Raw genomic sequence first — 57,102 nt, forward strand, 5'->3', positions numbered from 1 at the left:
CGCGATCGCGGCGTCTCGCTCCGGCTGATAGCCGCCAGGCCCTGCGGCCTTGTCGAGCTCGGCGACCATTCGACGAATACGATCGGCCAGTTTCTCTGAACTCAGGCTTTCACGGAACCGCTCGACCATCAAGGGGAAGGCCAGCGGGGTGGTGCGCTTGACCGGATGAATATCCAGGTGTCGCTGCTGCAGCCGTGTCAGCGTCTGTTCAAGGCGCTCGACTTCCAGCTCCTGACGCAGCACTTCTTCCTCGGCCTGGCTCAGCAGCAGGTTGGTCGGGTCGTACTGGCGAAACACATCGAAGAACAGTCCGCTGGATGCCTGCAGTTGTCGCGCGCTTTTCTGCGCGCCGGGATAGCCGGAAAACACCAGGCCGGCAATGCGGGCGATCTCTCGAAAGCGCCGACGTGCCAGCTCACCGGCATTGAGGCTGGCGAGCACGTCGTGGAGCAAGTCATCCTGACTGAACAGCGCGGGGGTCAGCCAGCGCTGCCAGTCCACCTCGGTCGCCGACAGCAGCTCGAAACCGTAGTCGTTCACCGCGATGGAAAAGGTCAGTGGTTGTCGCTGGCCCATGCGCCAGGCCAGCAGACTGGCAAGCCCAAGGTGCACATGGCGGCCCGCGAAGGGGTAGAGGAACAGGTGCCAGCCCTCGCGGGACTTCATGACCTCGGCCAGCAGCGTGGTTTCGGTCGGCAGCGTCGACCAATCCATCTGCACCCGAAGCAGCGGCGCTACCAGGCGCATCTCGTCGCTTGCGAAGGCCCCGCGCGAAGCGGCGCCGAGTTGTTCGACCACCGCATCGGCCAGTTCGCTGGAAAGCGGCATTCGCCCGCCGTTCCAGCGTGGCACGGCGGCCTTCCTGCCCGTGGCGCGGCTGACGTAGGCCGTCATGTTTTCGACCCGTACCAGTTCCAGCAGGCGACCGCCGAAGAGGAAGTTGTCACCGGGGCGCAGGCGGGCGATGAAGCCTTCTTCGACCGTGCCCAGCGACCGGCCGCTGCCGCCCTTGGCCCAGAACTTCACTGTCAGGCTGGCATCGCTGACGATGGTGCCGATGCTCATCCGATGGCGCAGCGCCACGCGCCGACTCGGCACTTTCCAGAGGCCGGAGTCGTCCGGCTCGACCCGTTGATAGTCCGGGTAGGCCGTCAACGAATGCCCGCCATGGCGAACGAAGGCCAACGCCCACTGCCACTGTTCGTCCTCCAGGTCGCGGTAGGACCAGGCCCGTCGGATCTCACGCAGCAGCGCGTCGGGGCGAAATCCGCCACCGAGCGCCATGCTCACCAGATGCTGCACCAGCACGTCCAGCGGCCGATGCGGTGCGCTGCGCGCCTCGATGCGGCGTTCGGCGACGGCGATCCTGGCCGCCGCGGCTTCCACCACTTCAAAGCTGTGCGTTGGCACCAGGGTGACCCGCGAGGCACGTCCCGGTGCATGGCCGGAACGGCCAGCCCGCTGCATGAGCCGCGCCACACCCTTGGGCGAGCCGATCTGCAGCACCCGTTCGACCGGCAGAAAATCCACGCCCAGATCCAGGCTGGAGGTGCAGACCACGGCCTTCAGCGCGCCTTGCTTGAGGCCCAGTTCGACCCAGTCGCGCACTTCGCGCGCCAGCGATCCGTGGTGCAGCGCGATCAACCCGGCCCAATCCGGGCGCGCTTCGAGAATCGCCTGGTACCAGAGCTCCGACTGCGAGCGGGTATTGGTGAAGACCAGCGAGGTCGCGGCCGAGTCGATCTGCTCGACCACCTGCGGCAGCATGCGCAGGCCGAGATGTCCGGCCCAGGGAAAGCGCTCGATGCTCGGTGGGAGCAAGGTGTCGACGAGCAGTCGCTTATCGATTTTGCCCTGTACCAGCCGACCTTGACCCGGGTGCAGCAGGACCTCCAGGGCGTGCGGCTGGTTGCCCAGCGTTGCTGAAAGGCCCCAGACGATCAGCTCCGGTGTCCAGCTGCGCAGCCGGGCCAGGGCCAATTGCAATTGCACGCCACGCTTGTTGCCGAGCAACTCGTGCCACTCGTCTACCACCAGCATGCGCAGGCCGGCGAAGGCCTGGCGCGCATCGGCTCGGGTCAGCAACAGCGTCAGGCTTTCCGGGGTGGTGACCAGCGCGCTGGGCAATCGCCGGCTCTGCCGGGCGCGCTCGGCGCTGGCGGTATCGCCGGTGCGCAGGCCAACGCTCCAGTTGATGGCGAGGTCGTCCAGGGGCGCCTGCAGCGCGCGTGCGGTGTCGGCGGCCAGTGCGCGCATCGGCGTGATCCATAACACGGTCAGCGGCGCTGGCTTGTCCGAATGCGCGGTCTGCGCCTGCGGTTCGTCTGGACGCGCTGCCGGCTCAGCGGCGAATCGGTTCAACGCGCCCAGCCAGACGGCATAGGTCTTGCCGGCCCCCGTGGTGGCATGAAGCAGGCCGGACTCGCCGTTCTGCACCGCCTGCCAGACCTCCCGTTGGAACGGGAACGGCTGCCAGGATCTACTGGCGAACCACGCGGCACCGCGGCTTTCTTGAGGCGTCCCCCGGCCAGGCTCCGCGCTGCCTGACGCCTCGCTCGTCGTCAGCCCTTCTGCCCGCGGAACAGGGGAGCGGTCAGCCTTGTGCGTGGCCGCTTTGCCTTCGATCGCAGCATGGGGTGACGGTGCTGCTGTGTCACGCACGCTTTTTTTGATCCCGCTCCGGTCTTTCGCTGGCTGAGTGAGGCTATCGTCCGGTTCCGTCGCGGGCTTGGTGACGGGGCTTCGGCTTTCTCTGGCCTGAAGGTCGGGCTCGGACTCGCCTGGCGTTTTCTGCGTATTTCGTCGCGTCCTGGTTCGCAAGGATGGGTCGGGTGATTGCCTCATCCCAGCAGCTCCTTGAGCGTGTCCAGGGAGTCGGCCTCATCGACCGGCTTGTCGTGGCGCCAGCGCAACATGCGCGGGAAGCGCACGGCGATGCCGCTCTTGTGACGGCTGCTGGCCGCGATCCCCTCGAAGCCGAGCTCGAACACCAACGTCGGCGTCACGCTGCGCACCGGGCCGAATTTCTCCACGGTGGTTTTGCGTACGATGGCGTCGACCTTGCGCATCTCCTCGTCGGTCAGGCCCGAATAGGCCTTGGCGAAGGGCACCAGCTTGCGCTCGGGATCGCCCGGTTCGCCATCCCAGACGGCAAAGGTGAAGTCGGTATAAAGGCTGGCGCGGCGGCCATGGCCACGCTGGGCGTAGATCAATACGGCATCGACCGAATAGGGGTCGATCTTCCATTTCAGCCAGACGCCGACGTCCTTGGTCCGGCCGACACCGTACTGCGCGGCGAGCGCCTTGATCATCATGCCTTCGACGCCCAGAGCGCGTGAGGCCTCGCGCTGGCGGGCCAGGTCCGGCCAGTCGTTGCCTTCCACACGCGGTGAGGTCATCAGGCGCGGGTTGGGGCAGTGCTCGACCACCGCCTCGAGTCGCTGCCGGCGCTCGCGCAGTGGGCGCTGCCGCCAATCCTCACCCTGCCATTCCAGCAAGTCGTAGGCCAGCACCGCGACGGGCGCGTCCTGCAGCACCTTGGCGGTGAGGTTCTTGCGGCCGATGCGTTGCTGCAAGAGGGCGAACGGCTGCACGCCAAATCGCTCGGAGCCACTCGCCGCCTGGCCTGTGTGGACATCGAACAGCTCGTTCGGCGACGCGTCGGGCGCATATTTCCAAACCAGGATTTCGCCGTCGATCACCGTGCCGTCCGGCAGGCAGCCGGCCAACTCGCACAGTTCCGGAAAGCGATCGCTGACCAGCTCTTCACCGCGCGACCAGATCCAGATCTGCCCGTCGCGTTTGACCAGCTGGGCGCGGATGCCGTCCCACTTCCACTCGACGAGCCAGTTCTCCGGCGCGCCGAGCAGCGTATCGAACTCGTCCACCGGCGCCTGCAGCGAATGAGCGAGAAAGAACGGATAAGGCTGGCCGCCGCGCTGTGCGTGCTCATGCTCGGATTCGTCGGCGATCAGCGCCAGGTAGCCTTCGGCGCTGGGGCGATGGGACAGATCGGTGTAGCCCACCAGCCGCTGCGCTACGCGCTTGGGATCAAGGTCGACCAGCGAGGCCAGCGCCCGCGTCACCAGCAGCTTCGACACGCCAACGCGAAAAGCGCCGGTGATCAGCTTGATGCAGACCATCAGGCTCAGTCGGTCCAGCTGCGCCCAGAGCGCGGGCAACCGCTCGGCCAATTCTTCCGGCGGCAGACCGCGCAAGGGCAGCAGTTTGTCCTGCATCCACACGGCCAGCCCGTCGTCCGAGCTGTGCCGGGCTTCGGGAATCAGCAGCGAAATCGTCTCGGCCATGTCGCCGACCGCTTGATAGCTTTCCTCGAACAGCCAGTCCGGTAGCCCCGAGGCCTGCATCGCGGTCTCGCGCAGGACACGGGTCGGCACCAACTGGCGCGGCCGGCCGCCAGCCAGAAAGTAGACGGCCCAGGCTGCATCGGCGGGGTCGGCCTCGCGGAAATAGTCACGCATGGCCGCGAGCTTGGCATTGCTCGAGGTGGTGGCATCCAGACGGCTGTAGAGGGTGGCGAAGGCTTTCATCGATCACTGCCTCCTTGGGCCCATTGGCTCGATGCCCGGCCCATCATTCGGCCTCCTGAGCCGTGTCGTCTTCTTCACCGTATTCCGTCTCGAACGCCTGGGCGTCGAGGCCGCGCATCTCGCGCAGATAGCGCACCAGCACCGGCACCGAGCCGTGAGTCACCATCACCCGTTCGGCGCCGGTCTGCTCGATGGCCCAGAGCAGGCCGGGCCAGTCGGCGTGGTCGGAGAGCACGAAGCCGCGATCCACGCCACGCCGGCGGCGGGTGCCGCGCAGCATCATCCAGCCGCTGGCGAAGGCATCGGCATAATCGCCGAAACGGCGCATCCAGGTGCTGCCGCCGGCGGACGGCGGCGCAAGGATGATCGACTGCTTGAGTCGCGGGTCGCCTTTTTTCAGGTCGCCCGCATAGACGGTGGGTGGCAGGTAAACGCCGCCTTCGCGGTAGACCTTGTTCAACGGCTCTACTGCGCCGTGGACCACGATGGTGCCGATGCTTTCATCCAGGCCATGCAGGATGCGCTGCGCCTTGCCGAAGGCGTAGCAGAACAGCACGCTGGGGCGCCCCGTTGTGGCGTTGGCTCGCCACCAGTCGTTGATCTCGCGGAACACCTCGGCCTGCGAGGGCCATTTATAGATGGGCAAGCCAAAGGTCGATTCGGTGATGAAGGTGTGACAGCGCACCGGCTCGAAAGGCGCGCAGGTACCGTCGGGTTCGACCTTGTAGTCGCCGGAGGCCACCCAGATTTCACCTTTATATTCGAGACGCACCTGGGCCGAGCCCAACACGTGTCCGGCGGGGTGGAAACTCAACCGGACCCCGTGGTGGTCGAGCGATTCGCCATAGGCGAGCGTCTGCAGGGGCATGTCGGCGTCGATGCGCGAGCGCAGGATGCCTTCGCTGTCGCGGGACGCCAGGTAATGGCCCATGCCCCAGCGCGCATGATCGCCATGGGCATGGGTGATGACGGCACGCTCGACCGGGCGCCAGGGATCGATGTAGAAGTCCCCTGGCGGGCAGTAGAGGCCTTCGGGGCGGGCGACGACAAGGTCCATTGCATACAGGCACGTTGAGGGCTTGTAGCGTTGGAGCCTGTGGAGGCGAATTGAGTTCGGGCGGATATCCGCCCGAGTGGCTCAGTCCTGAAGTTTCAAGTGCGAAATATCCGGCACCGGCGCGTCACTCGCGCGGCGCCGCTCAGCCATGTCGCTGCCAACCGGCGCCAGGCTAAAGTGCGACAGGTCGACGGCTGGAGGCTGCACCGGCGGACGGGCATCCTGCAGATCGGCGCCCACCGGCGCGATGCCGAAGTCCGGGGCCTGGACGTCGACGAAGGCGGCCATGTACTCATCGCGCGGCGTCACCTTCAGCGGCTGCGGAGAGGACCGTGTAACCGGTGCGGCTGTTGCTGGCGCGGCCTCGGGCGGTGGGGCGAGTTCGATTTCCTCGACCTCCACCGGCATCGGCCGGACTTCGGCGATGGCGCCGGCACGGGCCATGGCCTGGCGGTATTTTTCGACGCTGGCATGGTCGAGGTCCTGCTTGATCACGACGCGCCGACCGGAGAACAGCACGGCGATCCGCTGGGCATCGGCCTGGAACAGCCGGGTCAGGTTGGCCTCGACCTGCTCCAGCCTTGCGCCCGGTGCGAGCTCACCGGAAAACGCGATCTCATAGCGGCTCATGATGGGGTGTCCTTCTGTCTGGGCAGGGCCGATGTGTCGATCATAGAGGCTGCGTTTGGCGGTTGAAAGCCAGCGTGACCGCAACCGCCGTGACGCGGTGAGCAAACACTGGCAAGCGTGGGCCCTGCGATCACCGTCGCGCTGCGTCGAGGGGTAACAAATGCTGTTCGACGTCAGCTGCCCGATGCCCGGCTGCGTGATAATGCAGTGCAAGCAGGCCTCTCTTTCATTCGTCCAACCCAAGGATCGCGAACCATGGTGGTATTCGAAATCAAGCCGCTCAGCCCGCAAACCTATCGGCAGCAGACCCGCCGCAGCACCTGGGTGGTGGTGGCGACCTTCGCGCTGCTGGCGATGGGGCTGGCGACTCTGGCGGTTGCGCTGTTCGGCGTGGCGGATGGCGATAACCTGCGATGGAACGCGGCGGGCATCGTGGCCGGATTGCTGCTGACGGTCGCGCTGGTGCGCCTGGTTTACTGGAAACAGCCGTGGATGGCCTGTGCGGTATATGGCTGGCGCCTCAAGCGCAGCCTGATGAGCGTCACCAACGTCATGCACCACGTGACCGCCGGTGTGGCGGCGGGGGACCCCGAGGCGATGAAGTTGCTGCGTTTCTATCACCTCGGGCTCACGCAGATGCACCTGCTCGATGGCAACACCGCATCGCTCAGCGAGGTGGTACACGAGATCGACCGGCACCGCGAGTCGATGGAGGCGCGCGGCCTGGACGTCGAGCAGAACCGCTTGCATGACGACTGGCTCGGTGCCGTGAAGCGTTTCGCCGCGGCCAAGTGAGACCGGCTCGCCAGCCGTCGACCACACAGCGCGCGCGACGGAGGTAGCTGCCGGACATGGACGCGTCGTTCCGTACCGCTGGTTGTAACGCGGCGGAGTATCCATACTCCGCATTGCGTTACCCGGCGCGTCCCCACGCCGGGTGGTTCGCCTAGACGCCTCGCAGGTCAAGGAATATCCAAACAATGAAAAGGCTTTATCTGCTCGGTCTGATCGCCGGGCTGACACTGCAGCCGGTCGCTGCCGAACCCTCATCCGCCTTGCTCGATGATAAACCCGCGTTCATCGCCAACCTCATCGAACAGATGACGCTGGATGAAAAGATCGGCCAGTTGCGCTTGATCAGCATCGGCGCGGACATGCCGCGTCCGCGTATGCTCGACGCGCTGGAAGCGGGTCAGATCGGTGGCACCTTCAATACGGTCACTCGCCATGACAACCGCCCGATGCAGGAAGCCGCCTTGCGCAGCCGGTTGAAGATTCCGATCTTCTTTGCCTACGACGTGGTGCACGGCCATCGGACCATCTTCCCCATCGGGCTCGGCCTGGCGTCGAGCTGGGACCTGGACACGATCGCCACCAGCGGACGCGTGTCTGCCATCGAGGCCAGCGCTGACGGCCTGGACATGACCTTTGCCCCCATGGTCGATATATCTCGCGACCCCCGTTGGGGGCGCACCTCGGAGGGCTTTGGCGAAGACCCTTACCTGGTATCGCAGATTGCGCGCACGCTGGTGCGCGCCTACCAGGGCGATTCGCCCGCCGCGCCCGACAGCGTGACCGCCAGCGTCAAGCACTTCGCTCTTTACGGGGCGGTCGAAGGCGGGCGTGATTACAACGTGGTGGACATGAGTCCGATGCGCATGCACCAGGATTTCCTGCCGCCGTATCGCGCTGCCATCGACGCGGGCGCGGGCGGCGTGATGGTCGCGCTGAACGCCATCAACGGCGTGCCAGCCAGCGCCAACACCTGGCTGTTGCAGGATCTGCTGCGGCGCGACTGGGGCTTTGACGGGGTGGTCCTGAGCGATCACGGCGCGATCAGTGAACTGATGCGTCATGGTGTGGCCCGGGACGGGCGCGAGGCCGCCCGGTTGGCGATCAAGGCCGGCATCGACATGAGCATGGCCGACTCCCTGTATCGCGAGCAATTACCAGGGCTGGTGCAAGCGGGCGAGGTCGAGATCGGTGAAATCGACACCGCGGTGCGCGAGGTGCTGGGCGCCAAATACGACATGGGCCTGTTTCACAATCCTTTCCGACGGATCGGCTCGGCCGCGGACGATCCGCCGGACGTCAATGCCGAAAGCCGACTGCACCGCAAGGCGGCCAGAGAGGTGGCGCGTCAATCGATCGTGCTGCTGGAGAACCGCGACCGGACCTTGCCGTTGAACAAGCGCGGCACCCTCGCGCTGGTCGGTCCCCTGGCCGATTCGCCAATCGACATGATGGGCAGTTGGTCCGCGGCGGGCGTGGCCACGCAGTCGGTCACGCTGCACCAGGGCATGCTCGAGGCATTGGGTGATGACGCGGTACTGCTGCACGCGCGGGGTGCCAACATCACCGACGACAAGCAGATGGTCGAGTACCTGAATTTTCTGAATTGGGACAACCCCGAGGTGGTGCAGGACCCGCGCTCGCCGGAGCAGATGATCGCCGAAGCGGTCGCCGTTGCCGAGCGGGCCGATGTCATCGTCGCCGCGGTAGGCGAATCGCGTGGCATGTCCCATGAAGCGTCGAGCCGTACCCGCTTGCAGATCCCGGCGAGCCAGCAGGCGCTGCTGAAGGCCCTGAAGGAAACCGGCAAGCCCCTGGTGCTGGTGCTGATGAATGGCCGTCCGCTGGACCTCGGCTGGGCCAAGGCGAACGCTGACGCCGTCGTGGAAACCTGGTTCAGCGGCACCGAAGGCGGGCACGCCATTGCCGACGTGCTGTTCGGCGACTACAACCCGTCCGGCAAGCTGCCGATATCCTTTCCCCGCTCGGTGGGGCAGATTCCGACCTATTACAACCACCTTCGGGTCGGCCGGCCCTACGTCGAAGGCAAGCCGGGCAACTACACTTCGCAGTATTTCGAGGAGCCCAACGGACCGCTTTACCCGTTCGGTTACGGCCTGAGCTATACCGATTTCGATCTGTCCGAGGTTCGCTTGTCGAGTCCGACCATGACGCGCGGCGGCCGGTTGCAGGCAAGCGTCACGCTGACCAACACGGGCCCACGTGACGGCGCGACCACCGTGCAACTGTATATCCGTGATGAGGTGGCCTCGGTGATCCGTCCGGTGAAGGAACTCAAGGCCTTTCGCAAGGTCGCCCTGAAGGCGGGCGAGGCGCGGGAGATACGTTTCGATCTCGACGACGAAGACCTGCAATTGGTCAACGCACAGCTGCAGCGAGTCGTCGAACCGGGAGAGTTCGAGGTACAGATCGGGCTGGACTCCCAGCATGTGAAGCCTGCGCGTTTCACCCTGCGCTGACCTGCGTCGGCAGGCTGCTGCGGACCGCGCCCTCAGCCCGTTCGGCTGGGGCGTGCAGCGCCGCTCGGCGACCGGAAAAAGTCCTCCTCAGGTAGCTATCCGGCGTCTGTGCGGCATGGGATGATTCGCCGCTCCGCTCGTTTGCGCAGGGAATCATTTCCCGCTGCGGTAGACCAACGAGGGCAAACCGGGCCGCACAGCGGTCGGCGGTAATCGTGATAGCTCAGGAGGCGATGTGTCACGTACTTTTCATTTCGAAACAGGCGCTCGAAAAGGTCGGGCTCTGGGAATGGCGTTGGGTCTGTGCATGAGTCTGGTTGCCGGCCATGGCTGGGCATTCGGGCTCGACGATGTGGCGGCGAAGGCTGAAAAACTGGCGGCGCAAGGCTATGCAGCGCCGCAAAGCAACCTGCCGCCGGTGTTTCGCAACATGGCGTTCGCCGATTACCAGCAACTGCGCTTTCGCGGCGAAGAGGCGCGCTGGCACGATGCGCCGACGCCGTTCAAGCTGCAGTTCTATCATCAGGGCATGCACTTCGATGTGCCGGTCAAGATCAATGAGATCACCGCCAAGGGCGTCGAGGAGATTCGCTACGAGCCGCAGATGTTCGATTTCGGCAAGGTGCAGATCGAACCGGCGGCTCTGGAGAATCTCGGCTTCGCCGGTTTCAAGGTGTTGTACCCGCTGAACAAGGCCGACAAGTCGGACGAGCTGATGACGCTGCTCGGCGCGAGCTACTTCAGGGTCGTCGGCAAGGGCCAGGTGTACGGCCTCTCGGCGCGTGGCCTGGCCATCGATACGGCGCTGCCGAGCGGCGAGGAGTTCCCACGCTTTCGCGAGTTCTGGGTCGAGCGCCCGCAAGCCGACCGGCGCAATCTGGTGATCTACGCGCTGCTCGATTCGCCACGCGCCACCGGCGCCTACCGGATGGTGGTAACGCCGGGCAAGGACAGTACCGTCGACGTGCAGGCCAGGGTCTACCTGCGCGAACCGGTGGAGAAGCTCGGCATCGCTGCGCTCACCAGCATGTACCTGTTCGGTGCCAACCAGCCGAGCGGACTGCTCAATTACCGCCCGCAGTTGCACGATTCCGAAGGGCTGGCGATCCATACCGGTTCGGGTGAGTGGATCTGGCGCCCGCTGAACAACCCCAGGCGGCTGGCTGTCAGCAGCTACAGCGTGGAAAACCCACGTGGTTTCGGACTGCTCCAGCGCACCCGGGATTTCGGCCGCTACGAGGACCTCGACGATCGCTACGATCTGCGCCCCAGTGGCTGGGTCGAACCGCGGGGCGACTGGGGCAAGGGGCGCGTCGAACTGATCGAAATCCCCACGCCGGACGAAACCAACGACAACATTGTCGCTTTCTGGGTGCCCGAGCAGCGACCGGAGCCCGGCGCGCCGCTGGACTTCGAATACCGGCTGCACTTCACCATGGACGAGCCGGGGCTGCATGACCCGGCGCTTGCATGGGTCGATCAGACGCGTTTGTCGACCGGCGACGTCAAGCAGTCCAACCTCATTCGCCAACCTGACGGCAGTACGGCACTGATCGTCGACTTCGTCGGGCCCAACCTGGCCGAGCTGCCGGCCGACGCCCCGGTCAGTACACGGGTCAGCATCGGCGAAAACGCCGAGCTGGTGGAGAACAATCTGCGGCATAACCCGGTGACCGAAGGGTGGCGGCTGACCTTGCGCTTGAAAGTGCGTGACCCCAGGCGGCCGGTCGAGCTGCGGGCAGCGCTGGTGGAAGGCGAGAAGACGCTTTCCGAAACCTGGAGCTACCAGATACCGAACCATGAATAACCCCGCGGAGCCCTCGGTCACCGGCCGTTATATCGACCAGCTACCGCTCGATGCGGAACAACGCCAGGTCCTGATCGGTGAAGTGGACCAGGCCAGCGGCGGGCTGGACGATGTGCACCGGGTACTGGCCCGCATGCTGTCGAACGCCGGGGGTGCGCAAGGGCGCTCTGGCGACCTGCTGGGTTCGGTCGCTGCGCGGCTGAAACTCGGCTGGGGCGACACGCTGGAGCGCGCCAGGGCGTTGGCACGCGATCATCAGGAACGTGTCTGTATTCGTTCCACCCCGCCAATCGTGCGGACCCGGATGGTGCCCGAGCCCTGGCATACCAATGTGCTGCGCCTGAGTTGGTGGCGGCTGCTGCGCAAGAAGAATCGCACGGTAGAATTGCCGCCCGCTCAGTCGATCGACCGCTCGGGCTGGCGCAAGGTTGCGGCCTTCCGCCGAACGACTTTGCTCATGCTGATGCTGGTGCAGACCGCGATTGCGACCTGGCACATGAAATCGGTACTGCCCTACCAGGGCTGGGCGCTGATCGATCTGCAGGAAGTCTTTCAGCAACCGTTGCAGGAGTCGGCGCGCCAGATCCTTCCCTATGTGGTGCAGACCAGCATCCTGATGCTGTTCGCGTTGCTGTTCTGCTGGGTATCGGTGGGCTTCTGGACGGCGCTGATGGGCTTTTTCCAGCTGCTCAAGGGGCATGATCACTACAATATCTCGGCCAGCACCCTCGGTGACGAGCCGATCCCGCGGGAGGCGCGAACCGCACTCGTGATGCCGATCGCCAACGAAGACGTGCCGCGAGTGTTCGCCGGGTTGCGTGCGACCTACGAGTCGCTCAAGGCCACCGGGCAGATCGAGCATTTCGATATCTTCGTGCTCAGCGACAGCAACGATCCCGATACCTGCGTCGCCGAACAGAAGGCCTGGCTGGAGCTGTGCCGCGACGTGGATGGCTTCCGCCACATCTTCTATCGCCGTCGGCGCCGACGGGTGAAGCGCAAGAGCGGGAACATCGATGACTTCTGTCGTCGCTGGGGCAGCAGCTATCGCTACATGGTGGTGCTCGACGCGGACAGCGTCATGAGCGGCGAATGCCTGACCAGCCTGGTGCGGCTGATGGAAGCCAATCCCGGTGCCGGAATCATCCAGACCGCGCCGAAGGCATCGGGCATGGACACGCTCTATGCCCGGATGCAGCAGTTCGCCACGCGGGTCTACGGTCCCCTGTTCACCGCCGGGCTCAATTTCTGGCAACTGGGCGAGTCTCATTACTGGGGTCACAACGCGATCATCCGGGTCCAACCCTTCATCGAGCACTGCGCCCTGGCGCCGCTGCCGGGCAAGGGCGCTTTCGCCGGGGATATTCTCTCCCACGACTTCGTCGAGGCGGCGTTGATGCGCCGCGCGGGCTGGGGTGTGTGGATCGCTTATGACCTGCCGGGCAGCTACGAGGAGCTGCCGCCGAACCTGCTCGACGAATTGAAGCGCGACCGCCGCTGGTGCCATGGCAACCTGATGAATTTCCGGCTGTTCCTGGTCAAGGGCATGCATACCGTGCATCGCTTCGTGTTCCTCACGGGGGTGATGTCCTACCTGTCGGCGCCGCTCTGGTTCATCTTTCTGGCGCTGTCCACCGGGCTGTTGGCGATTCACACGTTGATGGTGCCGGAGTATTTCCTGCAACCGAACCAACTGTATCCGCTGTGGCCGCAGTGGCATCCCGAGGAAGCCATCGCACTGTTCTCGGCAACGCTGACCTTGCTCTTCCTGCCGAAACTGCTCAGCGTGCTGCTGATCTGGATTCAGGGCGCGCAGGAGTACGGCGGGCGCATTCGCCTGTTGATGTCGATGCTGCTCGAAACCCTGTTCTCGATGCTGGCGGCGCCGGTGCGCATGCTGTTCCACACCGTATTCGTCACGGCGGCGTTCCTCGGCTGGTCGGTGCAGTGGAACTCACCGCAGCGCGCCGACAACGCCACGCCCTGGGGCGAGGCACTGCGCCGACACGGTTCGCAGATGCTGCTGGGTGTGCTCTGGACGGCACTGGTGGCCTGGCTGGACCCTGCGTTCCTCTGGTGGCTGGCGCCGATCGTGGTGTCACTGATTCTGTCGGCGCCGGTATCGGTGATCACCAGCCGCACGGGCCTGGGGCTGGCGGCCTTTCGGCGCAAGCTGTTCCTGATTCCGGAAGAGTTCAATCCGCCTCAGGAGCTGGCTTCGACCGATCGTTACACCCGACAGAATCAGGAGAGCGCCTTGCATGACGGATTCATCGCAGCGACGGTGGACCCGATCTACAACGCGTTGGTATGCGGCATGGCGCGGGCGCGGCACGCCAAGGTGGTGCCTGGTGCCGAGCGGCTGCGCGAGCAGCGTATGCGGCAGATTCTGGATGCCGGTCCCCGCGGCGCGGCCGAAGCGGCGCGTTGGCGCCTGCTCAACGATCCGGACGGTATGGCCAGGCTGCACCATCAGGTCTGGGAGGACCCGCGCTATCAGGAATGGCGTGATGCCTACCGGCGAGCCCGTTGGAACGAGGCGGACGAAACCGTGCAGCGCTAGCGCTCGTGCGAAGAGTGCGCGCGGCGCGGTGCTGCCCGAGCATGGCGAATGCGTCGGGCGCACGGTCAATGGGGGTGTTGGCCCTCTTCGGTGTGGTGGTCAGCACCTGCGGCGGGGCCTGCCTGGCGGGCTTCGCCGCTAGTGCCTGGATCAGCCCGCCCGCCACGGCGATGGAGCATATCCGCCTCGCTGCCGCCGTGCTGATGGCCGTCGCTCGCGGCGACCAGCGCCCTGTATTCCATGGGCGTCAGCGCGGGTAACTGCTCCAGCAGCGCGACCAGTCCCCAGATGTACGGGTCGGCCATGCGCTTGCCCCAGGCGGGCATGCCGGTGGCCTTGATGCCATGTTTGATGGTCCAGAAATCGCTGGCCGGGTCGCGCATGCGGTTGGCGTCGGCGAGGTTCGGCGGCGCCGGGTTGAGCCCCTCGCTCAGCTCGGTCGCAGCGCTGCCGGGCGCCAGATGACAGGCGACGCACATTGCGTCGTAGTTGCCCGCGCCTGATCGAATCAGTTCCGCATCGCTGAGGTCCGGCACCTCGATGTTTCGCGTACGGACTGCGATAGAGCGTTCGCGAACGGTTTTCAGCAGCGCGTGCACCGGCGAGAAATGAGGATTATCCGCCGCGACATTGATGGCCCCGGTGTACACCAGGCCCGCTGCGACGAGGATGATCGACAGGACGGCCAGCAGCGCTGTTGTCAGAATCTTGAGCATGGCCGTCGTCTTCTCAGAACCAGAATCGGATACCCGCCACCAGACGGGCTTCGCTTGTCTCTTCCCCTTTGACACGCTGCAGGTCGGCGTTGTTGCCGTAGGCACGGCTCCAGGTTACGCCCAGATAGGGCGCAAACTGCCGGCTGATCTCGTAGCGCAAGCGCAATCCGGCGCTGGCTTCGCTGAATCCGGAGCCAACACCTCGGCGCTCGTCGTTGCGCCCGTGCAGGTTGATTTCGCCAGTGGGCTGCAATATCCAGCGCTGGGTGAGCAGGATGTCGTATTCCGCTTCCAGGCGCAGTGCCGTCTGGCCGCCTTCACCGATGAACGCCGTGGCTTCGGTTTCCAGCCCATACAAGGGCATGCCTTGGACGCCGAACGCTGCCCAGGTCTGCGCTGGCCCGGGCTTGAAATCCTGGCGTATGCCCGCGACGGTTTCCCACCAGGGGCTGGTGGCATGGCTCCACAGCAGTTGCAGCTCAGCTTCCTCAGTATGGCCGTTGGTTCGTTCGCCCTCGGCACGCCATGCCAGGCGGTCGATGTCGCCGCCGGCCCAACCGCTCAGATCCCAGGCCAGTGTGCTGCCTTCGTCGGCGTCCTGCCATTCCAGTTCGTCGGCTACGAACATGACGTGTGTGCCGCCTTGATGCATGTGGTGCTCGGGCAGGTCAGGAAAGGCGGCGTCGCGGTCGGCCGGGCTGATGGCGGGTAGCGGCGCCGGGCTCGTTTGCGTCGCAGCGCTGCCTGCCTCGGGGCGATGCGGCATGCCGTGTGAGGAGTGGCTGCTGTGGCGAGGGTCCCCTTGGCCGTGGCGGCGCCCTGACGGGGCCGCTGACTGGGCGGGGGCATGAGCACCATGCCGCGCATGGTCGGAATGATCCATGTTGGCGTGATCCTGCGTTGCGCCGTGTGACGGGGCCGACAACGGGCGGTGCGGTCGATGGCCGTCGTGCTCGCTCTGCGACTGGGCGATACCCGAATGCAGGGCGATCATCAGCCCCAGCGCGGGCACGGCGTTACGGACGGCATGGTTCATGGGCTTGGCCTTCATTCTTCTACGCGGACCTCTCGAAACATTCCGAGCTCCATGTGCATCAGCAGGTGACAGTGATAGGCCCAACGCCCGAGGGCTTCGGCGGTCACGCGGTAGCTGCGCCTGGAGCCGGGCGGCATGTCGATGGTGTGCTTGCGCACCTGGAACCGGCCGTGCTCGTCCTCGAGGTCGCTCCACATTCCATGCAGGTGGATGGGGTGGTGCATCATGGTGTCGTTGACCAGCACGAAGCGCACCCGCTCGCCGTATTTCAGCCGCACCGGCTCCGCATGGGCGAAGGGAATCCCGTCGAAGGACCAGGCAAAGCGCTCCATATGGCCGGTCAGGTGCAACTCCAGGGTACGCATCGGCTCGCGACCGTCCGGGTCGGGAAAGGCGCTGCGCAGATCGGCATAGGTCAATACGCGACGGCCATTGTCGCGCAGGCCGATGCCCGGATCGTCCAGCTTGGCCGCCGGCATCATGGTCTGCATGTCCACCAGGGGGTTGCCGTCTTCGCTGGCCGGATGGGGCTGCATCGAGCGGCTGCGCACGGCGTTGCCGTGGCCCGTCATCCCATGATTCATCTCCGCGTGATTCATCGTTCCGTGTCCCATGGCGCGGTGGTCCGTCGTGGCCGCGCTGCCGGCTTCATGCGAGCCGTGACTGCCGTGGCCCATGTCTTCCATGCTCAGCTCGGGACGTGGATCGGGTCGTGGCACCGGCGCGCTCAGCCCCTGGCGCATGGCAAGCGTGCCGCGGGCGTAGCCGCTGCGGTCCATGGACTGGGCGAACAGGGTGTAGGCGTTCTGGCTGGCGTCCGGCGCGACGATGATGTCGACGGTCTCGGCCACTGCCAGGCGCAGTTCGTCGACCTCGACCGGCTCGACCGGCTGGCCGTCCACGGCCACGACGGTGAGCGCAAGGCCGGGGATTCTGAAATCGAAATAGGTCATCGCCGAGCCATTGATCAGACGCAGGCGCACCCGCTCGCCCGGCTCGAACAGGGCGGTCCAGTTACCGTCCGGCGCCTGGCCGTTGAGCAGGTAGGTATAGGTGGCGCCACTGATGTCCGCGAGGTCGGTGGGCGTCATCTTCATCTTCGCCCAGGCCCAGCGGTTGCCAAGGGTTTCGCTCCAGCCGCGGTCAGCGACATCGTCGATGAAATCACCCAGCGTGCGACGGCCGCGATTGTAGTAGTCGGCCTGCTTCTTCAGCTTGTCCAGCACCCGCGCCGGGCCTTCATCGGTCCAGTCGGTGAGCATCACGACATAGTCACGCTCGTACTCGAATGGCTCGGGCTCGCGCGGATCGATCACCAGCGGTCCGTAGACCCCAAGCTGTTCCTGGAAGGCGGAATGGCTGTGATACCAGTAGGTGCCGCTCTGTTTCACTTCGAAGCGGTATTCATACATGCCGTCCGGGGCGATCCCGGCGAAGCTGAAACCGGGGACGCCATCCATGTTGGCCGGCAGCAGGATGCCGTGCCAGTGGATCGAGGTGTCCTGCGGCAGACGGTTGCGTACCCGCAGGGTTACGGTGTCGCCTTCGCGCCAGCGCAACAGCGGGCCGGGAATGCTTCCGTTGATGGCCATCGCGGTGCGGTCGCGCCCGCTGAAGTTGACCCCGAGCGCGTCGATGGTCAGGTCGAACTCGCGACCCGCCAGTACGCCCTGATCAGCCCGCTGGTGAGGGCGCGCCACTGCCCAGACGGGCGGGCGCCAGACGCCCAGACCGGCAACGACGCCTCCCGCGGCCAGGGTTTTGATGAAGGTTCGCCGGGACGCCTTGGATTGCATGATGTACCTGTTCGGTCAGCTGTAGTCGGGAGGGACGTCCGTGCCGTGACGGACGCGTTGCGCTGCTCGTTACGGCACGGCGTAATCGGCGATTACCACGTCCCTGCCGTCGGCTGTCAGGCCGATGACCTGATAGGCCTGTGCCGGTTGGCCGTAGTCCATGCCCGGTGAGCCAGCCGGCATGCCCGGTACGGCGACGCCGACAAGGTCCGAGCGCTGCTTGAGTTCGAGAATTTGCGCGACCGGGACGTGGCCCTCGATGAACTTTCCCCCATCGATGACGCCGGTGTGGCAGGAACCCAGCCGGGGCGCCACCCCGAGGTGTTGCTTGACCGCGCTCATGTTGCGCTCGACATGGTCGCGCACCTCGAAACCGTTGGCCTGCAGGTACTTGACCCAGTCCTTGCAGCAGCCGCAGCTGGCGTCGCGGTGCACGTCGATGATCTCCGCGGCCTGGGCGCTGGCGGCCAGGAACAGACCGGCGAAAAGGGCGAGTTTAGTGTGCATGACAGCTCCTTGAATGAGTCGCTAGTGGCAACCGCAGCGGCTGCCGCAACCGGCGCCGGATGGGGTTCGAGGCGTTGCCTTGGCGTCGAGTCGGGCTGGGTAGCCTGCCTCGACCAGCGCGGCGATCAGTGCCGCATGATCGGCGTCGCCCTCGACGCGAGCCCGGCCAGCACCGAGGTCGACCGCGACATCGGTGACGCCCGCGACAGGGGTCAACGCCTGAATGACATGACGAACACAGGCGCCGCACGTCATGCCCTGTACCTGAAGATCGATAGTGCTCATGAAAACCTCCGCAGCGGCTGGTCAGTCCAGCCTGGCTCGATGTTCAACCTTGCCCACGTGGGAAGGTCAAGCGGCTGTCATGGCGCCTTTTCGCTGCCGTTGACACTAGCGGCCCTCGGCTTTCACGAACCTGAGCGGAAGATTACTTTTCTGTAAGCGTCTGGTTCGTCATGCGGGATCGCTGCACACTTGGCGATGCGTTGAGAGGAGGGGGCATGAAACTTCTGGTCGCTGAAGACGAACCGAAAACCGGCATGTACCTGCAGCAGGGACTGAGCGAAGCAGGATTCACCGTCGACCGCGTGACCACGGGTCCCGACGCCCTGCAATCGGTGCTGAGCGCGCCGTACGACCTGTTGATCCTGGACGTCATGATGCCGGGGCTCGACGGTTGGGAAGTGCTGCGCCGGGTGCGAGCGGCAGGGCATGAAGTGCCGGTGCTGTTTCTGACCGCGCGCGATCGCGTCGAAGACCGGGTCAAGGGGCTGGAGTTGGGCGCCGACGACTATCTGGTCAAGCCATTCGCGTTTTCCGAACTGCTGGCACGGGTGCGCACCTTGCTGCGGCGGGGCCATGCGGCGGCATTGCAGACGCAGTTGAAAGTCGCCGATCTTGAGGTCGACCTGCTCAAGCGACGCGCCGTGCGGGGCGGCCAGCGTATCGATCTGACTGCCAAGGAATTCGCGTTGCTGGAACTGCTGCTGCGACGGCGGGGCGAAGTGTTGCCCAAATCGCTGATCGCCTCGCAGGTCTGGGACATGAATTTCGACAGCGACACCAACGTCATCGAGGTGGCGATTCGCAGGCTCAGGGCGAAGATCGACGACGATTTCCAGCCCAAGCTGATCCACACTGCGCGCGGCATGGGTTACATGCTCGACGTGCCGGATGAACCGTGAGGCGGTTGTCGCTCACCGCCCGGCTCAGCCTCATGTTCATGCTGGCAGTGACCGGCGTGCTCGGTGCGGCGGGCTTTTTCTTCAAGCAGCTGAGCCAGCATCACTTCGACCAGCTTGACCGCCATGCGCTGGAAGAGAAGTTGCAGGCCAGCCGCAGCCTGTTGGCTGGGCTCGACGATCTCTCCGGGTTCGATGCCTTGCGCCCGCAGCTGCAAGCGCTGCTGGGCGGCCACAGCGAGCTGACGGCGCAGATATTCGATGCCCAGGGACGCCTGTTGTTCGCCGATTCTGGGTCAGGGGCGCCGCCGACAGGCGTTCATCCGCATGCCGCTGTCGATGGCGAACTGCAGCGCGAGGGCCGTGTCTGGCAGCGCCAAAGCGGTGAGGTAAGCGTTGCCGGGCAACCGCTGAAGGTCGTGCTCGCCCTTGACGTCACCGCGCACAAGCGTTTCTTCCACACCCTGACCGGCTGGCTCTGGCTGGCCCTGGTGATGTGCGCCCTGGTCAGCGCATTGCTCGGATGGTTGCTGGCACGCAGTGGTTTGCGCCCGCTGAGAGAGGTGACGCAGGTGGCCGCTTCGGTATCGGCAAGGTCACTGACCGAGCGCATTCCCAGCGAATCGACACCGGCCGAGTTGCAGCAACTGGTGTCGGCGTTCAATGCGATGCTCACCCGGCTGGAAGAGGCCTTCGTCAGGCTGTCGAACTTTTCCGCGGATATCGCTCACGAGTTGCGTACGCCGCTCTCCAACCTGATGACCCACACCGAGGTGGTGCTGACGCGGGGCCGCAGTGCGGAAGACTATCAAGACAATCTGTACTCGAACCTGGAAGAGCTGCGCCGGATGGCGCGCATGATCGATGACATGCTGTTTCTGGCCAAGGCCGACAACGGCCTGATCGTTCCGGACGCGCAGTCCATTGAATTGAACGCGCTGTGCGCCCAACTGCTGGATTTCTACCAACTGACGGCCGATGAGCGCGGCATCCGCTTCGAGTTGTCCGGTGATGGCCGGATCAATGGCGATCCGCTGATGTTGCGGCGGGCGCTGTCGAACCTGCTGTCGAACGCCCTACGCTATACGCCTGACGGCGGCGTCATCCATCTGGGCATCGCGTCGGGGCAGAACGGGGTCGCGCTCAGTATCGGAAATCCCGGCGCGAGCATCGCCGAGGAGCATCTACCGCGGCTGTTCGACCGATTCTACCGGGTCGACCCGGCGCGCCGTGAAGGCAGCCCGAGCAATGCCGGGCTGGGGTTGGCGATCACCCGGTCGATCGTCGAGGCGCATCAGGGTGAGATCCGTTGCAGCAGCCGCGACGGCTGGACCGCGTTCGACATCCTGTTTCGCCATCGCGGCTGATCGTCCTCAGCGCATCGAATGGGCGAAGGTGGCCGACGTCCAGCACTGGTCAATCGCTACCCAGCGTGATTGCATCGGAGTGGCCGCCGCTTGTTCGACACTGTGCCTGGAATCATGCCGGGCGCCTCACCGCGGCGCAGGAGTCGTCATGAACATCGAACGATGCGAAGACCTGATCGACTGGACCAGCCAGGTGCACGCCCGGCTGGCCGACTGCATGGCCGAGGGGGCGCAGGCGCGCAGCGACTCGCTGGCCAGGATGCTGCTTGATTATCTGGTGCAGCACGAACGGGAGCTGTCCGCAACCGTTGCACGCCTCAAGCGACACGCCGAACCCCATGCGTTGCAGGTTCGACTACAGGATGCGGTGCGCCCGGACCTGCTGCAGCTTGAACTCGATAGCGAGGCCTACGCCCAGATGAGCGTCGAGGAAATCTCGAAGGACGTCTTCGACCTGCACAACCGGATCATCGATCTGTACCGTTCGCTGGAGCGTCGTCGCGAGTTCGAGCGTGCCCGCGCGTTGCTCGGTGAAATGCTGCGGATGCAGGAGCACGAAACCATGCGCCTGGCGCAACAGATCAATCGTATGCATGAGCTTTGAACCGCCGCCGCAGGCATCGAACGCCAGACGCGACCTCAGACCACGTAGCGCAGGATCGCCACGAAATGCAGCAGGCTGCCGACGATGACGAACAGGTGCCAGATGCCGTGCCAGTGGCGGAAGCGCTGATCGTACGCAAAGAAGATGATCCCTGCGGTGTACGACACACCGCCTGCGACCAGCCAGCTGAACCCGGCGGTGCCGAGTGCGGCGAGCAACGGCTTTACCGCGACCAGCACGATCCAGCCCATGACCGCATAGATGACGATGGACAGCACCCGCGCTTCCGAGCGCGGTTTGATTTCCTGCAACATGCCGATCAGGGCCAGCGACCAGACGATGCCGAATAACCACCAACCCCAGGCGCCTCGCAGGGTGACCAGGCAGAAGGGCGTGTAGCTGCCGGCGATCAGCAGGTAGATCGACAGGTGGTCGAGCTTCTGCATGATCGCTTTCGCGCGCCCCCGTACGCTGTGATACAGCGTCGATGTGCTGTACAGGAGCACCAGGGTGAAGCCGTAGATGGCCACGCTGACGATCTTCGCCAGGTCGCCATCCATGGCCGCCAGGACGAGCAGCCAGACCGTCCCGATCAGGGCCAGCACACCGCCGGCCAAGTGCGTCCAGGCGTTGAATTTTTCTCCGTGGTACATCGGTGTTCAGCCTCGAACCGCTTCGGGTATCAGTTACCCATCAGTACGCCGAATACCTTTTTCGCTACGCTGGTCGCCGCCTGCGCCGGGTTCTGGCGAATCCCGGCTTCCTGTTCGGCAATGATCGTGAAGAGCCCGTCGAGCGCCTGCTCGGTCACGTAGCCTTCGACCGTGCCGTATTTGGCGTCGACCGCACCGAGGCCCGATGCCTTTCCGGCCAGGGCGTTGTACTGCTGGGCGACGCCGACCTGATCGGTCGCCTGCTTGATGATGGGCAGGAATCTGGCGCGGATCTCCTCCCGGCTGGTCTTGTTCAGGTATTGCGTCGCCGAGTCGTTGCCGCCGGCAAGGATCGCCTTGGCATCGGCAACGGTCATCTTCTTGACCGCATCCAGCAGCAAGGCTTGTGCTTGCGGTACGGCTGCTTCGGCTGCCTTGTTCATGCTGGTTTCGAGTTCTTCGACCTGAGCACCCATGCCCATCATCTTCAGCATGCGCGAAGCCTTGCCGATATTGCCTGGCAGCTCGATGCGCACATCGGGGTCCTCGCTGAAACCGCCCGGACGGCCGAGCTGCTGTACCGCAACCTTGGCGCCTTGGCTGAGGGCGTCCTTGAGCCCAGCGCTGGCGTCTCCCTGGCTGAGGTCGTTGAGCGAGAGGGCTTGGGCGCCGGCGCAAAGCAGCAGGCCGGCGATTAGGGAGGTGGTACGCAGCATAGGGATATCCTCTGAGTGATGCGGCGGGCAGGCGAAGAGCTTAAAGCGCCAGGCACTGCCTGCCAAACACTGGCAGCTTGTTGTGGCCGTTTCGTTGATGCAAGCCGGCATACCTGGCGTGCGCGATTCGGTTTCCGGTGATGGTCCGTTCGGACGCCGATGCATCCGGATCGCTCTGTCGATCATCCTCGGGCAGCCACGCCGTTCGCTGTCTGCATCGAGGTTGCTGCCCGCGAGCGGGGAGTCGGATGCCCTGGTGCGGTGCTTGCAGCCTGCGCGCGTTCAGATGCAGTCGCCGGGTCAGGTCGCCTGTTGCTCCTCATCGTGCCGCTCCAGCGCCACCTGGCGGATCGACAGCCTGATCTCGGCGGGCAGCACGCGCTTGGCGACGCCCTCCGCCAACTCGCCCAGTTTGGGATGGTAGCCGAGCTTGCCGGTTTCATCCTGGCGCAGCACGTCCTGCGCCTGCAGGCTCTGGATGAAATGCCTGAACAGACTCTTGTCGAAGAATTCCGGCGCATTCAAGCCATGCAGGATGGACAATCGCTGGGCCATGACCGTGCACAGCGTTTCAAGCTCCTCGGCGTCCAGGGTGTTCTGGCCACTGTTGAGCAGCAGCGAAATGGCCATGTAGAAGCGCTGCAGCGTCTGCACGATGACCCGCGCCAGCAGCGTCAGCAGCACGAATTGGCGCGAGCTAGGCACCGGCCGCACATAGGTGTCGCCATCGACCTTGAGCAGCCCCTGCTCGACGAAGGCCGCCAGCCACTGGTCGACCACCGCTGCCAGCGCCTCCGGCTCCCAGCGAATGAACAGTTCGGCACGCAGGTACGGATACAACGCTTCGGTGAAGCGCAGGATCTGCTCACGACTGATCCGCGAACTGCTCTGGAAGAAACTCGCCAGCAACGCGGGCAGCGCGAAAATGTGCATCACGTTATTGCGGTAGTAGGTCATCAGGACGGCGTTTTGCTCGTCCAGGTAAAGGATATTGCCCAGCGCATCCTTCTGTTCGGCAAGCAGGCCGAGGCCTTGCACATGGTTGATCAATGCCTCGCCGTCGCCGTCAGGCAGCGTGGTGTGAGGCGAGTAGGGCACTGTGCGCAGCAGGTTCTGGTAAAGGTCGAGGGTGCGCGCCAGCGACCGTCGGTCCAGCGCCTGACGGCTGGTGGACAGCATGGCCAGGGCCACCAGGTTGACCGGGTTGACCGCCGCCGCTTCATTGAGTCGCTGTGCGATGCGTTCGGACAGGCGATTGGTGGTCTCGGTGAGCCAGGGCGGCCGGAAGTCCGGCGCCAGGTTCTGTTGGCGCCAGCCAGGCTGCTGCTGTTCGAGGAACTCGTTGAGCTTGAGGGGCTCACCGAAATTCACCCAGACCTGGCCGAAGCGTTGCTTGAGGGCGCCGATGACCTTGAAGATGTCGAATATCGACTCCTTCTTCTTCGCCGCACCGCGCAGCTCACCGAGATACGTGCGGCCTTCGAGCACCCGCTCGTAGCCGATATAGACCGGCACGAAGAGGATCGGCAGGCGCGAGGAGCGCAGGTAGCTGCGCAGCGTGATGGCGAGCATGCCGGTCTTGGGTTGCAGCATGCGCCCGGTGCGCGAGCGACCGCCCTCGACGAAGTACTCCACCGGGAATCCACGGCTGAACAGGGTGTGCAGGTACTCGTTGAAAACCGAGGTATAGAGCGGGTTGCCCTTGAATGAACGGCGCATGAAAAAGGCGCCGCCGCGGCGCAGCAGGCTGCCGATCACCGGCATGTTGAGGTTGATTCCGGCGGCGATATGCGGCGGTGTCAGGCCGTTGCGGAACAACAGATAAGACAGCAGCAGGTAATCGATATGGCTGCGGTGGCAGGGCACGTAGATGACTTCGTGACCCTGCACGGCTTCCTGCAGCGGCTCCAGGTGATTGACCCGAATACCGTCGTAGATCTTCGTCCAGAACCAGGACAGCACCACCTCGATGAAACGCACCACGGTATAGGCATAATCCGAGGCGATCTCGTTGCCGTAGCGCAGGGCGCGGGCTTCGGCCTTCTCCAGCGATATGTTTTCGCGTTCGGCTTCGTCCTTGATCGCCTGGCGTACCTGCGGTGCGTGCACCAGCCCCTTGACCAGGTTGCGACGGTGCGACAGATCGGGGCCGATCACCGCCGTCTTCTGATTGCGGAAATGCACCCGCAACATGCGCTGCGCCATGCGCAGCGTGCGCTCGTGCCCCTTGTTCTGTGCCACCAGTTCGCTGAGCTGGATCGGAGCGGAGAACTGCACGCGGGTCTGGCGCCCGAGCATGACGATGCTGAGTAACCTGCGCAGCCGTCCGGTGACGGCCCAGCTGTCGGCGAACAACAGCTTCCAGGCACTGGTCTCGCGATCTGGCGATCGTCCCCAGAATACGCTCACCGGGATGATCTGCGCGTTGTCCACGGCGTTCTGTTCCAGCGCGCCGACCAGGCGTACCAGCGGTTCAGGCGTGACGGCCCGCGTCCGACGGCCGAACCAGCTCGCGGCAGGGTTGAGGAAAATGAACGCCGACGGTTCGATGTGATCGCCAACCGCCACTTCGGCCACCGGACGCGGCAGTCCTGCTTTGCTGCACTCGTGATCGAGCACCGCCAGATCGCTCAGCGAGGCTCGTTGCAGCACGTAGAACACCGGCTTGCTGCGGTCCAGCTTGAGCGTGAAAGCGGACTGATTGATGGTCTCCGAACGCACCCATACATACAGCAGGCGGCGCACCACGGAGAAGATCAGACGGCGAAGGGGGGATCGGGTCATACGGTCGGTTCGACTACAAAAAGGGGGCAGCGCCCTCGAAGCCGGCAAGTGTGCCGCAAGCGAGGGTGGGGGGCAAAAATGTTCGTCAGAACGGCTTGAAGCCCCCTACACGCCGAACGCTCGCCCTGAACAATAAAACACCCAAGCGCAACGCCCGCCCCAGTTGCAAACCCGCCGCCGCTCTTTTTATAGTCCGGCCCGCACTGGACCTGTCTCGTCGAGCGCCGACGCCGGTCCGTCAGGGGAACGAGTGATGATCGAATTGCATAATCTGACAAAAAGATTTGCCCAGCATACGGCCGTGGATGCGCTTTCATTCAGCGTCCAGCCGGGTGAAGTGCTCGGGTTTCTGGGCCCGAACGGGGCCGGCAAATCCACCACCATGAAGATGCTGACCGGCTTTCTCACGCCGAGCGCCGGTACGGCGCGCATTTTCGGCTGTGACATCCGGACCCGAACGCTGCAGGCCCAGCGACAGATCGGCTATCTGCCGGAGGGTGCCCCGTGCTACAGCGACATGACGGTACGCGGCTTTCTCGATTTCATCGCCGAGGTGCGGGGGTACAGAGGGGCGGACAAGCGGGTGCGAGTCGATACCGCAGCGGGTCAGGTCGAGCTGGACACGGTGCTTGGCCAGTCCATCGAGACCCTGTCCAAGGGCTTCAAGCGCCGCGTCGGCCTGGCCCAGGCGATCCTGCACGACCCGCGCGTGCTGATCCTCGACGAGCCTACCGATGGCCTGGACCCTAACCAGAAGCATCAAGTGCGCGAGCTGATCAAGGGCTTGGCCAAAGACAAGATCGTGATCATTTCCACCCATATTCTCGAAGAGGTCACTGCGGTGTGCAGCCGCGCGGTGGTGATCGCCAGGGGCCGTCTGGTCGCCGATGGCACGCCGTTCGAACTCGAAAGCCGATCCAGGTACCACAAGGCCGTCACGCTGGTCAGCGACGCCCCGCTGGATGAAATCGCCCTGGCGGCATTGCCAGGCGTCGCGGGTGTCGAGCGCAACGAACCGGACCACAGTGTGACGGTGCTGGCCAAGCCGGGCGAGGTCATCTTCGAGCGAATCAATGCATTGATCGCCCAGCAGACCTGGCCGGTCAAAGCGTTGAGCGTGGAGCGCGGACGGTTGGACGAGGTGTTCCGGACATTGACCCGTGGGGAGGCCCTATGAGCCAGTTACCGGTCATCTTCAAACGCGAACTGGCCAGCTATTTCGCCACGCCGCTGGCCTACGTTTTCATTTTTATCTTTCTGGTGCTGTCCGGGGTATTCACCTTCTATCTGGGCGGGTTCTACGAGCGCGGCCAGGCGGACCTCATCCCGTTTTTCAGCTTTCACACGTGGCTTTACCTGTTCCTGATTCCGGCCATCGCCATGCGTTTGTGGGCCGAGGAGCGAAAATCCGGCTCGATCGAATTGCTGATGACATTGCCCATCACCCGTTTCGAGGCGGTCACCGGCAAGTTCCTCGCGGCCTGGGTGTTCGCGGGGATCGCCTTGCTGCTGACCTTTCCCATGGTCGTCACGGTGAATTATCTCGGCGAGCCGGACAATGGCGCGATTGCCGCCGGCTATTTCGGTAGCTGGTTGCTGGCCGGCGCCTTTCTGGCGATCGGCTCGTGCATGTCGGCGTTGGCCAAGAATCAGGTGATCGCCTTCATTCTCGCTGTAAGCGTGTGCTTCCTGTTCATCGTGAGCGGCCTGCCGATGGTGCTCGATGCCTTTGCCTGGGCGCCGCAGTGGCTGGTCGACGCGGTCGCCTCGCTGAGTTTCCTGATTCGCTTCGACGCCATCAGCAAAGGGGTGATCGATCTGCGCGACCTGTTGTATTTCGTCACCTTGATCATTGCCTGGCTGGCGGCCACCGCCGTGGTCGTCGATCTGAAGAAAGCGGCATAAGGACGTGCAGATGAAACGAGTCATGTATTCGGGCGCCGGGCTGTTGCTGATCGCGCTGGCCTTCCTGGCGTTCAACACGTTTTCCAGCCTGGTATTCACCGACGCGAGGCTGGACCTGACCGAGCAGAAGCTTTACACCATATCCGAGGGCACCGAGACCATCCTGGACGGGCTCGAACAACCCATCGAACTGCATTTCTTCTATTCGGACGCGGCCACCAAGGATCTGGTGGCGTTGCGCAACTACGCCCGGCGCGTCGAGGAAATGCTGCGGGCGTACGAGCGCGAGGCCGATGGCAAGCTCAAGTTGCATGTGATCGACCCGCAGCCGTTCTCTGAGCAGGAAGATCGCGCCGCCGAGTTCGGCCTGCAGGCGGTGCCGCTGAACCAGGGCGGCGACACGGTGTATTTCGGCCTCGCTGGCACCAACGCGCAGGGGCAGCGGCAGAGCATTCCGTTCTTTGCGCTGGATCAGGAAGAATTCCTCGAGTACGAAATAAGCCGCCTGGTACAGAGCCTGGCTTCGGCGCAGATGCCCGTTGTCGGTGTGCTTTCCGGATTGCCGATCAACGGCGGTTTCGATATGCGTACCCAACAGGCGACGCCCCCGTGGATGGTGCTGGAGGACATTCGCCAGCTGTTCCATATCGAAAGCCTGAAGCGCGATGTCGACATGATTCCCGCCAGCGTGTCGGTGCTGATGCTGGTGCATCCCAAGGATTTGCCGGAGCAGACGCTTTACGCCGTCGACCAGTTCGTCATGCGTGGCGGCAAATTGCTGGTGTTCGTCGATCCCTACAGCGAAGCCGATCCGGGCCAGGGCATCGGGCCGGGTGAGTTCGGCGAGGGCAGGGCATCGGATCTGGAACCGCTGTTCAGGGCCTGGGGCGTGCGCATGGCGCCCGGCCAGGTGGTGGCTGATGCCTCCTATGCGATGTCTGTCGGGGTGGGTGCCGAGCGCCGCCCGGTCCGGCATCCGGGCTGGCTCAATCTACCGCAGCGCACCATGGATATTGAGGACGTCACCACGGCCTCGTTGGAAAGCCTGACCATGGCCACCGCTGGTTTCCTCGAACCGCTGGAGGGCGCAACGACCCGGTTCACCCCGCTGATCCAGAGTTCCAGCTATGCCATGCCGGTGGAGGCGGAGCGTTTTGCAATGCTGGATAACCCGGCCGAACTGCTGCGCGAGCTGGAACCCACGGGCGAACGGTATACGCTCGCCGCACGTATCCAGGGGCCGGCGCGATCGGCTTATCCGGACGGCATCGAAGGGCGCGAGGATGGCCTGAAGGAAAGCACCAGCATCAATGTCATCGCCGTGGCAGATAGCGATCTGCTGGCTGATCGCATGTGGGTGCAGGTGCAAGACTTCTTCGGGCAGCGCATGCCGCAACCATGGGCGGACAACGGCACCTTCGTCGTCAATGCACTGGATAACCTGTCGGGTACCGACGCGCTGATCAGTGTTCGGTCGCGCGGTCGTTTCGCGCGGCCATTCGGGGTGGTCGCGGCGCTGCAACGGCAGGCCGAGAACCGCTTCCGCGAGAAGGAAGAAGTATTGCAGGAACGGCTGGCCGCTACCGAGGCGCAACTCGCCCAGTTGCAGGGGCCGAACGCCGAAGGCGCGATAGAGCTTACAGCCGAACAGCAGACCGCCCTGCAGGGCTACATGCAGGACAAGCTGCGGATTCGCAAGGAGCTGCGCGAGGTGCGCTATCAGCTCGACGCCGACATCGAAACGCTGGGACGAACCTTGAAGTTTTTCAACATTGCGCTGGTCCCGTTGGTACTGACCCTGGGGGTGCTACTGCGCGGGTTGTGGCGTCGGCGCAGGAGCGGGTGATCGTCCGATGCTCTGCGAGCCGTACGTCGACGATTTTCGCCGGCTGGAGCCCGGCGATGCAGGGGTATTGCCGGCTATCGAGGCGATGAAAAACCCCAGGAGGCGTAATCGTCCTGTTCTATACTGGCCGGCGGTCATTCTGAAATGCGCGTGTCACGCCTGCTCCGGTATATTGCCCTGGCAGGCGGGCTACAGTGGGTCAGCCTGATCGTCCCTCCCGAACGGGAATAATAAGAATCGAGTTGGAGAAGTAGGAATGGCTGAGCGCGAGACCGGAACCGTCAAGTGGTTCAACGATGCCAAGGGTTATGGATTCATCCAGCGTGGCAGCGGTGCGGATGTTTTTGTTCACTACCAGGCTATTCGTGGCGAAGGCCACCGTTCTCTGACCGAAGGTCAGCAAGTGGAATTTTCGGTGACTCAAGGCCAGAAGGGCCTGCAGGCCGAGGACGTGGCAGGGCTCTGAGAGCCGTCTACGCACAGCGCGGCCCGTCGATCGATGGGCTCTGCATCCAGACGAAAGCCCCGGTCCTTGGCCGGGGCTTTTTTCGTCTGAAGCGCTCTCGCTTGGGCCGGACGGCGATACGCGGCTCGTTGGACCGGTGCCCGGCGCCACAACGGCGTTCGCCGGGCCGGAACGCAAAACCCCGCCACAAGGCGGGGTTCGTCGTTGTACGCCAGGGCGTCGTTACATGTTGGGGTAGTTGGGGCCCCCGGTGCCTTCCGGTGCGACCCAGGTGATGTTCTGTGCCGGGTCCTTGATGTCGCAGGTCTTGCAATGCACGCAGTTCTGCGCATTGATCTGGAAGCGCTTGCTGCCATCGTCGTTGTCGACCACTTCGTACACGCCGGCCGGGCAGTAGCGCTGCGCGGGCTCGTCGTACAGGGGCAGATTCTTCTCGATCGGAATGCTCGGATCGGTCAGCTTGAGATGGACCGGCTGCTCCTCCTCATGGTTGGTATTGGACAAGAATACCGAGCTGAGCTTGTCGAAGCTGAGCTTGCCGTCGGGCTTGGGGTAATCGATCTTCTTCGATTCGGCGGCGGTCTTGAGGCAGGCATAGTCCGGCTTGGTATCGTGCAGCGTGAAGGGTATCTTGCCGCCGAAGATGTTCTGATCGATGAAGTTGAACGCGCCGCCCTTGACCGCGCCCCACTTGTGAATCGCGGCGCCGAAGTTACGGCTGGCATACAGCTCCTGGTAAAGCCAGCTGGCCTTGAAGCCCTCTTCATATCCGGTCAGTTCGTCACCGCCCTCGCGACCGGCGAACAAGGCATCGGCCACCGCCTCAGCCGCCAGCATGCCGGACTTCATCGCGGTATGGCTGCCTTTGATCTTGGCGAAATTCAGCGTGCCCGCATCGCAGCCGATCAGGGCGCCGCCGTTGAAGATCATCCGCGGCAGGGAATTGATACCGCCCTTGGCAATGGCGCGTGCGCCATAGGACACGCGTTTGCCGCCTTCCAGATACTGGGCGATCACCGGATGGTGCTTGTAGCGCTGGAATTCGTCGAACGGCGAGAGGAACGGGTTGCTGTAGGACAGGTCGACGATCAGGCCGACCACCACCTGGTTGTTCTCGATGTGATAGAGGAACGAGCCGCCCGTGTTGTCGTCGTCCAGCGGCCAGCCGGCGGTATGAACGACCAGACCTGCTTCGTGCTTGGCCGGGTCGATGTCCCACAGTTCCTTGATGCCGATGCCGTAGTGCTGCGGGTCGACATTGGCGTTGAGCTGGAAGCGATTGATCAGTTGCTTGCCGATATGGCCACGGCAGCCCTCTGCGAACAGGGTGTACTTGGCGCGCAATTCCATGCCCGGGGTGTACATGCCTTCCTTCGGATTGCCTTCACGGTCGACACCGAGGTCGCCGGTGAGAATTCCGCGAACCACGCCTTGCTCATCGATGAGCGCTTCCTGTGCCGCGAAGCCGGGGTAGATCTCGACACCCAGGTTCTCGGCCTGCTGCGCCAGCCAGCGGCAAAGGTTGCCCAGCGAGATGATGTAGTTGCCTTCGTTATGCATGGTTTTCGGAACCAGTGCATTGGGCAGCTTGCGGGCGGCTTCGGCGCTCTTGAGCAGGTAGATGTCGTCGCGCTTGACGGGCGTGTTCAGCGGCGCTTCGAGCTCTTTCCAGTTGGGGAAGAGTTCGTTCAGCGCGCGCGGCTCGAACACGGCGCCAGATAGAATGTGGGCGCCTACTTCGGAACCCTTCTCAACGACGCATACGCTGATTTCCTTTCCGGCATCGGCGGCTCGTTGCTTCAGTCGGCAGGCAGCGGACAGGCCCGCGGGGCCGGCGCCGACGATCACTACGTCGAATTCCATGTATTCGCGTTCCATTGGCTATCTCCTACTCAAGGCTTGATTGTTTTATAGATAGTGGAGGGCTGGATCGTTTCCCTGACCAGGCCGAGCTGCGGCATTATATATAGACGCCGGAAAGGGTCCAATACAAACGTTTGTTTGAATTTCTCGTCAGCCTGCTAGAATCCGGAAACTGTGGCTTATAGTGGGGTATTTGCGTTATTGACCCCGGCTATTGCCTGCAGTCAAGATACGGGCAGTTTTGCGCTCGCCGAACTGGTCCAGCCCCCGCTTTGACGGCCCGGACCTCGAGCATGGCTCTATTCGCCTCGGCGAACTTCTATTCACCGGAGAGTAACGAGGAATCCATGAAGATTCTTGTAGCTGTCAAACGAGTGGTCGATTACAACGTCAAGGTCCGCGTCAAGGCGGACAACTCCGGCGTCGACCTCGCCAACGTCAAGATGTCGATGAACCCCTTCTGCGAAATCGCCGTGGAAGAAGCCGTGCGCCTGAAAGAGAAGGGCGTTGCGAGCGAGATCGTCGTGGTTTCCATTGGCCCTACCGCTGCCCAGGAGCAACTGCGTACCGCGCTGGCGCTGGGTGCCGATCGCGCCGTGCTGGTCGAATCGACCGAAGAGCTCAATTCCCTGGCCGTTGCCAAGCTGCTCAAAGCCGTTGTCGACAAGGAGCAGCCGCAGCTGGTCATCCTCGGCAAACAGGCCATTGACAGCGACAACAACCAGACTGGCCAGATGCTCGGCGCGCTGACCGGCTTCGCCCAGGGCACCTTCGCCTCGAAGGTCGAAGTGGAAGGCGACAAGGTCAAGGTCGAGCGTGAAATCGACGGCGGCGCGCAAACCGTCGCACTGAACCTGCCGGCGATCGTGACCACCGACCTGCGCTTGAACGAACCTCGCTACGCGTCGCTGCCGAACATCATGAAGGCCAAGAAGAAGCCTCTGGAAGTCCTGACTCCAGACGCGCTTGGCGTGTCCACCACCTCCACCGTGAAGACCCTGAAAGTCGAAGCGCCGGCGGCTCGCAGCGCCGGCATCATGGTCAAGTCCGTGGCTGAACTGGTCGAGAAACTGAAGAACGAGGCGAAGGTAATCTAAATGACTATCCTGGTTATCGCTGAACACAACAATGCCGTTCTGGCTGCTGCGACGCTCAACACCGTAGCCGCTGCCAAAGCCATCGGTGGTGACATTCATGTGCTGGTTGCCGGCAGCGGCTGCGGTGCCATCGGCGAAGCGGCAGCCAAGATCGAAGGCGTCGCCAAGGTGCTGGTCGCCGACGATGCGGCCTACGCTCATCAACTGCCGGAAAACGTCGCACCGCTGATCGCCGGCCTGGCCAAGGATTACAGCCACGTACTGGCCGCCGCGACCACCAATGGCAAGAATTTCCTGCCGCGTGTCGCCGCCCAGCTGGATGTCGATCAGATCTCCGAAATCATTGCCGTTGAAAGCGCCGATACCTTCAAGCGCCCGATCTATGCCGGTAACGCCATCGCGACCGTGCAGTCGAGCGCGCCGATCAAGGTCATCACCGTTCGTGCAACCGGCTTCGATCCGGTCAATGCCGAAGGCGGCTCGGCCAGCGTCGAGCAGGTATCCGGCACGGGCGAGGCGGGTGTGTCTGCGTTCGTCGGCGAAGAACTGGCCAAGTCTGACCGTCCTGAGCTGACCGCTGCCAAGATCGTCATCTCCGGTGGCCGCGGCATGCAGAACGGCGACAACTTCAAGCATCTGTATTCGCTGGCCGACAAGCTCGGCGCCGCAGTCGGTGCCTCGCGCGCGGCGGTCGACGCCGGTTTCGTCCCGAACGACATGCAGGTCGGCCAGACCGGCAAGATCGTCGCGCCGCAGCTGTACATCGCGGTGGGCATCTCCGGTGCCATCCAGCATCTGGCCGGTATGAAGGATTCCAAGGTGATCGTCGCGATCAACAAGGATGAAGAAGCCCCGATCTTCCAGGTAGCCGATTATGGCCTGGTGGGCGATCTGTTCGAGATCGTGCCGGAGCTCGAGCGCCTCGTCTGACCGAGCCGCTTCGAAAGAAACCCGCTCTTGCAGCGGGTTTTTTTATGGCAGCTCGGTTGCGTTGGCCGATGCTAATATCCCGCTTGGCCCGTCTGGTGCCTGTCCGACCCAAACCGATGAGGTTCTCCATGCATTGTGCCGTTGCGCTGAAAACCACCTTGCTCGCCCTGCTGTTGGCTACACCGTTGGCGGCGAGTGCGGCGGCTGCCAAGTGTGACCGGCTGATCGCGACGGGTGGTGCCGATAATCCGCCGTTCCTGTGGCGCGATCCGCAAAACCCCAAACGCCTGGTCGGTGCGAATGCCGATCTGCTGAAGAGGATCGCCGACTCGCTCGATCTCAAACTCGAGCTTCTTTATACCGGCGATGCCGACAAGGCGCTCGAGGAAGTGCGCAGCGGCCGCGTCGATGTGTTGGCCGATGCGGTGCTGGGCGTACAGGAATTGGCGCACCTGGATTTCATTCATCCCTCGATCACGGCCTTGCAAATGTCGGCCTGGGTGCGCAATGAGCCGGGTTTCCTCTATTCCAGCCGCGAAGAACTCATTGGCCGCTCGGGCACCTATGTCGCGACGACGCGTTTTGATCAGACATTCCAGGCGTACGCCAAGGACCATCTTCGCTTGCGCTCGGCGCCCAGCCTGGGCGATGCCGTGCAGAGCCTGTTGGCCGGCACGACCGATTACGTGCTGCACGAGCGCTACAGCGCAGTAGCGCAGGCCGGTTCGCAGGGACTGCTGGACGAGATACAGCGGCTGGAGCCGCCAGTGACCACTCGCGGCATGCATTTCGCGGTCGCGCACGACTCTGCCTGCAACGGGCCGTGGCTGCGCGGACAGCTCGCGATTAAAATGACTCAACTGCGCGCCGCCGGGCTGCCGCAGCAGCTGCTGGCGGAGAACCTCGAGCGCTGGAAGCAGCAACCGGCACCGCCTCGCCCTTCGCAACGCTAGGACTCTCACTTGATAAAACATCTTTGCTGCCTGCTTGTGCTGTCGATGATGCTCGGCTGCGCCAACGATCCGGCACCCACGGCACAGCTGCGTCTTGCCGAGCAGGCGGTGACCCAGGCGCGTTCGGTCGGAGCTTCGGAGCACACGCCGGAGCTGGCCCTGGCCGAAAAAACGCTGACGGCCGCGGTAGTGGCCATGAAGGACCGCGACTACCGGGCAGCGCGTCTGCTGGCAGAGAAAGCGGAACTGGACGCGCGGCTGGCAGAGGCCCGCGTACTCAACGAGAAGAGCCAGCAGGCGGTCGCAGAATTGAACCGGCGTATCGCTCGGCTACGTGAGCAGTTGGGGGAGTTGCAGTGAAGCCCGTCGTTCTTGCCACCGTATGGCTGCTGGCGTTCGCTGGACTCCAGGGCTGTACGACACAGCGATCGCAACATCAGCTCGACGACGCCAGCAGGGTCTTCCAGGGCGCCAGCGAAGATCCGCAGATCCTTCACGATGCCCCGAAGGACTTGATGCGCGCTGCCGAGTCGCTGGAGCGTGCCAAGCGCTTTGCCGACTACTGGGGTAGCGCCGAGGACGTCGAGCATTATGCCTACCTCAGCACCCGCTACAGCGAGATCGCTCGCCAGCACAGCGAGGAGATGCAGAACCAGCGGCGCGCCACTCATCTGGCGATGGAGCATGAGCGTCTGCGGCAAGCGCTGCAGGAGGCCAGATTGCTCGATCTGCAACAGCAGGATCGTTGGCTGGAGGATCAGGTTATCAACCTGGCAGCGGCGGAAACCGATCGCGGGCTGGTCATGACGCTCGGCGATGTCCTGTTCAAGGCGGCCAGCGCCGACCTTGGGCCTTCGGCCAACCGTACGCTGCTCAAGGTCGTGCATTTCCTTCAACTCAACCCCAGCCGCAGGGTGCGTATCGAGGGGTACACCGACAATCGAGGCGACGCGACCGAGAACCTTGCGCTGTCCGAGGCGCGTGCGCAGGCAGTGGCCGACTTCATGCAGAGCCTGGGCGTCGACGCGCGACGGATCGAGGTGATTGGCTATGGCGAGCAATTTCGCATAGCCGAGAACGCATCGGCGCGGGGACGGGCGCAGAACCGTCGGGTGGAAATCCTGTTTTCAGACGAGCAAGGACGCCTCAGCAGCCCTCGTTGACTTCAGGTTGGCCGCTGACGGCAAACGTAACCGACTGTGTCGGCGAGTTAGCGCATAACTGTATTGGTCGTGTGTAACGGTGTTGTACTACTGTTATGGTCCAGTTGGCGGAGACGGACCCAATGACCAATCTGTTGCTTTATCAGCGCATCGCACACCAGCTCGCTGAAGACATCCGGCGCGGCGTCTATCGTCCGGGCGAGCGCGTGCCCTCCGTACGCAAGATGAGCATGCAGCTGAACGTCAGCCATGCGACGGTGCTGCAAGCCTATGCCAACCTCGAAGACCAGGGGATGATCCGGGCGCGTCCGCAGTCGGGCTTCTATGTCCATCACACGCCAGCGTTGACCGCTCCCACGCCCGACATCGCACAGGTCGAGCGGCCGACCCTGGTCACACGCAGCAGCATCATCAATCAGGTGCTCAGCGAGTCGCGCCGCGACGGACTTATCCCGCTGGGAGCCGCCGTTCCTCATGTGGATTATCTGCCGGCGCGTGCCCTGCACCAGCAACTCGCCAAGATCACGCGGTTCCAGAGCCAGCGTGCCTTCAGCTATATGTTCAGCCCCGGCTATGAGCCGCTGCGCCGACAGGTGGCGATCCGCATGCGCGACGCCGGCGTGGTCGTCGGGCCTGACGAGGTCGTCATCACCCATGGTTGCGTCGATGCGCTGCAAATGTCGCTGCGTGTCCTGACCAAGCCAGGCGATCTGATCGCGGCGGAGTCGCCCAGCTATTACGGCTTGCTGCAACTGGCCGACCTGCTCGGGCTAAAGGTCATCGAGATTCCATGCGATCCGGATACCGGGCTCAGCCTCGAGGCGTTGCATCTGGCCGCGAGCCAGTGGCCGATCAAGGCGCTGGTCCTGACCGCGCGGCTAAGCAACCCGCTCGGGGGCAGCGTGCCCGATGCACGGCAGAAACAGTTGCTCAAACTGGCGGCGAATTTCGACATTCAGGTGGTCGAAGACGATATCTACGGTGAATTGCTGTTCGACGCGGGATCGATCAAGGCGCTCAAGTCCAATGACCGCGACGGGCGCGTGATCTATTGCTCGAGTTTTTCGAAGACGATTTCACCGGGCGTGCGCATCGGATGGATCATTCCGGGTCGCTATCGGGAAGAGATACAGCGGCTGCAGACCTTCAGTACTCATTCGGCCTGTAGCGTCACGCAGATGGGGGTTGCGGCGTACCTGGAGAACGGGGGCTACGATCGCCATCTGCGTTACATACGCCATGAGTACCGGAAGAATCTGAGTGCCTTCCAATTGGCGGTGCAGCGCTACTTTCCCGAGGGCACCCAGCTGACGCGTCCGACCGGTGGCTTCATTCTCTGGGTCAGTCTGCCGGCCCGGGTGAATACCCAGGAGCTGCATGTGCAGGCGCTGGAGCGGGGAATCAGCATCGCGCCGGGCCTGATTTTCAGCAACACCGAGCAGTTCAATCACTGCGTGCGGCTCAATTGCGCGCTGCCCTGGACCGATGAGGTGGAGCGCGCGCTGAAGACCCTGGGTGAACTCGCCGGGGCGCTGTGCCGGCAGTCGAACTGACGGATCGATGAGGGCCTAGGCTTATGAAATGGTTGAGTGTGCTGGTTGTGTTGCCCCTGCTAGGGGCGTGTGACGGCGACAAACTGCCAGAGCAGCCCGGCCCACCGGCCAGACCCGAGGTCGAAGCGGCCGGCACTCATCAGCCGCCTGCAGCGTTGCCGGCGCGTGCCCGGGATGAAGACGATGCGCCCCCTGACCTCAAGATCGAGGTCGAACCGGTTACCGCGGGCGATCCCGACGCGCTGCCGTCCGAGCGCGTCGTGCCGGCGCCGGCGCCGCCTGATCCGGTTACCCCGGTGCCGGCGAGAAAGCGTGTTGCGGTCGAGCGCGTCGAACTGCCTGCCCCGGCCCTCGATCTGAGCCTTCCGGACGATTGGGCCGAGGCGCTGGAGCCGGCTCCGGACACCACGTCTATTCGCATGCTGCCACCCCTGTTCGAGTCGGCCGAGGGCTCACGCTCGGTGCAGATGAGCGGCAGTCTGCTGTCGGGTGTGGAGCAGAGCGAAACGCTGATCGACGGCGCTCAGATCAACATCGAACTCAGGCGCTGAGCGGCCCGGTAGAGGTCATGTGGGGCTTCCGCGTCCGGAGCCTGTGCCGTCGGGCCCGGCCAGCAGGCTGCGCAGCGCCTGTGCCGGAAGCGGGTGACTCATATGGAACCCCTGGATTTCGCTACAACCATCGGCGAGCAGTCGCGTCAGTTGCTCCGACGTTTCGACGCCTTCGGCGGTGACTCGCATGTGCAGGCCACGCCCAAGCTCGATGAGCGCCCTGACGATGCAATGATCTTCGGTCGAGTGCGCCATGCCGGCTACGAAACTGCCGTCTATCTTGATCATGTCGAATGGGTAGTTGCGCAGGTTGCTCAGGGATGAATAGCCCGTGCCGAAATCATCCATGGCGAGCCGTACGCCGATGCGCTTGAGTTCGTTGAGCACGTCCAGCGTATGCTGGTTTTCCTGAAGCAGTGCCGTTTCGGTGATTTCCAGTTCTAGACGGCTGGCCGGCAGCCCGCTTCGTTCCAGAACGCTCCGAACCGTGTCGGACAGCTCAGTGCTGCGCAGCTGCAGGGGCGACAGGTTGACCGAGATCATCAAGGGACTTGGCCAGCCAGCGGCCTCGATACAGGCCTGGCGCAGCACCCATTCGCCGAGGGATACGATCAGACCGGTTTCTTCTGCCAGTGGGATAAAATGCTCCGGCAACAGCAGGCCGCGGACCGGATGCCGCCAGCGCAACAGGGCCTCAGCGCCGTTGATGCGCATGGTTTCGCTGAAATACCGTGGCTGGTAATGGACTTCGAACTGTCCGTCCTCGATGGCCCGCCGGAGTTCGTCTTCCTGCCGCCGCCGCTCCAGCAGTCGCTTGTCCATTTCGCTGCCGTAGAAACGCCAGGTATTGCGACCGTCGGCCTTGGCCTGGTACAGCGCGATGTCCGCGCAACGCAAGAGATCGTTGGCCTGCGCCGCATCGGTCGGCGCCATGGCGATGCCGACGCTGGCGCCAATGTGGATCTGCGTGCCCTCGTACAGGAAGGGTTCGCTGATGGCGTCGACGATACGGATGCAGAGCTTTTCGATATCGTCGTTGTGCTGCAGGCGGCTCAATACCATGACGAATTCGTCTCCGCCCAGGCGCGCCACCAGATCATCGCCTCTTATGCATTGCCGCAGGCGGTTGGCGACACCGCTCAATACCTCGTCGCCGGCGCCGTGGCCCAGCGTGTCGTTCACCGGTTTGAAGCGATCCAGGTCGATGTACAGGACGGTGAGCCTGGCACCATCGGTGAGTGATATGAGCTTGGCTTCCAGATAATCACGTAGCCGGTTGCGGTTTGGCAGGCCAGTCAGCGCGTCGTGCTGCGACAGGTATTGCACGCGCGCCTGCGCGCGGGTTTCTTCGGTGATATCGCTTGCGGTGCCCCGATAGCCCAGTGATTGCTCGTCCCGGTAGATTGCCCGAGCGGAGAGGCGGCAGTGCCGCTCGCAGCCGTTGGCGGCCTGGTAGCTGCAGCGCAGCGGCGTTCCCTGAGGCGCGGCCAGCCAGTCCTGCAGCGCTGCGTGATCGCTGATCAGCAGGTCGATCAAGGGACGCCCCATCCAGGCGGCAGGCTGGTGGCCGGTGATTTCCTCGAAGCGGCTGGAAAGGTAGGTGAGCCGAGCCTGCCGGTCGGTTTCCCATATCCAGTCGGAGGCCGCTTCAGCCACGTCTCGAAAGCGCGCTTCACTGGCAGCCAGCGCCGTACGGCTTCTGGACAGGCGTTTGTAGCTGGCATCCATCAGCCGTACGGTTTTCAGCGCCTGGCGCAGCAGCAGCCAGGCGAGCAGGCCGAGCCCAAGGGTAATCGCCGCGAGTACCGGCAGCGTCATCCACAGTAGGTAGCGGCCAGGCTGGGATACCTGCCAGGTAAACGCCTGGGACGAGCCATCGAGCAATTGCAGCGGGAGCTGGGCATCGTCCGGCCTGGCGGTTTCGTCAACGACGCGCAGGCCTTCGATCGCATATTCCCGGCCCAGTTGCTGCAGCCCGTCAGGGTCCAGTACATCGACAAAAAGCAGGGTCGAGGCGGGGCCATCCATAGCCTCGACGTCGCTGCCGCCTGGCGTCATGACCGCTGCGGCGACCATGGCCGGCCGCCCCTCGGCGGTCAGCAGCGCGGCGGCGGTCGTCTCCATCTCGACGGCCTGGCGGGCCTGGTCGAGCAGGATATCGAGGCCGTTGCCGAGCCATTGATGGGCATCGACCTGTGCCAGTTCGCCGCGGATCACCGAGTAGGTCGTTTCGCCCTCGGCATTGATCACCAGGACCGCGTCGTAACCGAAGTCGTCGTAAAGGGAGGGGCCCAGGTTCGCCTGATCGTAGGCCCAGTCCAGATTGACCGCTTTGCTCAGGTTGGCATACGCATCGCCCCAGAACCCGTTGTCAGCCACATGCCGCGACATACTGCGCTGATGCGCTTCAAATACCTTGCCTGCGAGAAATCGCTCCTGAGCCAGCGCGTCGTGATCGATGGTCCGAGCGATCTGTATGACGGCGATGGCGGCAGCGAGCAGGGCCGCAGCCAGAAGGCTGGCGATGCCGGGCAGAATCCGCCTCGAGAATGCAGCGTGAGCCTTGGGGCTTCTGGCTTGAGCCGAAGAGGAGTCTGATGCCATGGGTGCTTCCTTTCTAGGAGGCAGGATGATCACTTGGATGAAGGCAAAAAGCCATCATTGACTGGCGGGTCAGTTATTGGGCGTCGCCGTGTGTTGGCTCGCGCTGCCCGGTTGCCGGAACGAAGGGCAATCGCTACCGGTTGCGCGCGTCTTCTGCGTCCGCTTCGGCGTTGCGCTGGGCAATGCGCTGTTTCTGCTCTTCGGTCAGCGGGATCTTGCGTGCGCCTGCGCGTAGCATCAACAGCCCGCCGATGATCGTACCGAGCACCAGCGCCAGCAATAACCAGATGTACCAAGGCATGTTTATCTCCTGATGGTGGCGGGACTGCTTTCAACCTTACGCTCCCGGGCGGGGCTGCGCCATTGTGTGATCGAACCTTGCCGCGAACGGCGGTTGACGGCCGCCTCGATAAGGAAATTTCTGCGACAATGCGCGCCGAAATTCGCCGAGGAACCGCCATGACGTGCCAGACCCCCATCATCGTTGCGCTCGATTTCCCCTCCCGTGATGCTGCGTTGGCATTGGCCGGTCAGCTCGACCCGGCGCTTTGTCGCGTGAAGGTCGGCAAGGAGTTGTTCACCCGCTGCGGTCCGCAGATCGTCGAAGCGCTGCAGGCTAAGGGATTTGAAGTCTTTCTCGATCTTAAATTCCATGACATCCCCAACACCACGGCGATGGCGGTCAAGGCGGCGGCTGAGATGGGCGTATGGATGGTCAACGTGCACTGCTCGGGGGGGCTGCGGATGATGGCGGCCTGCCGCGAAACCCTGGATAAAGTGGGCGGGCAACCGCCGTTGCTGATCGGGGTCACGGTGCTGACCAGCATGGAGCAGGCCGACCTGGCCGACGTTGGCCTGGATATCGAACCGCAGCAGCAGGTCTTGCGTCTGGCCGGGCTGGCAGCAGAGGCAGGGCTGGATGGCCTGGTCTGTTCGGCACAGGAAGCCCAATCGCTGAAAGCGCGCTTTGGCCAATTGCAACTGGTGACGCCGGGCATTCGTCCGGCTGGCAGCGAGGCGGACGATCAGCGCCGGATTCTCACGCCAGCCGAGGCGATGGCGGCCGGGTCGGATTATCTGGTGATTGGCCGTCCCATCGCGAAAGCGTCTGACCCGGCGGCGGCACTGGCTGCGGTGGTTGCCGAGCTGGCCTAAGCGGTGAGTCGCAGCGGGTCGCGGCACGGTGGGCTCCGCGACCCGAACGCGACTAGCCGACCTTCAGCACCAGCTTGCCGAAGTTGCCCCCGGTGAACAGCTTCATCAGGGTGTCGGGGAAGGTTTCCAGGCCTTCGACGATGTCCTCTTTGCTCTTGAGTTCACCGCTCTGCATCCAGCCGGCCATTTCCTTCATGGCTTGCGGGTAGCGGGGCACGTAATCCATCACCACCATTCCTTCCATTCGCGCGCGGTTGACCAGCAGTGACAGGTAGTTGGCAGGTCCCTTGACCGCCTCCTTGTTGTTGTACTGGCTGATGGCGCCGCAGAGCACGATACGCGCCCCAACGGTGATGCGCGTCAACACGGCATCGAGGATGTCGCCGCCGACGTTATCGAAATAGACGTCCACGCCCTTCGGGCACTCGCGTTTCAGGCCCGCCGCGACGTCCTCGCTCTTGTAGTCGATGGCCGCATCGAAGCCAAGCTCTTCGGTGAGGAAGCGGCATTTGTCGGCTCCGCCCGCGATCCCTACCACTCGGCAGCCCTTTATCCTGGCGATCTGCCCGGCGACGCTGCCTACCGCGCCGGCCGCGCCCGAGAGCACGACGGTTTCACCGGCCTTGGGTTCGCCGACAGCCAGCAGTCCGAAGTAGGCGGTCATGCCGGTCATGCCCAGGGCGGACAGGTAGCGCGGCAGCGGCGCCTGGTTCGGATCGACCTTGTAGAACCCTTTGGGCTCGCCGAGGAAGTAGTCCTGCACGCCCAGCGCGCCGTTGACGTAATCGCCTTCGGCAAATCCGGGATGCCGGGACGCAATCACCTTGCCGACGCCGAGGGCGCGCATCACCTCGCCGATACCCACGGGCGGAATATAGGATTTGGCATCGTTCATCCAGCCACGCATCGCCGGGTCCAGCGACAGGTATTCGTTTTTGACCAGGATCTGGTCCGGGCCGGGTTCGCCCAGCGGTCGTTCGACGAATTCGAAGGTCTCGCGTGTTGGCGCGCCGACGGGGCGCTTGGCCAATAGAAACTGGCGGTTGATCGTGTCCATGAACACCTCGGTGTGTGCAAAACCTTGGTTTAGCCTGCCGGCGCGGTCCCCGCAAGCAAGGCGGGAATGCTGGAATGCAGTGGCATCCGCATGAGTGATATCGCGGTGCGACACTTAATCGGCGCGCGGGATGACGGTATAACCATGACCCGCGTTCGGCTTGCAGTCACGTTCGGACTCGACGCCTTCCTTTCAATCATCAGGGTATCTAGCATGAGCATGTCATTTTCCGGTCAGGTTGCTTTGGTCACTGGCGCGGCGGCCGGTATTGGTCGCGCGACGGCGATGGCATTCGCCGAACAGGGCTTGAAGGTGGTGGTGGCGGATCTGGACGAAGCGGGCGGTGCAAGGTGCGTCGAGGCCATCACTCACGCCGGTGGTCAGGCGGTATTCGTACGCTGCGACGTGACCCGTGACGGTGACGTCCGGGGGATGATCGAGCAAGCCGTGGCGACCTACGGGCGCATCGACTATGCCTTCAACAACGCCGGCATCGAGATCGAACAGGGACGTCTGGCCGAGGGCAGCGAAGCCGAGTTCGATGCGATCATGGGGGTCAACGTCAAAGGCGTCTGGCTGTGCATGAAACATCAGTTGCCGCTGATGCTGGCTCAGGGCGCGGGCGTCATCGTCAACACGGCGTCGGTGGCCGGCTTGGGGGCGGCGCCGAAGATGAGCATCTACTCGGCCTCCAAGCATGCCGTCATCGGTCTGACCAAATCGGCGGCCATCGAATACGCCAAGAAGAACATCAGGGTCAACGCCGTATGTCCTGCCGTCATCGATACCGACATGTTCCGCCGCGCCTACGAGGCTGATCCGCGCAAGGCCGAGTTCGCGGCGGCCATGCATCCGGTCGGGCGGGTCGGCAAGGCGGAGGAAATCGCGGCCGCGGTGCTTTATCTGTGCAGTGACGGCGCCGCGTTCACCACCGGCCACGCGTTGGCGGTCGACGGTGGCGCGACGGCCATCTGAGTACCGCTCAGGCGGTTTTCCGCCCGCTTACGATCACTAGCGTCAACACGCCCGCTACCAGCCCCCACAGCGCGGAGCCGATGCCGAACAGCGTCAGGCCCGACGCGGTGACCATGAAGGTGATCAATGCGGCTTCGCGTTCGCGTGGCAGGTGCATCGCCTGAGTCAGGCCGCTGCCGATCGAGCCCAGCAACGCCAGTGCCGCGATGGACAGCACCAGCGCCGGTGGGAAGGCTGCGAACAGCGCGGCCAGCGTCGCCCCGAATATGCCGGCTACGCCGTAGAACAGCCCGCACCAGACGGCAGCGGTGTACCGCCTGGACGGGTCCGGATGCGCTTCCGGTCCGCTGCAGATGGCCATGGTGATTGCGGCCAGATGAATGCCGTGCGAGCCGAAGGGGGCGAGCAGGACCGAGGCGATCCCCGTGACGGATATCAGTGGCGAGGCGGGTACCTGGTAACCCTCCGCTCGCAGCACGGCCAGCCCCGGCATGTTCTGCGAGGCCATGGCGATGACGAACAACGGGATGCCGATGCTGAAGATTGCGGCGAAGGACAGCGCCGGCGTGGTCCACACCGGGGCCGCAACCTCCAGGCTCAGGTCGCTGAAATCAAGCAGATCCAACCCGCCGGCCAGCACGCAGCCGACGATCAGCGCGCAGAGCACGGCGTAGCGCGGCATCAGGCGCTTGGCCAGCAGATAGCTGAAGAACATACCCAGCACCAGCACGGGTTGTACTTCCACCGCGCGGAAAATCTCACTGCCGATATTGAACAGCACCCCGGCCAGCAGTGCTGCCGCCAGCGATGCGGGCACTTTGCGCATCAGCCGCTCGAAGCTGCCGGTGAGCCCGCACAGCGCGATCAGCGCGGAGGCGAAGATGAACGCGCCGATCGCCTCGCCGTACGGCACGCCGGGCAGACTGCTGATCAGCAGGGCGGCGCCGGGCGTGGACCAGGCGATGACCACTGGCGTCCGATAGCGCAGTGACAAGCCGACGCTGCACACCGCCATGCCGATCGACAATGCCCAGATCCATGATGAGATTTGCGCGCCACTGAGCCCCGCCGCCTGGCCGGCCTGGAACATCAGCACCAGCGAGCTGGTGTAGCCAGTCAGCATCGCGATGAAGCCGGCCACGACGGTCGAGGCCGAGCTGTCCTTGAGGGGCTGGAGCAAGGGGGCGGTAACGGTGGTCGTCATCGGGTCGGATCCGGTTCAGGGTGAAAGGCGCTGAGTCTCGCGGCAGGCAAGGGGTCGTTGCGCCTGCGCTGGGGCTGCTAGCGCAGGCTATGGCAGGCGACGTGCCGCGTCGCGGTACAGCCGTAAGCGCGATCAGCGTAACAGTGCGGGCGTTTCGTGCGTACCGCTTGTCACCCGTTTGCACGGGCGCCTGGCTGCTCGCCCAGACACTGGCATCGATGTTGCTATCCATAGGGTGCTTGCTGCGAAGCGTCAAAAAAACCGCAGCTGTTGGAGGAAGAGATGAGCCAGGGTATTGAATTCAACCGACTGATGCTGGAAATGCGGGCCATGCAGACCGATGCAATGGCACGCTCCAAGCCCGTTGTCGCCACGCCGGAAGTGGGTGCGCCGAGCTTTTCCGACATGCTCGGCCAGGCCGTCAACAAAGTGAACGAAACCCAGCAAGCCTCCAGCCAACTGGCCACCGCTTTCGAAATGGGGCAGGGCGGCATCGACCTGACCGAGGTCATGATCGCGTCGCAGAAAGCCAGCGTTTCCTTCCAGGCCATGACCCAGGTGCGTAACAAGCTGGTCCAGGCCTATCAAGACATCATGCAGATGCCGGTTTAAGGCAGGGTTTGAATAATGGCTGAAGCGCTTAGCAAGGTTCCAGTAGCGGTTGATTCGCAGACGCCGAAGAAGCCTCTGTTGGGGCTGACCTTCCTGGAAAACCTGGCCGAAATGTCGATGTTGCGGCAAATCGGGCTGCTGGTCGGGCTGGCGGCGAGCGTCGCCATCGGCTTCGCCGTGGTGCTCTGGTCGCAACAGCCGGACTACCGTCCGCTGCTCGGCAGCCTCGCCGGAATGGATGCCAATCAGGTGATGGAAACCCTGGCGGCCGCGGATATTTCGTACACCGTCGAGCCTACCTCCGGTGCCTTGCTGGTCAAGGCCGATGACCTTGCGCGCGCGCGGCTGAAGCTTGCCGGTGCGGGTATCGCGCCGGCCGACAGCAACATCGGCTTCGAGATTCTCGACAAGGAGCAAGGCCTTGGCACCAGCCAGTTCATGGAGGCCACCCGTTACCGTCGAGGCCTGGAAGGCGAGCTTGGCCGTACCGTGTCCAGTCTCAACAACGTCAAGGCCGCGCGGGTGCATCTGGCGATTCCGAAAAGCTCGGTGTTCGTTCGCGACGAGCGCAAGCCCAGCGCTTCGGTACTCGTCGAGCTTTATCCGGGACGCAGCCTCGAGCCGAGCCAGGTGATGGCGATCATCAACCTGGTCGCCACCAGCGTGCCGGAGTTGACCAAATCCCAGATCACCGTGGTGGATCAGAAAGGCAACCTGCTGTCCGATCAACAGGAGCTCACCGAGCTGAGCATGGCCGGCAAGCAGTTCGACTACAGCCGCCGGATGGAAAGCCTCTACACGCAGCGCGTGCACAATATTCTGCAGCCGGTGCTGGGCAGCGGCCGCTACAAGGCTGAAGTATCGGCCGATGTGGACTTCAGCGCCGTCGAGTCGACGTCCGAGACCTTCAATCCGGACCAGCCGGCGCTGCGCAGCGAGCAAAGCGTCAGCGAGCAGCGTCAGAGCAGCCTCGGCCCGCAGGGCGTTCCGGGGGCGCTGAGCAACCAGCCGCCAGGCCCGGCCGCGGCGCCGGAAAACGCCCTGGCCGGCCAGGCCGCGGCGGCGGGCGCCATTGCGCCGGGGCAGCCACTGCTCGACGCCAACGGCCAGCAGGTCATGGACCCAGCCACCGGCCAGCCGATGCTCGCGCCGTATCCGGCGGACAAGCGCGAGCAGGCGACCCGCAACTATGAACTTGACCGTTCCATCAGCTACACCAAACAACAGCAGGGACGTTTGCGTCGCCTGTCGGTGGCGGTGGTCCTGGACGATCAGCTCACGGTCGCCGCTGATGGCACCGCGACCCGGGTACCGCGAAGCGCCGAAGAATTGGCGCGTTTCACTCGCCTGGTTCAAGACGCCGTGGGTTTCGATGCCAGCCGTGGCGACAGCGTCAGCGTGATCAACGCGCCGTTCGCGACCGATTCGTTCGACGAAACGTTCGTCGACGTCCCGTTCTACTCGCAGCCGTGGTTCTGGGACATCGTCAAGCAGGTGCTCGGGGTGCTGTTCATCCTGGTGCTGGTGTTCGGTGTGCTGCGGCCGGTGCTGAACAACCTGACCCATGCTGGAAAGAGCAAGGAGCTCCAACCGGTCGGCGACGACGCCGAGCTGGGCGACATGGACGCTGCGCTGGCCACTGACCGGGTCAGCCTGAGTGGGCCGCAGAGCATCATGCTGCCGAGCCCAACCGAGGGATACGATGCGCAACTGAATGCCATCAAGAATCTGGTAGCAGAAGATCCGGGCCGGGTGGCCCAGGTCGTCAAAGATTGGATCAATGCAGATGAATGATGCTCGAGTTCCAGCCAAGCTGAACAAGATCGACAAGGCCGCCATTCTCCTGCTTTCGCTGGGTGAGGCCGATGCCGCGCAGGTGCTGCGCCATCTCGGTCCGAAGGAAGTGCAGAAGGTCGGCACGGCCATGGCGCAGATGCGCAACATCCACCGTGAGCAGGTCGAGAAGGTCATGAGCGAGTTCGTCGAAACCGTCGGCGACCAGACCGGCCTCGGCGTGGGTTCCGATGGCTATATCCGAAAGATGCTCACCCAGGCGCTGGGCGAGGACAAGGCGGGCGGACTGATCGACCGCATCCTGCTGGGCGGCAATACCAGTGGGCTGGATAGCCTCAAGTGGATGGAACCGCGAGCCGTGGCGGATGTGATTCGCTACGAGCATCCGCAGATCCAGGCGATCGTCGTGGCCTACCTGGACCCCGACCAGGCCGGTGAGGTGCTGTCGCATTTCGATCACAAGGTGAGGCTCGACATCGTGCTTCGGGTGTCCTCGCTCAACACGGTCCAACCGGCCGCGCTGAAGGAACTCAACCTGATTCTGGAGAAGCAGTTCTCCGGCAATGCCAACACCACCCGGGCGACCCTGGGCGGCGTCAAGCGGGCGGCGGACATCATGAACTTCCTCGACAGCTCGGTCGAAGGCCAGTTGATGGATGCCATCAGGGACGTCGACGAAGACCTGTCAGCGCAGATCGAGGACCTGATGTTCGTATTCGACAACCTGGCGGATGTCGACGACCGGGGCATTCAGGTGCTGCTGCGCGAAGTATCCTCCGATGTGCTGGTCATGGCGCTCAAGGGCGCCGACGAAGCGATCAAGGAGAAAATCTTCAAGAACATGTCCAAGCGTGCGGGTGAACTGCTGCGCGACGACCTGGAAGCCAAGGGGCCGGTGCGCATCAGCGAAGTCGAGAGCGCCCAGAAGGAAATCCTCACCATTGCACGCCGCATGGCCGAAGCCGGAGAAATCGTTCTCGGCGGCAAGGGCGGCGAAGAAATGATCTAAGCGAGCCGTAATGTCCAAGGAAAACCCCAGCGATGTGATCCGCGCGAAGGATGTCAGCGTCTTCGATCGCTGGGCCTTGCCGAGCTTCGATCCGGCGGGGACCGAGTTCGAAGCACTGCCGGTCGAACAGCCGTCGGTTGACGACGGCGAGCTGGCGCGCAGCGAGGACGTGCCCGTCGAAGACGTCAAACCCCTGACGCTCGACGAACTCGAGGCGATTCGCCAGGAGGCTTACAACGAAGGCTTCAGCACGGGCGAAAAGGACGGCTTCCACGCCGGCCAGCTCAAGGCCCGGCAAGAAGCCGACGCCGCGCTGGCGCCCAGGCTCGAGAACCTCGAACGGCTGATGAAAAACCTGTTCGAGCCCATCGCCGATCAGGACCGCAACCTCGAACACGCCATGGTCACACTGGTCAGCCAGTTGGCGCGCGAGGTGATCCAGCGCGACCTGTTGATGGACTCCAGCCAGATCCGTCAGGTGCTGCGAGAAGCGCTGAAGCTGCTGCCGATGGGCGCCAGCAATGTGCGAATTCACGTCAATCCGCAGGATTTCGAGCTGGTCAAGGCGCTGCGCGAGCGCCACGAAGAAACCTGGCGGATCGTCGAAGACAGCGACCTGCTGCCGGGCGGCTGTCGCATCGAAACCGAGCAGAGCCGCATCGATGCCAGCGTCGAGACGCGCCTGGGCCAGGCCATCAAGCAGTTGTTCGAACAGCAACGCGAAAACGCGACCAGCCCACCGGACGCTGACCTGCACCTGGACCTGGCTAGCCCCGATGCGCCTTGAACGCACCAGTTTCGCCACGCGCTTCGCAACCTATGGCGAGGCGATCAGGCTGCCCAGCCAGCCGATCCTCGAAGGCCGGTTGTTACGCATGGTAGGCCTGACGCTGGAAGCTGAAGGGCTGCGTGCCGCCGTCGGCAGTCGATGCCTTGTCATCAACGAAGACAGCTACCATCCGACCCAGGTCGAGGCGGAGGTGATGGGCTTTTCCGGCGGCAAACTGTACCTGATGCCGGTTGGCAGCCTGGCCGGTATCGCGCCGGGTGCCCGGGTCGTGCCGCTGGCCAACACCGGCCGCCTGCCCATGGGCACCTCGATGCTTGGGCGAGTGCTCGATGGCGCCGGCCGCGCGCTGGATGGCAAGGGTGGCATGAAGGCCGAGGACTGGGTGCCGATGGACGGGCCGGTGATCAACCCGCTGAAACGTCATCCGATCAGCGAGCCACTGGACGTCGGCATTCGTAGCATCAACGGCCTGCTGACCGTCGGCCGCGGCCAGCGTCTCGGCCTGTTCGCCGGCACCGGTGTCGGCAAGTCGGTGCTGCTCGGCATGATGACGCGCTTCACCGAGGCCGACATCATCGTCGTCGGGCTGATCGGCGAGCGCGGACGCGAGGTCAAGGAGTTCATCGAAAACATCCTCACCGAAGAAAGCATCAAGCGCTCGGTGGTCGTGGCGTCGCCCGCCGATGATGCGCCGCTGATGCGTCTGCGCGCGGCGATGTACTGCACACGCATCGCCGAATACTTCCGCGACAAAGGCAAGAATGTGCTGCTGCTGATGGATTCGCTGACCCGCTTCGCCCAGGCCCAGCGTGAAATTGCGCTGGCCATCGGCGAACCGCCGGCAACCAAGGGCTATCCGCCCTCGGTCTTCGCCAAGCTGCCAAGCCTGGTGGAGCGCGCCGGTAATGCGGAAGAGGGCGGCGGCTCGATCACGGCGTTCTATACCGTGTTGTCCGAGGGCGACGACCAGCAGGACCCGATCGCCGATGCCGCGCGTGGCGTGCTCGACGGCCACATCGTGCTGTCGCGTCGTCTGGCGGAGGAAGGCCATTACCCGGCCATCGACATCGAGGCCTCCATCAGCCGCGTCATGCCGCAGGTCGTCAGCGTCGAGCATGTGCGCCACTCGCAGCGATTCAAGCAACTCTGGTCGCGTTATCAGCAAAGCCGGGACCTGATCAGCGTTGGGGCTTACGCGCCCGGCGGTGATCCGGAAACCGACCTGGCCATCGCCCGGCAGGCGGAGATGACCCGCTACCTGCGCCAGGGCCTTGACGAAGCCGAGGACCTGGCGCACAGCGAGGCACTGCTGGCCGGGGTGTTCAATCCCAGGGCAGCGAGCTAACCCTTGTCAGCGAGCCGTGCCGCGCGCCTGGCGCCCGTGATCGACATGGCCGAGCGTGCCGAGCGTGACGCTGCGCGGCTGTTCGGTCAGGGGCAGACCCAACTGGCGCAGACCGAAGCCAAGCTCGGCGAGTTGCGCCAATACTTCAGCGACTACCAGCAGCAATGGCTGAGCCAGGGCAGCCAGGGCGTGTCCGGTCAATGGCTGATGAACTACCAGCGGTTCCTGTCGCAACTCGAATCGGCCATCGGCCAGCAGCAGCGCAGCGTCGACTGGCACCGCAACAACCTCGACAAGCTGCGCGAACAATGGCAGCAGCGCCGCGCGCGGCTCGATGGCCTGCGCAAACTGGTCGAGCGCTATCTGCAGGAGGCAAGAACCGCAGCCGACAAGCGCGAGCAAAAACTGCTCGATGAGTTTTCGCAACGGCTGGCGGGTCGGCCCAAACAGGAATGACGCTTGCTGTGCCGGACTTTGGGTGCTAAATCTTCATCAACTCATTGCTACAGCACGGCTGGTCACTCGAGGCACAGGCGCAGCTGGATGCGCCGCCCAGGCAAAATGCCGGCCACGTTCTCGCTTTTGGATCAGGAGTGCTACATGACCATCAGTTCACAGCTATCGGCAGATGGACAGGAGCTGACGATTACCATCCAGGGGCGCTTTGATTTCAATACCCATCAGGCCTTTCGCGATGCCTATCAGCGCGCGGGCGGCATACCGCAGCGTTACGTGGTCGATCTCAACGGAACGACCTATCTCGACAGTTCCGCCCTCGGGATGCTGCTGCTGCTGCGCGACCACGGCGGCAGTGACAAAGCCGATATTCGACTGATCAACTGCAACCCGGACGTACGCAAGGTGCTCTCGGTTTCGAACTTCGAACAACTGTTCGCGATCACCTGATGCTCCGTCGGCTCTCCATACTCATCGCCGAGGATGGCGCGGCCGATCGCATGCTGCTTGCCGCGATCGTCGGCCGTCAGGGCCATCGCGTGACCACCGCAGCCAATGGCGCCGAAGCGGTACGGCGATTCGAACACGAAAGGCCGCACCTGGTGCTGATGGACGCGCTGATGCCGGTGATGGACGGCTTCGAGGCCGCGCGGCAAATCAAGCGCCTGGCCGGCAACGAGCTGGTGCCGATCATCTTCCTCACCTCATTGACGGAAAATGAAGCCCTGGTGCGCTGCCTCGAAGCGGGCGGTGACGATTTCATCGCCAAACCCTACAACCCGATCATTCTCGAAGCGAAGATCCAGGCCATGCATCGCTTGAGACGGCTGCAGGCCACGGTGCTGGAGCAGCGCGATCTCATTGCCAGGCGTAACCAGCAATTGCTCGATGAGCAGCGCGCGGCCAAGGCGATTTTCGACAAGGTGGCTCACGCCGGCTGCCTGAATGCCCCCAACATCCGTTACCGGCAGTCGCCGCGCGCCCTGTTCAATGGTGACCTGCTGCTGGCTGCACACGCGCCGGCCGGTCGGATGTTCGTGTTGCTGGGGGATTTCACCGGTCATGGCTTGCCGGCGGCCATCGGCGCGATGCCGCTGGCCGAAACCTTCTACGGCATGACAGCCAAAGGCTACTCCAGCAACGAAATCCTTCGCGAAATCAACGCCAAGCTGAAGCTGATCCTGCCGGTGGAAATGTTCTGCTGCGCCACGTTGCTGGATATCCATTTCAAGCAAGGCATGCTGCGGGTCTGGAATGGCGGATTGCCGGACGGTTATCTGCTGCGGGCATCGGATGGCGAACGTTTGCCCTTGCGCTCCCGGCACCTGCCGTTGGGTGTGCTCGAGGCGTCCACCTTCGATGACGCGTTCGAAACCTTGCCGCTGGCGACGGGGGATCGACTGCTGTTGATGTCGGACGGGATCCTCGAAAGCTGCAATGACGATGACGAACTCTTCGGCGAGCAACGGCTACTGGCCGTCATGGATGCAAATCGCGAGTCGTCGGACTTGTTCGACGAGATCCAGGAAGCCTTGCGGGCCTTTCATGGTCAAATACTTGACGATGCCAGCCTGGTCGAAGTGAGCGTGATCGACGAGGCGCAACTGACGGCGTTCGAACCCATCGATGCGTATCCCTCAAGCGTCCGGCAGTTGCGATCCCGGGACTGGTCGACCAGCTTCGAGCTGCGCCCGAGCAGCCTGCGCACGGCCAACCCGTTGCCGATGACCATGCAACTGCTGTTGCAGATTTCCCCGCTGCGCCACCGTGCCGGGACTATTTACACAGTACTGAGCGAACTCTATGCCAACGCGCTGGAGCACGGCGTACTGGCGCTCGATACGTCGATGAAATGCGATGCCGAGGGCTTCGCCAGGTACTATCAGCAGCGCCAGCAACGGCTGGAAGCGCTTACCGAAGGCTTCGTGTCCATCGAGCTGACCGTCAGGTCCGAGGGCGCGCAAGGCTACCTGCGTATCGGTGTGCGTGACAGTGGGCCGGGCTTCGACGTGCAGGGCGCCCTGGACAGGCAGTACGGCGCCGGTTATCTGGGCGGGCGGGGGTTGCGCATGGTCAGCCAATTGAGCGAGCGCTTCTACTGGCAGCCCGACGGCAAAATGCTCAACGTGGAGTTTCACTGGGCCACTCATGCATAATCCGGCGACTTTCTCGCGGGGGCGAATCCGTGCTCGATCATCTCGACAGTCGTGTGCTGGCGATTCTTCAGGATGTGATGGAGGCCGAGTATCCGGTCTTGCTGGACACCTTTCTGGCGGACTCCGAAGAGCGACTGAGGCTGCTGCAGGAGGCCTGTCAGAGCGGCGACGGGGAAGAACTGCGGCAGGCGGCCCACAGCTTCAAAGGCAGCTGCAGCAACATGGGCGCGGTGATGCTCGCCGAACTTTGCCGCGAGCTTGAGCGCAGCGCGCAGGAGCATCAGCTCGAGGGGGCGGCCGAGTCTATCGAGCGCATCGAGCGGGAATTCGCCATCGTCCAAGTCCTCATACGTGCCGAACGCCAGCGCTGCCTGGACTCGGACTGAGCGTCGTGTGGTCTGGCCTGGAGTTTGCTTGAGCAAACGCACGTCATCATCCTGAGCGGAAAGACCCATGGCCGTTTCCCCCGATCTGTTGCTCAATATCAAGGCACCCACCGCAGCCGCCAAGGCAGCGACCGCAGCTCCCAAAACGGCGCCACAAGCCAGTCGGGACGAGCCTTCCAGCTTCGCCAACGTCTATGCCAGGGAGCGCCAGGTCAAGCCGCCCGAACGCCAGGACACGGCAGCCAAGCCCGTGCGCGACAAGCCGGCGGGCGAAAAGCCGAGTCAGGAAACCGCCAAGGAAGGCGGCACCGAAACGCCGGCGGCGGCCGAAGCCGGCAAGCCATTGCCCGACGAACCCGCCACGGCTGACCGCGACGCCGAGGGTGCCGAAGCCGAGCTCGACCCGCTGCTGCTGTTCGGCATGGGCGGGCAGGCCGTACTCAGCGACGAACAGGCGCCCGTCCAGGCGCTGACCGGCAGCGAACGCCTGGCTGGCCTTGCCTTGACGGAAGCCGTAAATACGGGCGAAAGCGAAGGCGAGCCTGCGCTGGCTGCGCAGCGCTCGCTGACCCTTCAGCCTACGGCGCAAAAGACTCCGCTGCCGAGCGAACTGGCGCCGGACGGAGCCCCCGACGACACCGGCGAATGGTTGCCGGCGAGCCTTCTTGCCAGCGAGGTGCCGACCGAAGAATCCGATGCGACTGCGCTGGATGAGTCCTTCGGCGACCTGCTCGACAAGTTGGACGGGCCCAAGGAAAGCCGCGCCAGCGCGACCGACGCGGCGCTCAATCGGCTCAATCCGCTGACACAGGCGATCGCTCAGCAAAACCAGGCGGCGCAGGTACAGCGCCCGGTGTCGGTGCCGGGCCAGCCGGTACAGATGCAGCACTCTGGCTGGAGCGAAGCGGTTGTCGACAGGGTGATGTGGCTGTCGAGCCAGAACCTGAAGTCTGCCGAGATCCAGCTCGATCCGGCGGAACTCGGCCGCATGGAAGTGCGTATCGACATGAACAAGGACCAGACCCAGGTGACGTTCATGAGCCCGCATGCCGGTGTTCGCGATGCGCTGGAAGGTCAGATGCAGCGTCTGCGCGAGATGTTTGCGCAACAGGGCATGACCATGGACGTCAACGTCTCCGACCAGTCGCGTGGCTGGCAAGGCGAAGGCGGCGACCCGCACGCCCGGCGCGTGGCCGGAGACACGCCGGACGACGAAGACGTCAGCCGTGGCACGCTGGAGATCGGCAGGGGCGGTGTCGTTGGCGACCGCGGCCTGGTGGACTACTACGCCTGACAGCGATGGAGGCGGTGCTGGAAACCGGGCTTGTGCCCGGTTTTTTTGTCGTCGCTGGCCCGGCGTCACCGGACTATTCGTCTACAAGTTGGCGAGCGGGCCATGGCAATCGTTTACGCCGCACGTTCACTGGCCGATACTTTGGCACAGCAGTTGCTCGTAACGCTTTGATGCGAGTGAAATCACCTGTGATGACGGATATTTGGCATGGCTAAGAAACAGGGACCCCCAGACGTAGCGAGCCCTGCTGCTTCTACCGAGGGAAAGGGCAGGCTCAAGCTGATTATCCTGATTGTGCTCGGCTTGCTGCTGGCGGTCGGGTTGTCGGTGGCCAGTACCTTCTACTTCATGTCGCGGGGCGATTCCGAGCCGTCAACCGGCGACGCTGCGCAAACCCAGGCGACGCCTCAGCGGCAGGCCGCCATTTATGAAGTACTGGCGCCGGCCTTCATCGTCAATTTCAGCAACACCGGTGGCCGCCAGCGCTACATGCAGGTCAGCGTGGCGCTGATGTCGCGCGATCAGGCCGCGATCGATGCGTTGAAGGAACACATGCCGCTGTTGCGCAATCAACTGGTCATGCTGTTTTCCAGCCAGGCGTTCGCCACCCTGGCCACGCCGGTAGGGCAGGAGATGCTGCGGCAGCAGGCGACTGCCAGCGTTCAGGCGCTGGCGCAGAAAGAAATAGGCAAGCTCGCGATCGAGCAAGTGCTGTTCACCAACTTCGTATTGCAATAGGGGTCGTTGTAGATGGCTGTTCAAGACCTGCTCTCGCAAGACGAGATCGATGCGCTCCTGCACGGGGTCGACGACGGTCTGGTCGATACTGAAAGCGATTCCGAACCGGGCAGCATCAAAAGCTACGACCTGACCAGCCAGGACCGTATCGTCCGTGGACGCATGCCTACGCTGGAAATGGTCAATGAGCGTTTCGCCCGCTATACCCGTATCAGCATGTTCAACCTGCTGCGGCGCTCGGCCGACGTGTCGGTGGGCGGTGTGCAGGTGATGAAGTTCGGCGAATACGTGCATTCGTTGTACGTGCCGACCAGCCTGAATCTGGTGAAGATCAAGCCGCTGAGGGGGACTGCGCTGTTCATCCTCGATGCCAAGCTGGTGTTCAAGCTGGTAGACAATTTCTTCGGCGGCGATGGCCGCCACGCCAAGATCGAGGGGCGTGAGTTCACCCCCACCGAACTGCGCGTCGTGCGCATGGTGCTGGATCAGGCATTCGTCGATCTAAAGGAGGCCTGGCACGCGGTGCTCGACGTCAACTTCGAATATGTACATTCGGAGGTGAACCCGGCGCTGGCCAACATCGTCAGTCCCAGTGAAGTGGTGGTGGTCTCGACCTTCCACATCGAACTCGAGAGCGGCGGCGGCGATTTCCACGTGACCATGCCGTATTCGATGATCGAGCCGATCCGTGAAATGCTCGATGCCGGCTTTCAGTCCGATGTCAGCGATCAGGACGAACGCTGGGTCAACGCCTTGCGCGAGGACGTGCTCGATGTGAACGTGCCGCTCAGCGCGACGGTCGTGCGCCGCCAGCTCAAGCTGCGCGACATTCTCAATATGCAGCCGGGAGACGTGATACCGGTAGAGATGCCCGAAGACATGATCATGCGCGCCAACGGTATGCCGGCTTTCAAGGTCAAGCTCGGCGCGCACAAGGGCAACCTCGCCCTCCAGGTGCTTGAGTCCGTACTGCGACCCCGTTGATTCAGCTCCCCCATTCAATTACCAGCCGGTCGAGGATTAGCGATGGCAGACGAACACGAACACACTTCAGCCGAAGAGCAGGCGCTCGCCGACGAATGGGCTTCGGCGCTGGCCGAGGCGGGCGATGCCAACCAGGACGATATCGATGCGTTGCTCAATCAGGAGCCGGCGAGGGCGCCCGCAGCGCCACGCGCGCCGCTGGAAGAATTCGGCAGCACGCCGAAGTCGGCGGCCGTACCGGCCGGTCTCGAAGGGCCCAATCTGGATGTGATTCTCGACATCCCGGTATCCATCTCCATGGAGGTCGGCAGCACCGAGATCAGCATTCGCAACCTGTTGCAGCTCAACCAGGGTTCGGTGGTCGAACTCGATCGGCTGGCGGGTGAGCCACTGGATGTGCTGGTCAATGGCACCCTGATCGCCCACGGCGAGGTGGTGGTCGTGAATGAAAAGTTCGGCATCCGTCTGACGGACGTGATCAGTCCGAGCGAACGCATCAAGAAGTTGCGCTGACATGCGAATCCTGGCCTTCGTTTCGATGTGGCTGGCCTTGCCGGCACTGGCCGCCGAGCCCGCGGCGAGCATGAGCAGCACCGGCATGGGTACGCAGATGACCAAACTGCTGTTCGGCCTGTTGCTGGTCATCGGGCTGATCTTCCTGCTGGCCTGGCTGCTGCGCCGCATGCAACAGCTCAATGTGCGCGGCAACCAGGCCATCAAGCTGATTTCCAGCCATGCGCTCGGCCCTCGCGAGCGCCTGGTGCTGGTTCAGGTCGGCAGCGAACAGGTGTTGCTCGGCCTGAGCGCCGGTCGCATCACGCCACTGCATGTGCTTGAAGAGCCGGTTCATCTGCCGGATGCCGAGCCCGCCAACCCGGAGTTTGCACAGCGCCTGATGGAGCTGCTGGGCAAGGACCAGAAGGACAAGCATTGATGCTTCGATTGTTGCTGGCGGTCCTGTTGGTACTGGCCGCGCC

52 protein-coding genes (2 of these 52 running past the window's edge) are annotated in these 57,102 nt (G+C 63.7%); 35 read left to right on the top strand and 17 right to left on the bottom strand.

The annotated features are described in order from the left end of the window. The 4 genes from GQA94_RS10380 to GQA94_RS10395 form a co-directional block, all read right to left on the bottom strand. Window positions 1-2,661 carry the 5' portion of a ligase-associated DNA damage response DEXH box helicase gene (locus tag GQA94_RS10380; RefSeq protein WP_233270237.1) on the bottom strand. It extends 81 nt beyond the left edge of the window, so the window shows 2,661 of its 2,742 coding nt (coding positions 1-2,661); the start codon lies at window positions 2,659-2,661; its stop codon lies off the left edge, out of view. 179 nt (window positions 2,662-2,840) lie between these two features. Beyond that, window positions 2,841-4,550 (bottom strand): ATP-dependent DNA ligase, encoded by a 1,710-nt coding sequence (locus GQA94_RS10385; RefSeq protein ID WP_158187947.1) that lies wholly within the window; start codon window positions 4,548-4,550, stop codon window positions 2,841-2,843. A 43-nt stretch (window positions 4,551-4,593) separates the two neighbouring features. Beyond that, window positions 4,594-5,607 (bottom strand): ligase-associated DNA damage response exonuclease, encoded by a 1,014-nt coding sequence (locus GQA94_RS10390; protein WP_158187948.1) that lies wholly within the window; start codon window positions 5,605-5,607, stop codon window positions 4,594-4,596. A gap of 81 nt (window positions 5,608-5,688) precedes the next feature. Further along, window positions 5,689-6,237, bottom strand: a complete 549-nt coding sequence (locus GQA94_RS10395) for a hypothetical protein (protein WP_158187949.1) — start codon at window positions 6,235-6,237, stop codon at window positions 5,689-5,691. 255 nt (window positions 6,238-6,492) lie between these two features. On the opposite strand from GQA94_RS10395, the gene GQA94_RS10400 reads away from it, so the two are divergent. The 4 genes from GQA94_RS10400 to mdoH all read left to right on the top strand — a co-directional run bounded on the left by GQA94_RS10400 (window position 6,493) and on the right by mdoH (window position 13,879). Beyond that, entirely contained in the window at window positions 6,493-7,032 is a 540-nt protein-coding gene (locus GQA94_RS10400) for a DUF3087 domain-containing protein (protein WP_158187950.1), read from the top strand. A gap of 185 nt (window positions 7,033-7,217) precedes the next feature. Next, entirely contained in the window at window positions 7,218-9,509 is a 2,292-nt protein-coding gene (bglX, locus tag GQA94_RS10405) for a beta-glucosidase BglX (RefSeq protein WP_158187951.1), read from the top strand. 289 nt (window positions 9,510-9,798) lie between these two features. Then, the gene (locus GQA94_RS10410) at window positions 9,799-11,316 is read left to right on the top strand and encodes a glucan biosynthesis protein G (protein ID WP_158190079.1); all 1,518 of its coding nucleotides are present in this window, start codon (window positions 9,799-9,801) and stop codon (window positions 11,314-11,316) included. Then, a complete protein-coding gene (gene mdoH, locus GQA94_RS10415; RefSeq protein WP_158187952.1) occupies window positions 11,309-13,879 on the top strand; it encodes a glucans biosynthesis glucosyltransferase MdoH in 2,571 nt (856 codons plus the stop codon). Before GQA94_RS10410 ends, mdoH begins: the two co-directional genes overlap by 8 nt. Before the next feature lie 65 nt (window positions 13,880-13,944). Here the strand turns inward: mdoH and GQA94_RS10420 are convergent, their stop codons facing one another. The 5 genes from GQA94_RS10420 to GQA94_RS10440 form a co-directional block, all read right to left on the bottom strand. Continuing rightward, entirely contained in the window at window positions 13,945-14,595 is a 651-nt protein-coding gene (locus GQA94_RS10420; protein ID WP_158187953.1) for a c-type cytochrome, read from the bottom strand. A gap of 13 nt (window positions 14,596-14,608) precedes the next feature. Then, on the bottom strand, window positions 14,609-15,478 hold the full coding sequence (locus GQA94_RS10425; RefSeq protein WP_158190080.1) for a copper resistance protein B: 870 nt from the start codon (window positions 15,476-15,478) through the stop codon (window positions 14,609-14,611). Window positions 15,479-15,642: 164 nt separating this feature from the next. Then, window positions 15,643-17,427 carry a copper resistance system multicopper oxidase gene (locus GQA94_RS10430; protein WP_158187954.1) on the bottom strand — a complete coding sequence of 595 codons (1,785 nt, stop codon included), beginning with the start codon at window positions 17,425-17,427 and terminating at the stop codon, window positions 15,643-15,645. 69 nt (window positions 17,428-17,496) lie between these two features. Next, complete coding sequence (locus GQA94_RS10435; protein ID WP_158187955.1) at window positions 17,497-17,934, bottom strand: DUF411 domain-containing protein; 438 nt, start codon at window positions 17,932-17,934, stop codon at window positions 17,497-17,499. A 21-nt stretch (window positions 17,935-17,955) separates the two neighbouring features. Then, window positions 17,956-18,219, bottom strand: coding sequence for a heavy-metal-associated domain-containing protein (locus GQA94_RS10440; RefSeq protein ID WP_158187956.1), 264 nt, complete (start codon window positions 18,217-18,219; stop codon window positions 17,956-17,958). Window positions 18,220-18,434: 215 nt separating this feature from the next. On the opposite strand from GQA94_RS10440, the gene GQA94_RS10445 reads away from it, so the two are divergent. The 3 genes from GQA94_RS10445 (at window position 18,435) to GQA94_RS10455 (ending at window position 21,086) form a co-directional block, all read left to right on the top strand. Further along, on the top strand, window positions 18,435-19,118 hold the full coding sequence (locus tag GQA94_RS10445) for a heavy metal response regulator transcription factor (protein WP_158187957.1): 684 nt from the start codon (window positions 18,435-18,437) through the stop codon (window positions 19,116-19,118). Continuing rightward, entirely contained in the window at window positions 19,115-20,482 is a 1,368-nt protein-coding gene (locus GQA94_RS10450) for a heavy metal sensor histidine kinase (RefSeq protein WP_158187958.1), read from the top strand. The genes GQA94_RS10445 and GQA94_RS10450 overlap by 4 nt, the downstream gene beginning before the upstream one ends. Before the next feature lie 148 nt (window positions 20,483-20,630). Next, window positions 20,631-21,086 carry a hypothetical protein gene (locus GQA94_RS10455; RefSeq protein WP_158187959.1) on the top strand — a complete coding sequence of 152 codons (456 nt, stop codon included), beginning with the start codon at window positions 20,631-20,633 and terminating at the stop codon, window positions 21,084-21,086. A gap of 35 nt (window positions 21,087-21,121) precedes the next feature. On the opposite strand, the gene trhA is transcribed toward GQA94_RS10455, so the two are convergent. From trhA to plsB, 3 genes are all read right to left on the bottom strand, one after another. Further along, window positions 21,122-21,739, bottom strand: a complete 618-nt coding sequence (trhA, locus tag GQA94_RS10460) for a PAQR family membrane homeostasis protein TrhA (RefSeq protein ID WP_158187960.1) — start codon at window positions 21,737-21,739, stop codon at window positions 21,122-21,124. Window positions 21,740-21,768: 29 nt separating this feature from the next. Then, window positions 21,769-22,455 (bottom strand): DUF4197 domain-containing protein, encoded by a 687-nt coding sequence (locus tag GQA94_RS10465; RefSeq protein ID WP_158187961.1) that lies wholly within the window; start codon window positions 22,453-22,455, stop codon window positions 21,769-21,771. 300 nt (window positions 22,456-22,755) lie between these two features. Next, window positions 22,756-25,239: a glycerol-3-phosphate 1-O-acyltransferase PlsB gene (plsB, locus tag GQA94_RS10470; protein WP_158187962.1), complete on the bottom strand. Its 2,484-nt coding sequence runs from the start codon at window positions 25,237-25,239 to the stop codon at window positions 22,756-22,758. Window positions 25,240-25,492: 253 nt separating this feature from the next. Between plsB and GQA94_RS10475 the strand changes: the two genes are divergently transcribed. The 4 genes from GQA94_RS10475 (at window position 25,493) to GQA94_RS10490 (ending at window position 29,456) form a co-directional block, all read left to right on the top strand. Then, window positions 25,493-26,416, top strand: a complete 924-nt coding sequence (locus tag GQA94_RS10475) for an ABC transporter ATP-binding protein (protein WP_158187963.1) — start codon at window positions 25,493-25,495, stop codon at window positions 26,414-26,416. Then, window positions 26,413-27,144, top strand: a complete 732-nt coding sequence (locus GQA94_RS10480) for an ABC transporter permease subunit (RefSeq protein WP_158187964.1) — start codon at window positions 26,413-26,415, stop codon at window positions 27,142-27,144. Before GQA94_RS10475 ends, GQA94_RS10480 begins: the two co-directional genes overlap by 4 nt. A gap of 10 nt (window positions 27,145-27,154) precedes the next feature. Then, window positions 27,155-28,990 (top strand): GldG family protein, encoded by a 1,836-nt coding sequence (locus GQA94_RS10485; RefSeq protein WP_158187965.1) that lies wholly within the window; start codon window positions 27,155-27,157, stop codon window positions 28,988-28,990. A 256-nt stretch (window positions 28,991-29,246) separates the two neighbouring features. Continuing rightward, window positions 29,247-29,456, top strand: a complete 210-nt coding sequence (locus GQA94_RS10490) for a cold-shock protein (protein WP_045162757.1) — start codon at window positions 29,247-29,249, stop codon at window positions 29,454-29,456. A gap of 222 nt (window positions 29,457-29,678) precedes the next feature. On the opposite strand, the gene GQA94_RS10495 is transcribed toward GQA94_RS10490, so the two are convergent. Beyond that, window positions 29,679-31,334, bottom strand: coding sequence for an electron transfer flavoprotein-ubiquinone oxidoreductase (locus GQA94_RS10495; protein ID WP_158187966.1), 1,656 nt, complete (start codon window positions 31,332-31,334; stop codon window positions 29,679-29,681). Window positions 31,335-31,666: 332 nt separating this feature from the next. Here GQA94_RS10495 and GQA94_RS10500 point away from each other — a divergent pair, with 332 nt between their 5' ends. The 7 genes from GQA94_RS10500 (at window position 31,667) to GQA94_RS10530 (ending at window position 37,566) form a co-directional block, all read left to right on the top strand. Beyond that, on the top strand, window positions 31,667-32,416 hold the full coding sequence (locus GQA94_RS10500) for an electron transfer flavoprotein subunit beta/FixA family protein (protein WP_158187967.1): 750 nt from the start codon (window positions 31,667-31,669) through the stop codon (window positions 32,414-32,416). After that, on the top strand, window positions 32,417-33,346 hold the full coding sequence (locus GQA94_RS10505; RefSeq protein WP_158187968.1) for an electron transfer flavoprotein subunit alpha/FixB family protein: 930 nt from the start codon (window positions 32,417-32,419) through the stop codon (window positions 33,344-33,346). A 128-nt stretch (window positions 33,347-33,474) separates the two neighbouring features. Beyond that, the gene (locus tag GQA94_RS10510; RefSeq protein WP_158187969.1) at window positions 33,475-34,299 is read left to right on the top strand and encodes a substrate-binding periplasmic protein; all 825 of its coding nucleotides are present in this window, start codon (window positions 33,475-33,477) and stop codon (window positions 34,297-34,299) included. Window positions 34,300-34,347: 48 nt separating this feature from the next. Then, window positions 34,348-34,659, top strand: a complete 312-nt coding sequence (locus GQA94_RS10515; RefSeq protein ID WP_158190081.1) for a DUF4398 domain-containing protein — start codon at window positions 34,348-34,350, stop codon at window positions 34,657-34,659. Next, window positions 34,656-35,462: an OmpA family protein gene (locus tag GQA94_RS10520; RefSeq protein WP_158187970.1), complete on the top strand. Its 807-nt coding sequence runs from the start codon at window positions 34,656-34,658 to the stop codon at window positions 35,460-35,462. The genes GQA94_RS10515 and GQA94_RS10520 overlap by 4 nt, the downstream gene beginning before the upstream one ends. 122 nt (window positions 35,463-35,584) lie before the next feature. Continuing rightward, window positions 35,585-37,015 carry a PLP-dependent aminotransferase family protein gene (locus GQA94_RS10525; RefSeq protein WP_158187971.1) on the top strand — a complete coding sequence of 477 codons (1,431 nt, stop codon included), beginning with the start codon at window positions 35,585-35,587 and terminating at the stop codon, window positions 37,013-37,015. A gap of 23 nt (window positions 37,016-37,038) precedes the next feature. After that, entirely contained in the window at window positions 37,039-37,566 is a 528-nt protein-coding gene (locus tag GQA94_RS10530; RefSeq protein WP_158187972.1) for a hypothetical protein, read from the top strand. Between the two features lie 15 nt (window positions 37,567-37,581). Here the strand turns inward: GQA94_RS10530 and GQA94_RS10535 are convergent, their stop codons facing one another. Together GQA94_RS10535 and GQA94_RS10540 are read right to left on the bottom strand one after the other, a co-directional pair. Next, window positions 37,582-40,170, bottom strand: coding sequence for a bifunctional diguanylate cyclase/phosphodiesterase (locus GQA94_RS10535; RefSeq protein WP_158187973.1), 2,589 nt, complete (start codon window positions 40,168-40,170; stop codon window positions 37,582-37,584). Window positions 40,171-40,303: 133 nt separating this feature from the next. Further along, window positions 40,304-40,471, bottom strand: coding sequence for a DUF2897 family protein (locus tag GQA94_RS10540; protein WP_158187974.1), 168 nt, complete (start codon window positions 40,469-40,471; stop codon window positions 40,304-40,306). 158 nt (window positions 40,472-40,629) lie between these two features. On the opposite strand from GQA94_RS10540, the gene pyrF reads away from it, so the two are divergent. Then, window positions 40,630-41,325 carry an orotidine-5'-phosphate decarboxylase gene (gene pyrF, locus GQA94_RS10545; RefSeq protein WP_158187975.1) on the top strand — a complete coding sequence of 232 codons (696 nt, stop codon included), beginning with the start codon at window positions 40,630-40,632 and terminating at the stop codon, window positions 41,323-41,325. A 52-nt stretch (window positions 41,326-41,377) separates the two neighbouring features. Here the strand turns inward: pyrF and GQA94_RS10550 are convergent, their stop codons facing one another. Next, window positions 41,378-42,382: an NADP-dependent oxidoreductase gene (locus GQA94_RS10550; protein WP_158187976.1), complete on the bottom strand. Its 1,005-nt coding sequence runs from the start codon at window positions 42,380-42,382 to the stop codon at window positions 41,378-41,380. A 213-nt stretch (window positions 42,383-42,595) separates the two neighbouring features. On the opposite strand from GQA94_RS10550, the gene GQA94_RS10555 reads away from it, so the two are divergent. Then, complete coding sequence (locus GQA94_RS10555; protein WP_158187977.1) at window positions 42,596-43,357, top strand: SDR family oxidoreductase; 762 nt, start codon at window positions 42,596-42,598, stop codon at window positions 43,355-43,357. A gap of 7 nt (window positions 43,358-43,364) precedes the next feature. On the opposite strand, the gene GQA94_RS10560 is transcribed toward GQA94_RS10555, so the two are convergent. Beyond that, on the bottom strand, window positions 43,365-44,561 hold the full coding sequence (locus tag GQA94_RS10560; protein WP_158187978.1) for a benzoate/H(+) symporter BenE family transporter: 1,197 nt from the start codon (window positions 44,559-44,561) through the stop codon (window positions 43,365-43,367). Window positions 44,562-44,843: 282 nt separating this feature from the next. On the opposite strand from GQA94_RS10560, the gene fliE reads away from it, so the two are divergent. From fliE to fliP, 15 genes are all read left to right on the top strand, one after another. Beyond that, the gene (gene fliE / locus GQA94_RS10565) at window positions 44,844-45,173 is read left to right on the top strand and encodes a flagellar hook-basal body complex protein FliE (protein WP_158187979.1); all 330 of its coding nucleotides are present in this window, start codon (window positions 44,844-44,846) and stop codon (window positions 45,171-45,173) included. Window positions 45,174-45,188: 15 nt separating this feature from the next. Then, entirely contained in the window at window positions 45,189-46,967 is a 1,779-nt protein-coding gene (gene fliF, locus GQA94_RS10570; protein ID WP_158187980.1) for a flagellar basal-body MS-ring/collar protein FliF, read from the top strand. Next, window positions 46,960-47,976: a flagellar motor switch protein FliG gene (gene fliG, locus GQA94_RS10575; RefSeq protein ID WP_158187981.1), complete on the top strand. Its 1,017-nt coding sequence runs from the start codon at window positions 46,960-46,962 to the stop codon at window positions 47,974-47,976. Before fliF ends, fliG begins: the two co-directional genes overlap by 8 nt. A 10-nt stretch (window positions 47,977-47,986) precedes the next feature. Continuing rightward, window positions 47,987-48,763 (top strand): flagellar assembly protein FliH, encoded by a 777-nt coding sequence (gene fliH / locus GQA94_RS10580; protein WP_158187982.1) that lies wholly within the window; start codon window positions 47,987-47,989, stop codon window positions 48,761-48,763. Continuing rightward, complete coding sequence (gene fliI, locus GQA94_RS10585; RefSeq protein ID WP_158187983.1) at window positions 48,753-50,111, top strand: flagellar protein export ATPase FliI; 1,359 nt, start codon at window positions 48,753-48,755, stop codon at window positions 50,109-50,111. Before fliH ends, fliI begins: the two co-directional genes overlap by 11 nt. A 3-nt stretch (window positions 50,112-50,114) precedes the next feature. Beyond that, window positions 50,115-50,567, top strand: coding sequence for a flagellar export protein FliJ (gene fliJ, locus GQA94_RS10590; RefSeq protein ID WP_158187984.1), 453 nt, complete (start codon window positions 50,115-50,117; stop codon window positions 50,565-50,567). Window positions 50,568-50,711: 144 nt separating this feature from the next. Further along, window positions 50,712-51,017 carry an STAS domain-containing protein gene (locus GQA94_RS10595; RefSeq protein ID WP_158187985.1) on the top strand — a complete coding sequence of 102 codons (306 nt, stop codon included), beginning with the start codon at window positions 50,712-50,714 and terminating at the stop codon, window positions 51,015-51,017. Continuing rightward, a complete protein-coding gene (locus GQA94_RS10600; RefSeq protein ID WP_158187986.1) occupies window positions 51,017-52,723 on the top strand; it encodes an ATP-binding SpoIIE family protein phosphatase in 1,707 nt (568 codons plus the stop codon). Before GQA94_RS10595 ends, GQA94_RS10600 begins: the two co-directional genes overlap by 1 nt. Window positions 52,724-52,800: 77 nt before the next feature. Further along, window positions 52,801-53,109, top strand: a complete 309-nt coding sequence (locus GQA94_RS10605) for an Hpt domain-containing protein (protein WP_158190082.1) — start codon at window positions 52,801-52,803, stop codon at window positions 53,107-53,109. A 67-nt stretch (window positions 53,110-53,176) separates the two neighbouring features. After that, the gene (locus tag GQA94_RS10610; protein ID WP_158187987.1) at window positions 53,177-54,403 is read left to right on the top strand and encodes a flagellar hook-length control protein FliK; all 1,227 of its coding nucleotides are present in this window, start codon (window positions 53,177-53,179) and stop codon (window positions 54,401-54,403) included. Between the two features lie 207 nt (window positions 54,404-54,610). Further along, window positions 54,611-55,141, top strand: coding sequence for a flagellar basal body-associated protein FliL (fliL, locus tag GQA94_RS10615; RefSeq protein WP_158187988.1), 531 nt, complete (start codon window positions 54,611-54,613; stop codon window positions 55,139-55,141). Between the two features lie 12 nt (window positions 55,142-55,153). Continuing rightward, window positions 55,154-56,125, top strand: coding sequence for a flagellar motor switch protein FliM (gene fliM, locus GQA94_RS10620; RefSeq protein WP_158187989.1), 972 nt, complete (start codon window positions 55,154-55,156; stop codon window positions 56,123-56,125). A gap of 42 nt (window positions 56,126-56,167) precedes the next feature. After that, window positions 56,168-56,638: a flagellar motor switch protein FliN gene (fliN, locus tag GQA94_RS10625; protein ID WP_158187990.1), complete on the top strand. Its 471-nt coding sequence runs from the start codon at window positions 56,168-56,170 to the stop codon at window positions 56,636-56,638. A 1-nt stretch (window position 56,639) separates the two neighbouring features. Further along, a complete protein-coding gene (fliO, locus tag GQA94_RS10630; protein ID WP_158187991.1) occupies window positions 56,640-57,059 on the top strand; it encodes a flagellar biosynthetic protein FliO in 420 nt (139 codons plus the stop codon). Then, window positions 57,059-57,102 carry the beginning of a flagellar type III secretion system pore protein FliP gene (fliP, locus tag GQA94_RS10635; RefSeq protein WP_158187992.1) on the top strand. The gene runs 733 nt beyond the window's last position, so only the first 44 of its 777 coding nucleotides appear in the window; its start codon is at window positions 57,059-57,061; its stop codon lies off the right edge, out of view. Before fliO ends, fliP begins: the two co-directional genes overlap by 1 nt.

Source organism: Stutzerimonas stutzeri (assembly GCF_009789555.1).
Taxonomy (GTDB): domain Bacteria; phylum Pseudomonadota; class Gammaproteobacteria; order Pseudomonadales; family Pseudomonadaceae; genus Stutzerimonas; species Stutzerimonas stutzeri_R.

Coding starts and splice junctions, on each gene's coding strand:
- GQA94_RS10525 (WP_158187971.1), top strand. CDS start 35,585: ATGACCAATCTGTTGCTTTATCAGCGCATCGCACACCAGCTCGCTGAA.
- GQA94_RS10425 (WP_158190080.1), bottom strand. CDS start 15,478: ATGGATCATTCCGACCATGCGCGGCATGGTGCTCATGCCCCCGCCCAG.
- GQA94_RS10420 (WP_158187953.1), bottom strand. CDS start 14,595: ATGCTCAAGATTCTGACAACAGCGCTGCTGGCCGTCCTGTCGATCATC.
- GQA94_RS10465 (WP_158187961.1), bottom strand. CDS start 22,455: ATGCTGCGTACCACCTCCCTAATCGCCGGCCTGCTGCTTTGCGCCGGC.
- fliH (WP_158187982.1), top strand. CDS start 47,987: ATGTCCAAGGAAAACCCCAGCGATGTGATCCGCGCGAAGGATGTCAGC.
- fliF (WP_158187980.1), top strand. CDS start 45,189: ATGGCTGAAGCGCTTAGCAAGGTTCCAGTAGCGGTTGATTCGCAGACG.
- GQA94_RS10430 (WP_158187954.1), bottom strand. CDS start 17,427: ATGCAATCCAAGGCGTCCCGGCGAACCTTCATCAAAACCCTGGCCGCG.
- GQA94_RS10530 (WP_158187972.1), top strand. CDS start 37,039: ATGAAATGGTTGAGTGTGCTGGTTGTGTTGCCCCTGCTAGGGGCGTGT.
- GQA94_RS10510 (WP_158187969.1), top strand. CDS start 33,475: ATGCATTGTGCCGTTGCGCTGAAAACCACCTTGCTCGCCCTGCTGTTG.
- fliI (WP_158187983.1), top strand. CDS start 48,753: ATGCGCCTTGAACGCACCAGTTTCGCCACGCGCTTCGCAACCTATGGC.
- GQA94_RS10445 (WP_158187957.1), top strand. CDS start 18,435: ATGAAACTTCTGGTCGCTGAAGACGAACCGAAAACCGGCATGTACCTG.
- fliM (WP_158187989.1), top strand. CDS start 55,154: ATGGCTGTTCAAGACCTGCTCTCGCAAGACGAGATCGATGCGCTCCTG.
- GQA94_RS10440 (WP_158187956.1), bottom strand. CDS start 18,219: ATGAGCACTATCGATCTTCAGGTACAGGGCATGACGTGCGGCGCCTGT.
- GQA94_RS10390 (WP_158187948.1), bottom strand. CDS start 5,607: ATGGACCTTGTCGTCGCCCGCCCCGAAGGCCTCTACTGCCCGCCAGGG.
- GQA94_RS10475 (WP_158187963.1), top strand. CDS start 25,493: ATGATCGAATTGCATAATCTGACAAAAAGATTTGCCCAGCATACGGCC.
- bglX (WP_158187951.1), top strand. CDS start 7,218: ATGAAAAGGCTTTATCTGCTCGGTCTGATCGCCGGGCTGACACTGCAG.
- fliN (WP_158187990.1), top strand. CDS start 56,168: ATGGCAGACGAACACGAACACACTTCAGCCGAAGAGCAGGCGCTCGCC.
- GQA94_RS10490 (WP_045162757.1), top strand. CDS start 29,247: ATGGCTGAGCGCGAGACCGGAACCGTCAAGTGGTTCAACGATGCCAAG.
- plsB (WP_158187962.1), bottom strand. CDS start 25,239: ATGACCCGATCCCCCCTTCGCCGTCTGATCTTCTCCGTGGTGCGCCGC.
- GQA94_RS10540 (WP_158187974.1), bottom strand. CDS start 40,471: ATGCCTTGGTACATCTGGTTATTGCTGGCGCTGGTGCTCGGTACGATC.
- fliG (WP_158187981.1), top strand. CDS start 46,960: ATGAATGATGCTCGAGTTCCAGCCAAGCTGAACAAGATCGACAAGGCC.
- GQA94_RS10560 (WP_158187978.1), bottom strand. CDS start 44,561: ATGACGACCACCGTTACCGCCCCCTTGCTCCAGCCCCTCAAGGACAGC.
- GQA94_RS10555 (WP_158187977.1), top strand. CDS start 42,596: ATGAGCATGTCATTTTCCGGTCAGGTTGCTTTGGTCACTGGCGCGGCG.
- GQA94_RS10505 (WP_158187968.1), top strand. CDS start 32,417: ATGACTATCCTGGTTATCGCTGAACACAACAATGCCGTTCTGGCTGCT.
- pyrF (WP_158187975.1), top strand. CDS start 40,630: ATGACGTGCCAGACCCCCATCATCGTTGCGCTCGATTTCCCCTCCCGT.
- fliE (WP_158187979.1), top strand. CDS start 44,844: ATGAGCCAGGGTATTGAATTCAACCGACTGATGCTGGAAATGCGGGCC.
- GQA94_RS10600 (WP_158187986.1), top strand. CDS start 51,017: ATGCTCCGTCGGCTCTCCATACTCATCGCCGAGGATGGCGCGGCCGAT.
- GQA94_RS10595 (WP_158187985.1), top strand. CDS start 50,712: ATGACCATCAGTTCACAGCTATCGGCAGATGGACAGGAGCTGACGATT.
- GQA94_RS10610 (WP_158187987.1), top strand. CDS start 53,177: ATGGCCGTTTCCCCCGATCTGTTGCTCAATATCAAGGCACCCACCGCA.
- fliO (WP_158187991.1), top strand. CDS start 56,640: ATGCGAATCCTGGCCTTCGTTTCGATGTGGCTGGCCTTGCCGGCACTG.
- GQA94_RS10535 (WP_158187973.1), bottom strand. CDS start 40,170: ATGGCATCAGACTCCTCTTCGGCTCAAGCCAGAAGCCCCAAGGCTCAC.
- GQA94_RS10515 (WP_158190081.1), top strand. CDS start 34,348: ATGCTCGGCTGCGCCAACGATCCGGCACCCACGGCACAGCTGCGTCTT.
- GQA94_RS10480 (WP_158187964.1), top strand. CDS start 26,413: ATGAGCCAGTTACCGGTCATCTTCAAACGCGAACTGGCCAGCTATTTC.
- fliL (WP_158187988.1), top strand. CDS start 54,611: ATGGCTAAGAAACAGGGACCCCCAGACGTAGCGAGCCCTGCTGCTTCT.
- GQA94_RS10385 (WP_158187947.1), bottom strand. CDS start 4,550: ATGAAAGCCTTCGCCACCCTCTACAGCCGTCTGGATGCCACCACCTCG.
- GQA94_RS10435 (WP_158187955.1), bottom strand. CDS start 17,934: ATGCACACTAAACTCGCCCTTTTCGCCGGTCTGTTCCTGGCCGCCAGC.
- GQA94_RS10485 (WP_158187965.1), top strand. CDS start 27,155: ATGAAACGAGTCATGTATTCGGGCGCCGGGCTGTTGCTGATCGCGCTG.
- trhA (WP_158187960.1), bottom strand. CDS start 21,739: ATGTACCACGGAGAAAAATTCAACGCCTGGACGCACTTGGCCGGCGGT.
- GQA94_RS10455 (WP_158187959.1), top strand. CDS start 20,631: ATGAACATCGAACGATGCGAAGACCTGATCGACTGGACCAGCCAGGTG.
- GQA94_RS10410 (WP_158190079.1), top strand. CDS start 9,799: ATGGCGTTGGGTCTGTGCATGAGTCTGGTTGCCGGCCATGGCTGGGCA.
- mdoH (WP_158187952.1), top strand. CDS start 11,309: ATGAATAACCCCGCGGAGCCCTCGGTCACCGGCCGTTATATCGACCAG.
- GQA94_RS10395 (WP_158187949.1), bottom strand. CDS start 6,237: ATGAGCCGCTATGAGATCGCGTTTTCCGGTGAGCTCGCACCGGGCGCA.
- GQA94_RS10605 (WP_158190082.1), top strand. CDS start 52,801: ATGGAGGCCGAGTATCCGGTCTTGCTGGACACCTTTCTGGCGGACTCC.
- GQA94_RS10550 (WP_158187976.1), bottom strand. CDS start 42,382: ATGGACACGATCAACCGCCAGTTTCTATTGGCCAAGCGCCCCGTCGGC.
- GQA94_RS10495 (WP_158187966.1), bottom strand. CDS start 31,334: ATGGAACGCGAATACATGGAATTCGACGTAGTGATCGTCGGCGCCGGC.
- GQA94_RS10500 (WP_158187967.1), top strand. CDS start 31,667: ATGAAGATTCTTGTAGCTGTCAAACGAGTGGTCGATTACAACGTCAAG.
- GQA94_RS10400 (WP_158187950.1), top strand. CDS start 6,493: ATGGTGGTATTCGAAATCAAGCCGCTCAGCCCGCAAACCTATCGGCAG.